Raw genomic sequence first — 55,598 nt, forward strand, 5'->3', positions numbered from 1 at the left:
ATTATGAGGACCAGACTGCGCGGATCTCCATCTTGGCCGGGGCTCGACCCCGAGACCGGATACGTTGACGCAGACTGAACAGAGCAATCTTCAAATTACCCCTTGCAGACGGGGCGGGCCATACGTTCAATCAGTGATTTCAATATGTAGGTAGAAATCCGGATATTTCGCAGACCTATTTGGCGCCGTGTTCGGTTCGCCAAAAGGTTGCAATTATAAGTATAGTTATTGTTATAAATGACATGGATAAATATCTTTTTAAGTATAGGAGTCCGAGTATTCCCCTACGAAAGGCTTTTTTTTAAGGGGCAGAAATTATGAAGCCTGAAGGGGAAAATACAACCGACAATAAACGACTTACGTTTATCGGGTTGAGCAAAGAGCATCTGAATGCTTTAACCAGTAACCGTGAGCGAGTGCTCTCTGTTATTCCTGAAATACTCGATCGTTTCTATGATCATATCGGCCAGTTTCCGGAAACAAAAAGCTTTTTCAAGGACCAGGCGCATATAGAGCATGCGAAGGCCGCACAGATACGCCATTGGGGCATTATTCTGGATGGCCGGTTCGATGAGGATTATGTGCGATCGGTGACTGCGATCGGCGAAGTGCACAACAAGCTGGGCCTGGAGCCGCGCTGGTACATCGGTGCGTATAGTTTTCTGATTTGCGGATTGTGCGACACCATTGCGCGCAGCAAGGCATGGCAGGCGTTCAACAAAAAGTCCGGTGAAGACAACAAGCGCCTCCGGTCCGCCATCGTCAAGGCGGCAATGCTCGACATGGATCTCGCGCTTTCCGTCTATATCGAAGCAGGCAAACGCGACCGCCGGGAAACGATCCAGCGCCTGAGCGCGGATTTCGAAAGCTCCATCGTGTCCTCGACCGGCCAACTGACAGCCGCGACCGACAAGCTTGCGGATGCCTCGGTTCAGCTCACAAGCGCGACCGAACGCACCCGGACGGAGGCCGACACCGTCAGCCTGAGTTCGCAGGATGCGGCGAACAACGTCCAAACGGTGGCCGCTGCGGCTGAGGAACTCGCGGCATCTGTTACGGAAATCGGGCGCCAGGTGACCGAGTCCTATGAGATTTCCGATACGGCTGTAGCGCAGAGCTCGGTGGCGATTGAATCGGTTACCTCTCTCACCCAGGCAGTCAATCGCGTTGGCGAGATCGTCGGTCTCATCAACGACATTGCCGAAAAGACCAATCTGCTTGCCTTGAACGCCACAATAGAGGCCGCAAGGGCCGGGGAGGCGGGGAAGGGCTTTGCGGTCGTTGCAGCAGAAGTGAAAGAGCTTGCCGGCCAGACGGCAAAGGCGACGTCGGAGATCGGAGACCAGATCGAGGACATTCAGGGCGCAACCGATCAGTCCGCCAGTGCAATTGACAGCGTGAACCAGACAATTGCGCGCATGAACGAAATTTCCGCTTCCATCGCTGCTGCGGTCGAACAGCAGAAAGAGGCGACTGGCGAAATCAGCAAGAGCGTTCAGGCGGCATCTAGTGGGACGCAATCGGTCACGGGGTCTATCGCCGGAATTACGGAGGCGTCGACCCAGGTAACCGGCGTGACGGATATTGTGCGCACATCTGCCGAAGACCTCGGCCGGCATACGGATACGCTTCGAACCGATGCGCAGCAGTTTATGAAAATTCTGGCCCAGGCGGCGAACTGAGCCGATCCGACACCGGCGGACAGGGGGCGGGCTGCGGTCCGCCCTGGATATATCATACAGCCGGCCCGTTGCCCGCCGAATAAGCTTCAAAGCACCTGAACTATCCGTTTGACTTCGACATAATTCGAAATATCCCCAGAATTCATAGTTGGCTCAAATTATTTAGGCTTCTTAAAGTCACTCATGCCTCAAGTTGGGCATTATCGCCAGAGCAGGCGATTGCCAGATCCAGCAAGATGAATTTTCTGATACCGGACATGAGATCGAGCGTATCCTTCTGATTCTTATGGTGAAATCGGAGAATTCGTTCGAACTCATTCAAGAATAGCCCATAAGAAATGATGTAATAAGGTAGCGAGATATCGAGCCGCCGATGGGCTGATCCTATTCTCTTGACGCGGCTTACGTACTCTTCGTCAAGACCGCCTGAAAAAAGCCGGTCCCAATGGGCGATCTGCTTATCGATCAGGGTGGGAATATCGAACCGTGGAAATTGCTTTTCAGTTTGTTTCATTATTTGCGAACTATAAAAGTACGTAAGTACATCATCTATATTGGGGCGGATGACAACCCAGGCGCTCCGGGCGGCAATAATATCTTGGCGGTTTAGATCAATGAAATCGATATATTCGCGAAGTTCATGCCTGTCAGGGGAAAACATGGGTATTTCCTACGTAGTATATATAATTAATATTAGTATACAGCGTGGGCGTGTAGTATAAAAATATATAACTCATATCATAAATAGCTATACGTCACGCTTCGTTGTTAATCATACAAAAAAAATATATGGTTTTACTGATTATACCGATACGATAATTTATGTATCTGGTAGTTATATGTGTAGATTAAAAATTGAGTGGTGGCTCAGTGACAATCTTAACGAGCTAGGATGTTAACAATGCGTTTTACTGAACGCACCGATATAGCCGTCAAAATCCTGATCCACCTGTCCCTCCTGAAAGGGGCGAAAATCTCTATCGATGACTTGGTAGAGCGCTATATCGGGCATCGATCTCAAGTGGTAGCTGCCGTCCAGGAACTCAGAAAAGCGGGGATGATCGCATCGACCCCCGGCCGGCGCGGCGGTATCTGGATCAACAAGCCGCCGGAGAAGATTTTTCTCGCGGAAGTGATCCGGATGTTCGAGACGGATTTCTGTCTTGTGAAATGCTTCGGCGATCCGGGTTCTTGCAGCATTTTCCATTGCTGCAAGTTCAAGGAGGTGCTGAACGTCGCGCTGGATCAGTTCTTTACGCCTCTGGAAACGACGTCGATTGCGGATCTGGTCAAGGATATGGATGACGGTATGTTGCAACAGGCTGCGCAGGTCTGCTGACAACGTTCCCGAAGGCAGGTCCTTGTTCAGGGCCGGTGTCCCGCTCCACAGTGTGGCGTTCGCTCTGTCCGTCCGCGGGATTGGCGTAAGGACATCTGGATCAGTGGATATGAAGCAGGGCAATCAGTCCGAGGCTTCTGGCGACAAGCATACAGATTGAGAGACTTGCAGTCAGAATGACGCGTCCCCCCGCGTGCAGGACTGACCGGATGTCGACCGTGAGGCCAAGGGCCGCCATGGCTATGACCGTCAGCACGTTGGAGATATACCCGAGCGGTGCGACGAGATCTTCTGAAATGAGGCCCGCCGAGCGGCATCCCATCAACAGAGCAAAGCCGATGATGAACCAGGGCAGGATCTGGCTCAGGCGAACGGTGGTTTCATTTTCCCTGCCTTTGCCGATGGCCAGCGTCAGCAACACAGGTCCGAGCATCAGAACCCGGACGAGTTTCACTAGCGTGCCGGTCTGCATCGCGATGAGGCCGCCGGGCTGGGCCGCGGCCAGCACCTGCGGGACGGCATAGACCGTCAGGCCCGATAGAACGCCGTATTGTGAAGCCGTCATGGAGAAGGTGTGGAGCGCCAGGGGCAGGGCAAGAACCACGGCGACCCCCAGGACGGCTGTAAAAGCGATCGCCGCGGCAACATCGTCGCCTTCGGCATCGATGACCGGTGCCACCGCGGCCACGGCGGAATTGCCGCAAATGGAATTGCCGCAGGCAACCAGCATGGCCAGCTTGCGATTGAGGCCGAAGGTCCTGCCAAGGATGTAGCTTGCCAGAATTGCAAACGCGACGAGGGCGACGATTCCGCCGACAAGCGCAAATCCGGCTGCCTCCAAAGCCTGCAGGCTGATGGATGCCCCCAGCAGCACGATCGCCGCTTCCATGACCCGCTTTGCCGAAAACGCTATGCCGCTTTCCACGCCTTTCCAGAGAGGGACGAAAGTCCGCACGACCGTCCCGATTACGATGGCCAGCACCAGGTTCTCGACAAATTTTCCGCCTGTCAGCTGCACCTCCAGCCTCTCTGCCGCAAAAGCCGCCGCGGAGACCAGGATCGAAAGCGCCAGCCCGGGCAGGAGCTGGAAGGTGCGCGTGGTGAGGAGACGTTGCATTTGCGGGGAGAGGGGCATCGTTTGTGCTTCCGAGAGGTTGAATGCGGCGCACAATGCTTCTTTTCAATGTCAGAAAAAATCAGATAATATGATATAGATCGTTTGGCAAAATAGAATAAAAAGCCAAATGCAATGACGTTCGAGCAATTGACAATTTTCGTGGCCGTTGCGGAACGCGAACATCTGACCCGCGCGGCCGAGGCCCTTCACCTGACGCCATCGGCGGTCAGTTCGGCCGTTCGCAAACTTGAAGACTTTTACGGCGTCCAACTGTTCGACCGGGTCGGGCGCGGCCTTGTCATCACGGCCGAAGGACGGCTCTTCCTGGAAGAGGCGAAGGCGACGTTGGCGCGGATGCGGTCCGCCGAACGCTTCCTGGGCGAACTGGGCGGGCTCCAGCGCGGCATACTTTCCATAGCTGCCAGCCAGACCATCGCAAGTTACTGGCTTCCGGGCGTCCTGATGCGCTTCCACGCGCGTTATCCCGGCATCGAGCTTTCGCTCTCCATCGGCAATACCGAGACGGTCGCAAAGGCGGTTGAAACCGGTGCTGCGGAAATCGGTTATGTCGAGGGCGAGCTTGACAATCCTCTTCTGCGCAAACGCCATATTGCGGACGATGCGCTCATGATCGTGACACGGCCCGGACATCCGCTCGCAAATGGCAGGCCGGTCGCGCCTGCGGAACTCATTGAAAAGACATCCTGGGTCTTGCGCGAGCCCGGATCCGGCACCCGGTCTGCCTTTGAAGCGGCAATGGACGGGATGGGCGTTCGTCCGGCTTCGCTGGATGTCGTCATGGAATTGCCTTCCAACGAGGCTGTTCTGTCCGCGGTTCGCTCAAGTCAGGTGGCAAGCGCCGTCTCGGCCGCCGCCGCGGCCCCCTGGATAGCGGCCGGCGGGCTTGCCTGTGTCAACTTCGAACTTCCGGCCCGTTCTTTCATGCTTCTGAACCACAAGGAGCGCCATCTGAGCCGGGCTGCGGACCAGCTGATGGCGGACAGTCTGTCCTGAGCCCAGCCGTATCCCGCAGCCAGAACCGGGGGATGCGGTTAAGGAAACATCCTGTTCCGCGCAGATGAAACGGGACTTGCAGTCCGGGAGGGCGGGCATAGACTGGCAAAAAAACAAAGGGGAGTAGACGATGGCGGCTCGGCGCTGGACACATCGGCCGGAAGGATCCAACTGGGGCGACTTCGGCCCTGACGACCAGTTGGGGCGCCTGAACCTGATCACGCGGGAAAAGCTGCGCCAGGGTCTGGCGGAGGCCGTAGAAGGCATCGCCTTCTGCCTGTCGCTCCCGCTGGATTATCCGGGCGGCAGCGATCTGAACCCGCGCCGCAGGCCGCCGATCCTCCGGCCGACCCTGCGCGAGGGCCAGGTCAATTTCAACGCGACCCTGGGTCCGGACAGCGGATCGACCGATGTTCTTTGCGACGATCTGGCAATCCTGCACCTGCAATATTCGACCCAGTGGGATTCGCTCGCCCATGTCGGCGGGCAGTTCGACGTGGACGGCGACGGCGAACTGGAACACGTCTTCTACAACGGCTTCCGTGCGGGTGTGGAGATCACCGGGCCCGCATCGCCGGACGACGCGGGGATAGACGTCGGGCTGAAGCCTGAGAGCACCTCCAATGCCGGGGCCCTCGGGATCGAGAACATGGCCGCGCATGGCGTCCAGGGCAGGGCCGTCATGGTCGATCTTCACGCCCATCTCGGCGATGCGCATACCCATGTCGGCTACGATATCCTGATGCCGATCCTCGAACAGGACCGCGTCGCCATCGAACAGGGCGACATGGTCTGTCTTCACACCGGCTTTGCCCAGATGGTGCTTGAGATGGGACGGACGCCCGATCCGCACAGGCTGCACAATTCCTGCGCCGTGCTCGATGGCCGTGACGGCCGGCTGCTGAACTGGATCACCGACAGCGGACTGGCAGCCCTGATCGCCGACAATTACGCGGTCGAGGCCCATCCGGCACGCCCGTGCGAAACGGCCTGTTGTTCGACATTGCCCCTGCATGAGCACTGCCTGTTCAAGAATGGCATTCCGCTCGGCGAACTCTGGCATCTGACGCCGCTGGCGGCCTGGCTGCGGGAACATCGGCGCAACCGCTTTCTTCTGACGGCCCCGCCGCTCCGGCTCCCCGGAGCCGTGGGATCACCGGTGACGCCGGTGGCAACCGTATGACGGAGCGGGTTCTCATCACCGGCGGGACCGCCGGGATCGGAGCGGCTTGCGCCGAGCGGTGCCGAAGCGACGGCTATGAGCCGGTCATCATCGATCGCATCGGCGATGGCATTCGGGCGGATCTCTCGGATCCGGCGGAGACGGCTGATGCGCTTGAACGCGCCCTTGAAGGCGGGCCGATCACCCGTCTGGTCAACAATGTCGGCATGGTCGCCCCGGCTTCCGTCACCGAGCAGACGCTGGACGACTTCGACAAGGTCGTTGCCCTCAACCTGCGCTCCGCGATGCAATGCGCGCAGGCGCTGATCCCGGGCATGCGGGCGACCGGTTTCGGCCGGATCGTCAACATGGCCTCAAGGGCCGCCCTCGGCAAGGAACTGCGCACCGCCTATTCCGCCACCAAGGCGGGGTTGATCGGCATGGCCAAGACCTGGGCGCTGGAACTGGGTGAATACGGGATTACGGCAAATGCCGTCGGCCCCGGACCGATCCGCACCGAGCTGTTCGACCGGGCCAATCCGCCCGGTGCGCCCAGAACGCAAACGATCATCGAAGCCATACCGGTCCGCCGGGTCGGTGAACCGCAGGACGTCGCTCATGCGGTCAGCTATTTGCTCGACGCCCGCTCGGGCTTCGTCACCGGACAGGTTCTTTATGTCTGCTGCGGCATGACAGTCGGCTCCGCAGGCGCCTGAAACAGGCGAAGTACGGCCTGTTTCCTGCACTCAAGCAGCCGAAGGCGGTAGTGCAATGGAGAAAGCACTCAAGCAGCCGAAGGCGGTAGTGCAAAAAAGAAAGCACTCAAGCAGCCGAAAGCAAGGGCATAGGAACGATATACCGCTAAATAGACGCCTTCGTTCCTTTTCCGGCAATTCCGGAGAGCGTGGACGTCAGGCGCGGGGCCGCGAAATCGATAAAGGTGCGAAGTTTCTGGGGGACGAGCCCGTTTCCGTAGAGAATGTTGACCGGCCAGGCCTCTGGCTCCTCTGTTTCGAGGACGATCTCCAGGCACTTGTCGGCCAGCGCTTTGGCAACCTGATAGGACAGGACCCGCGTGATTCCGAGCCCGGCCTTGGCCGCATCTATGGCGGCTTCCGCCGTGTTGACGATCAACCGTGACCGGATCCTTACATACCGTTCGTCCCGCCCGTCTCCGAACCGCCACCGGTCGGCGGACATCAGGTTCTCGAAGGTGATGCAATCGTGATCGACGAGGTCTTCGGCGCGCTCCGGCCGGCCCCGCGCCGCCAGGTACGCCGGACTGGCGCAGGCGACCCAGCGGACGTCCCCGACCCGGCGCGCCCTGAGGCTGCTGTCCGGCAAATGGCCGATGCGAATCGCGGCGTCGATCTGTTCCTCCTGCAGGCTCACCAGGCGGTCGCACTGTTCCAGCCGGACGTCCACGTCCGGGTAGGCCTTCAGGAACTCCGTGATCACCGGTACCATGTGCAACCGCCCGAACACGATCGGCGATGTCAGGGTCAGTCGTCCCTTGGGGGCGCTGTATTCGCCGGAAGCGGTGCGCTCGGCTTCCGCCACCTGCTCCAGTATGCGCCGGCAGGCCGCGACATAGGCCGTGCCGGAATCGGTCAGCACCAGACCGCGTGCGGACCGCAGCAACAACTGTGTGCCGAGCTTTTCCTCCAGTTCCGCCACGCGCCGGCTGACCGTGGCAAGCGGCGTCCCCAGTTCGCGGGCCCCGGCCGAGAGGCTGCCGGCGTCCACGGCGGTAATGAGGATGGACATGGAATCGAGACGGTCGGTCATGTTCTCAAAATTCGAGAGGGAAGTTTCCGAAAATACCATCTGCATACAAAAAATGAAATTCATATCTTGGGGGCCTCAAAGCCAACCCCAAGGAGACAGTTATGTCCCGCATTGATATCCCCGCTACGATCGACGCTGCCCCCGAGGCCTCCCGGCCGCTTCTGGAACAGGTGACCCAGCAGCTCGGCAGCGCTCCGAACCTGTTCCGCCTTGCGGCGAAAAGCCCGGCTGCGCTGGAAGGCTATCTCGGCCTTTTCGGCGCCCTCGGAAAAGGCCGCCTGCCGGCCGCCACACGCGAACGGATCGCGCTGGCCATAGCGCAATACAACGGCTGCGGCTATTGCCTCTCGGCCCACACCTATCTCGGCGCGAATCTCGCCAAGCTGTCGCCGGAAGAAATCGCGGCCAACCGCAAGGGCCGGTCGAACGACGCCAAGGCCAACGCCGCGGTGGTTTTCGCCATGAAGGTCGCGGAAAACCGGGGCCGCGTCTCTGATGCCGATCTCGGTGACGTTCGTACCGCAGGTTATGACGATGCGCAGATCATCGAAATCGTCCAGCACGTCGCCCTGAACATCTGGACCAACTACCTCAACGAGGTGGCCCGGACGGAAATCGACTTCCCCGTAGCCGAAGGCGTCGCCGCCTGATCCTCGCCCTCCGGCGGCGGGCATCACGTCCGCCGCCGCTTAACGCCGATGGAGCCGCAGATGAGCCGTCCCCCGCTTCCCCCATTTACCGCCGAGACTGCCGCCTGGAAGGTGCGCCTTGCCGAAGACGCCTGGAACAGCCGCGATCCCGAGACCGTCTCGCTCGCCTACACGCCGGAAAGCCGCTGGCGCAACCGCAGCACGTTCCTGACCGGCCGCACGGCAATCGTCGATTTCCTTGCCGAAAAATGGCGGAAAGAACAGGAATATCGCCTGATCAAGGAACTCTGGGCCTTCGAGGGGAACCGGATCGCCGTGCGTTTCGTCTACGAATGGCGGGATGCCGCCGGCCGGTGGTTTCGTTCCCATGGCAACGAGAACTGGGAATTCGACGAAGTCGGCCTCATGGCCGCGCGCCACGCCAGCATCAACGATGTTCCCATCGATGAGGCGGACCGCCTGTTCCACTGGCCCCAGGGCCGTCGACCGGACGCCCACGCCTCATTGAGCGAGCTGGGGTTGTGATCTGGGATACATCGACCTGGAGCAGAGAGCGCTGCAGACAACCGACAACCCGTCCGGCACGAGGTTGTAACCCATGTCTCCGGTACAAACTGTTACCTATGTCTTCGGGGCGGACATCGGACAATCAAAAAAATGGCGGAAGAGGTGGGATTCGAACCCACGGTACGGTCGCCCGCACGCCGGTTTTCAAGACCGGTGCCTTCAACCACTCGGCCACTCTTCCGTCGGTCCCGTTTCCAGTGTTCCGCTCATAAAGTCAAGAGGCATGAGCCGACAACGGCGGCACGCCCTGGGGAAAGGCGTGCCGGCTGGGGTGTGGAGGTCTGGAAAGGGGAGGCCGCCGGTCGTGGTGTCGTGGGCAGGGTAGAGACCGGCGGCCAAGGCTGGGCGGTGAGCCCAGCATGCTTCGCGACAGGGCGGTCGCTAGCAACAAGGTCACACTAGGCCGGTATCGGATTTCGCTCTGTGACCTGCATCACAAACCGGTCGATGGCGTCAGAATCCGGCCGAATGGGTCCGGGTTCCCGGCGAAAATCCAGGATATCGGGTCGAAAATACCTGCGTTGACCATGGGATAATCGCCATCGCGCCCTTACCGCATCTCGACGGGGCATTCACTTTGCAGTAAGAACATTCGTGCTAGTAGCTGAAACAAATGCCTGAGCGGGGGCCAGGCATGAAGGTTGTCCGGCAGCTTTCGGTTCATCCGGGAAGGGGAAACGAGGCGTGTCGGATGCAAGAATTTTGTGTGCTAGACGGAATCGCGTGTGCACGGGGCCGCCAACGCGTAGTGAGTAGGACGGCGGGATGCTAGGGATGGGCGTTGAAGGTGGCATGGATGCTGCCTGCTCGAAAACCGCAACAAGTGAAAATGCGGCCGGTAATAACGGCTCGCTGATCGAAACCGGTTGCCGAAACCGGTGGTCGTCGCTTGGCGCGCAGCTCAAAACCGGGTTTGTGGTTGTCATGGCAGCGGGTTTGCTCGCAGCCTGCGGCACGACCGGGCCGGTTCAGAAAGCCAAATTCAGCCCGAAAAAATACGGTGTCAAAGGCAGCCCCAGGATGGTTGCCGAAGGCAAACCCGTGCCCAAGGGCGGCGGACGGTACATCGTCGGCAAGAAATACAAGATTGCCGGCAAATGGTATTATCCGAAGCTCGATCCGAATTATAAGAAGGTCGGCCTTGCGTCCTGGTACGGTCCGACCTTCCACGGTCGCAAGACCGCCAACGGCGAAATTTTCGACCGCAATGCCCTGACCGCAGCCCACCCGACCATGCCGTTACCGTCCTATGCGAAGGTGACGAACATGAGCAACGGCCGTTCCATGATCGTGCGCGTCAATGACCGTGGGCCGTTCCATGGAAACCGGGTTATCGACCTGTCGGAACGGGTTGCTACGATGCTCGACACCAAGAGCCACGGCGTGGCCAAGGTGAAGGTCGAATATGTGGGCCGCGCACGCATGGACGGCCACGACGAGGCGTTCCTGATGGCCTCCTACAGCGGTCCGGGTGCAGTTACCCCGGGCGGTACGGTGCCTGGCACCCTCATGGCGCAGGCAACGCCTCCCGCTCCGGTCTTCGGTCCGGCGCCGACACCGGCTCCGCGGCCCTATGGGGGATCCGTCCTGCTTGCGTCGGCGTCTGACCCGGCTCCGACCTATCAGGTCGCCTACGACCCGGCGCTGGCGTTCGAGGCCAGCCGGTCGACCATCACTGTCGCGTCTGCCAATACGTTTTCGCAGCCCAATGTTTCGCAGGCCGCACCGGTCCCCGCATCGGCCTACCGCTCGCAACCGGCAGCCTACGCGGAACCGGCCCCGGCCGGGGCAGCTCCCGGTACGCTTGGCGTGCTGCGTGTTCCTGCTCCCGGCACACCGCGCAATCTGCTGAGCGGAAGCGCGGTTTCGTCCTATAGCGCCAACACCCGGATCAATGCAGCGTACGAAGCGGTTTCAGGCATGGCCGCGGGATCGGTGCCGTTGTCCAGACTTGCCCGGAACACGAATTGAAAACCGGCTGAATCGAGATCGAAAACGCTTGCACCCGGCGACCGGGCAGGCGACTCTTGATCCGGATTCGGGAGGTCGACGCATGCCCTCAGCTGGCAAGCCGTTGGTGCTTTATTTCAAGGTCTTGATCGCAGCGGCCTGTTTCATGGCGGGCGGTTTCATTCTGCCTGTGCCTGTGGCGCATGCGGAGACGCTCAAGACCAGTGCGCCGATGGCGTATCTCTTCGAGCCTGAAAGCAAGACGATCCTGTTTGCCAAGGAAGCGGACAAGCCTTTCGAACCCGGTTCCCTGGCAAAGGTGATGACCGCGGCAACCGTCTTTGCCGCCCTTTCGGAAGGGGAGATCTTTCCCCATACCAAATGCCGGATCAGCGAACACGCGTGGCGCACGGGCGGAGCCCCGGCCGGCGGAACGACGATGTTCGCAGCCATCAAGTCGGAAATCGAGGTCCTGGACCTGCTTCAGGGACTGATCGTGCAAAACGGCAACGATTCAGCGATTGCGCTTGCCGAATGTCTCGACGGCAGCGAGGCGAAATTCGCCGAGCGCATGACGGCCCTTGCCCGGCAAATCGGCATGACCGGATCCCGTTTCGCCAATCCGACCGGTTATGAGAGCGAGGTGTCGCAGACCACCGTGCGCGATATGGTTCGTCTGGCCGACTACATCCTGGAGCATCATCGCGCCTACTACCCGATGTTTTCCCAGCCCGATTTCACCTGGAACAAGATCTTTCAGCGCAACAAGGACCCGCTGTTGGGGGAAATCCGGGGGCAGGACGGCCTTGGGGCGGGGCAGAGCGAAAAGGACGGCTATGCGGCCCTTGCCTCGGTCGAACGCGACGGCAGGCGGGTGATCGCCGCTGTCGCCGGTCTTCCCAGCGACAAGGCCCGTCTGGCGGCAGCCAAGGAAGTGATCGAAGGCTCGTGGGAATATTTCGGCATCAGCAAGCTCTATTCCCGCGGAGAAACGATCACCAATGCCCGTGTGTTCGGTGGAACCCGGTCGGACGTACCGCTCGTTGCAAGCGAGGATGTATCGGTCCTGTTGCCGCGCGGGACGACGCTGGACTATCGGTTGCGCGTTGTTTATTCGGGACCGCTGAAGGCCCCCGTATCGGCCGGAACGGCTGCGGGAGAACTGCGGGTGATCGGCGAGAACGGCATCGTCTACCGCGCGCCGCTGGAAACCGGCGCTGCGGTTCCGGAAGGCAACATGCAGGAAAAGGCGTTGGACGGCCTGATGGAATTGCTGTTCGGCTGGCTCTGAAGGCTTTATGAAAGACAGACGGGCAAAAGCCGGGATTGGCGGATAAGTGCAGGGACGGTTCATCACCTTTGAAGGCGGCGAGGGCGCCGGCAAATCCACCCAGATCGACCGGTTGCGAAAACGGCTGGAAGGCCTGGGCCGCACCGTGGTGGTGACCCGGGAGCCGGGCGGGTCCCCGGGCGCGGAAAAAATACGCAGGATATTGCTGAGCGGCGAGGCGCGCGATCTGGGGCCGCGCGGCGAAGCCATGCTGTTTGCAGCCGCCCGCGCCGATCACGTGGATACGACCATCATTCCGGCGCTCGGCCGCGGCGACTGGGTGCTGTGCGACCGCTACGCGGATTCAACCCGTGTCTATCAGGGCGAAGCCGGCGTCGATCCGAATTATCTGGACCTTCTGGAAACCGCGGCCGTCGCCGGCGTACGCCCGGACCTGACGATCCTCATCGACGTGCCGGCCGATATCGGCATGTCGCGGGTCTCCAGCCGTTCCGAAACCGCGGCCGGAGCCGCCCCCGACCGGTTCGAGAACGAAGAGATGAAGGTGCACGAACGCCGGCGGATCCTGTTTCTCGACCTTGCCCGCAAGGAACCGCAGCGTTTTGCCGTCATCGATGGCCGTGAAAGCCCCGATGCGGTTGAGGAAAAGATCTGGGAAGCGGTCCTTTCCCATTTTATCGAGGAATTGCCGCAGGCCGACCAGACGCCCGAACCGGTGGAGGCGGGAGATGGCGCGGGCAGCTGACGTCATGGATGCCCCGGAAGCGGACCGGCTGGAAGGAATGCCTTTGCCGCGCGAACGGGCGCGGCTGATCGGTCATCAGGAAACCGAAAGGGCGCTTCTCAACGCCTACCGGTCCGAACGCCTGCATCACGCCTGGATCCTCGGCGGGCCGAAAGGCATCGGCAAGGCGACGCTGGCCTACCGTTTCGCCCGCTTCGTCATCGCTCATCCGGACCGGTTCGGCGCGGAAGTGGCCGCCGCAACCGATCTTGGCCTGCCGCCGTCGCATCCGGTTTTTCTGCAAGTGGCGTCCGGCGGCAATCCCAACCTGCTGCACCTCCGGCGCCCGTGGGACGAAAAGAACAAGCGGTTTAAGACGGAACTGCCGGTCGATGAGGTGCGCCGGACGGTGTCCTTTTTCGGAACCACAGCCTCTTCGTCTGCGTGGCGGATCTGCATTGTCGATGCCGCCGATGACATGAACGCCAGCTCGGCAAATGCCTTGCTGAAAGTTCTCGAGGAGCCGCCGGCGCGGTGCCTGTTCCTGGTCCTGTCCCACGCACCCGGACGGCTGTTGCCGACCATCCGTTCGCGCTGCCGGCGGCTCGATCTCACGCCCTTGAGCGAAACGGAAATTGCCGAAGGCCTGGCAGAGCTGGCGCCCGAAGCGACCGCCGATCCGCAAGCCTTGCGGGAACTGACGCGTTTTGCCGACGGAAGCCTGCGCTCGGCCCTGACACTTCTGGCAGGCGACGGTCTTGCCATTGCCAAGGGGTTTACCGCACTGGCCGGACAGGTGCCGAATGTCGATGTCGCGGCCCTGCACGGGCTCGCAGACCTGGTCGCTGCCCGCAACCAGGACGACAACTGGGAAGCCTTCCTGCATATCTGGCGCATGTGGCTGCACGAACGGATGCGTCAGGTTTCGGGCGGGAACGCGGCGGACATGTTGCCGTTCGCAGAATTGTGGGAAGCGGCCAACCGGATGGCGGGCGATACGGAAGCCCTCAATCTCGACCGGAAACAGGTGGTCCTGTCGTTCTTTCAGCGCCTGTCGAAACTGATTTAATCCGGTCTGCCGGTCTTCACTGAGACCGATAGCTATTCCGCGAGCGAAGCGCGCACCGAGGCAAGCTTGTTGGCAAGGTGGGCTTTCAGAAGGGAGCCCAGCAGGGGACCGTTCCGTTCCTTCGTCGCCTTGAGGATCTCCTCATGCTCGGCCACGGCCTGTGCCCAGCGCTCGTCCGACATGTTTGCCATGTAGCGGGCCCGGCGGACCCGCCCGGAAAGGCTGCGCTGCATTTCAACTAGGGTCGGGTTCTGGGCGGCGTCCAGGATGAGCTTGTGGATCTGCTCGTTGCGCTGGAAGTAGCCGCTCATGTCGCGGGCCTTGAAGCAGTCGACCATATCCTTGTGCAGCCGTTCCATGCGGCTGATTTCCTGGTCGGTTATGTTGGCGCAGGCCAGCTCGCCGGAGACCGCCTCAAGCGCGCCCATGATCGGGAAGGCTTCCTCGAGATCTGACATGGTCAGCTTGGAGACCGTGGCGCCCCGGTTCGGGATCAACTGGATCAGGCCTTCCTTGGCAAGCACCTTCATGGCCTCGCGCAAGGGCGTTCTGGAAACGTCGAACAGGGCACAGATGTCCTTTTCCGACAGCTTTTCGCCCGGGGCCAGTTCGCCTTCGATGATCATGTGGCGCAACCGGTCCACCAGCTCGTCATGGAGCGTGCGGCGGGGGATCGGGATGACGGTGTTCAACGACATGATCTTATCCTGCTACATGGCCGCCTGGGTCCGACGCCTGGCACAACAGGCGCGCCGCATGGACCGCTTTCCTGTTTGCGCCATCCTCGATCTGGTGACGGCACGACGTGCCGCCGGCAACGATCAGGGTATCCTGGCCGGCCTCGCGAACGCGCGGCAGCAGGCTCAACTCGCCCATGGCCCGTGAGATGTCAAGAGTTTCGGCCTGATAGCCGAAGCTGCCGGCCATGCCGCAACAGGACGACGGGATGACCTCGATCTTCAGGTCCGGGATCAGTCCGAGGGTCTTTTGCAGTGCGCCGAGCGTGTTGAACGCCTTCTGGTGGCAGTGGCCGTGGACAAGGGCTTTTTGCTGGGGCAGGGCTGCGAGCGGCAGGTCGAACCGGCCGTCGCTTGCTGCCTTGGCGATGAATTCCTCAAACAGCAGGAACCGGTCCGCATAGTCCGCCTTCCATGCGTCGCCGAGAAGGGCCGGGGCCTCGTCCCGGAATGTCAGGACACAGGACGGCTCCAGCCCGATCACCGTGGCTCCGCGTTCCAGGGCAGGGGCAAGAGCCGTGACGGTGCGCAGCATTTCCGCGCGGGCTTCTTCTGCAAGTCCGGCGGAGAGGAACGTCCTGCCGCAGCAAAGCGGGCGCTCCTCGTTTTGCGCGACGGCCTGTCCGACTTTGAAACCGGCGCGCTGCAGGACTGTTTCGGCGGCGCGGATATTATCCGGCTCGAAATAGCGGCTGAACGTATCGACGAAGATGAGAACGTCCGGCGTTCCTTCGGTTCCTTCAGGCTGCCGGATCCAGTCGCTACGCCAACTTGGGAGTTTGCGGTTCGCCGCCAGGCCAAGCATTTTTTCCGACAACAGGGCGAGGCCAGGGATCCGGTCGCGCAGGTTCATGAGCCAGGGCAGGCGGGACGCGAGCGGGGCATAACGCGGCAGATAGGCCACCAGTTTCTCGCGCAAGCCGACACCGTGCTTCTTCGCCCGTGCGGCCAGCACTTCGATCTTCATTTTCGCCATGTCGACACCCGTCGGGCATTCGCGCCGGCAGCCCTTGCAGGACACGCACAGCTTCAGCGTTTCGGCCATGTCGTCGGAGGTCAAGGCATCCGGACCGAGCTGGCCGGAAATTGCAAGACGAAGGGTGTTGGCCCGCCCGCGGGTCAGGTCTTTTTCGTTGCGGGTCACCCGGTAGGAGGGGCACATGACGCCGTCGGCGATCTTCCTACAGGCGCCGTTGTTGTTGCACATCTCGACTGCGCCCTGAAACCCGCCGGCCGCACCCGGATAATCGGACCAGTCGAACACCGTTTCGATATCGGGGACGGAATAGTTCGGCGCGTAGCGCATCAGGGAGCGGTCATCCATCTTCGGGGCGCGGACGATTTTGCCCGGATTGAGAACCCCGTCCGGATCGAAGCGGTCCTTGACCCATTCGAAGTTGCGCATCATCCGATCGCCGAACATGGGGCGGTTGAATTCGGAGCGCACGATGCCGTCGCCGTGTTCCCCGGAGTGGGAGCCCTTGTACTCCCGCACCATCTCGAAGGCCTCTTCGGCTATGGCGCGCATCTTTTTCACATCCTGATCGAGCTTCAGGTTCAGGACCGGGCGGACGTGAAGCGTGCCGACGGAGGCATGGGCGTACCAGGTTCCTTCCGTGCCGTATTTCCCGAAAATGCCGGTCAGACGGTCCGTGTATTCGGCCAGGTCCTCCAGCCGGACCGCGCAATCCTCGATGAAGGAGACAGGTTTTCCTTCCGATTTCATCGACATCATGATGTTGAGGCCCTGCTTGCGGACCTCCATGATGCGGGACTGGAAGGCCGGATCGACGGCGTCCACTACACCGCCTTCCTTCTTGCCCGGATCGCCCCATCTGTAGCCGAGGTCCGCCATGCGATCGTGCAGGGCTGCCAGCCGGCGCAGGTTTTCCCCCTGATCGTCCTCGGCGAATTCTAACATCAGCACCGCCGCCGGTTCGCCCCGGACGAATTCGTCGACCACCGGCTTGAACAGCGGGATCGCGCGGCCAAGCTCGATCATGTTGCGGTCGATGAGTTCAACCGCCGTCGGGCCGAGGTCTACCAGATGCCGGGTACAGTCCATGGCCTCGTAGAAGGTCGGGAAATGGCATAGCCCGAGCGCCTTCCTGCCGAGCACCGGCGAGAGTTTCAGGGTCAGTTGCCGCGTGACCGCAAGGGTGCCTTCCGAGCCGACCAGCAGTTCATGAAGCTTGTTGGTCGCGCCGTTCGGCATCAGCGCATCGATGTTGTAGCCGCCGACCCGGCGGAGGAGATCGGGGAACTTTTCCCTGATCTCCTGTTGTTCCCGCTCACCGAGGTCCAGAAGGTCGCGGAGCAGTTGCTGGTTGTGCTTGAGCGCATTGAGGCCGGCAACATCACGGGACGTCTCTTCGAAACGGGCATGGCTGCCATCGGCGAGCAGGGCATCGATTGCGCTCACATTGTCCCGCATGATGCCGTAACGGATGGAGCGCGCGCCGCAGGAGTTGTTCGCCGCCATGCCGCCGAGGGTCGCGCGCGATGCGGTCGATACATCTACAGGAAACCACAGGCCGTCGGATTTCAGCGCGGAATTCAGGTGATCGAGCACCAGACCCGGTTCCACGACCGCTGTCCGGTTCTCCCGGTCGATCTCGACGATCCGGTTCAGATGCCTGGAAAAGTCGATGACGATCGCATCGTTGACGGTCTGGCCGCATTGGGACGTGCCGCCGCCGCGCGGCAGGACCGGAATACCGGCTTCGCGGGCAATCGCCAGGGTCGCTTCCACATCGGCAAAGTTTTTCGGCACGACCACCGCGCGCGGAAACATCTGGTAGACCGAGGCATCGGTGGCGTAGCGGCCGCGGCTGAACCGGTCGCAGAAAACCTCGCCTTCGATGTCCTTCTTCAATCGGTGTTCCAGATCGGTTTCCAACGGCATGTGTTAATCAGACCTTGACTTGTATTTTGAATACAATATTCAATATGAAGAAATCGGGCGCCGATCAAGTGCGCCGAACAAGCGAAATTCTCGGGAGGGCAGATATGGCAGCGTCTGGGCGGCATTTTCTTCAGATACCGGGTCCGACGAATGTTCCGGACCGCATTCTGCGTGCCATGGACATGCCGACGATAGATCACCGCGGACCGGCCTTCGCCGAAGTCGGGAAACAGGCGCTCGATGGAATGCGCTCCATCTTCAAGACCGAAGGCACGGTGGTGATCTACCCGGGTTCCGGCACGGGCGCCTGGGAAGCAGCTCTTGTAAACACGCTGTCGCCCGGCGATCTCGTCCTCATGTACGAGACCGGGCATTTTTCCACGCTGTGGAACAAACTGGCCGGGCGGCTCGGGATCCGCACCGAATTCATCGAAAGCGACTGGCGCGCAGGTGCCGATCCGGAGGCAATCGGGGAACGCCTGCGGGCCGATACCGCCCATGAGATCAAGGCCGTCTGTGTCGTCCACAACGAAACTTCGACCGGCTGCGTCAGCCCGATTGCGAAGATCCGCAAGGCGATCGATGCCGCCGGTCATCCGGCCCTATTGATGGTCGATACCATATCGTCGCTGGCCTCCATCGACTACCGCCATGACGAATGGGGTGTGGACGTCACGGTCGGCGGCTCCCAGAAGGGGCTGATGCTGCCGCCGGGCCTGTCGTTCAATGCGGTTTCTGCGAAAGCGTTGAAGGCTTCGGAAACGGCTAAGCTGCCCCGATCCTACTGGTCGTGGGAGGACATGGCCGGGCCGAATGCCAATGGCTATTTCCCCTATACGCCGGCCACCAACCTGCTCTACGGGCTGGTCGAGGCGGTGAAGATGCTGCACGAGGAAGGCCTGGACAATGTCTTTGCCCGCCATCAGCGCCACGGACGGGCCGCGCGCAAGGCGGTCGCCGCCTGGGGGCTGGAGACGGTGTGCGCCAATCCGGAACATTATTCCGGGTCGCTGACCGCGGTCTTCGTGCCCGAAGGCCACAGCGCCGACAATTTCCGGAAAGTGACCCTGGAGAATTTCAACATGTCGCTCGGCAATGGCCTGGCGAAGCTCGCCGACCGGGTATTCCGGATCGGTCACCTGGGAGATTTCAACGACCTGATGCTGATGGGCACCTTGTCCGGCGTCGAAATGGGCATGGAACTGGCCGGGATACCGTACCGGCGCGGCGGCGCGCAGGCGGCACTCGACAGTCTGACAGGCCGTGAACAGGTTCGGGCAGCGGGAGAGGCTGCCGAATGAGCGGAAGAAACCGCTAACCGAAGGAAAAACGACAAGAAAAAGAAGACTACGCAGAGGAAAATCGAGGGAGGAAACGATGAAACTCAGCAAGTTTTTGGCAGGTGTGGCGCTTACGGTCGGACTGGCAAGCCCGGCAATGGCCGATCCCCTGGTACTGAAATTCGGTCACGTGGGAGCTCCCGGTTCCCTGTTTGAGGCCAGCGCAAACGAATTCGCCCGCTGCGCCAACGAAAAGCTCGCCGGCAAGGTGGATGTGCAGACCTTCGGCTCCTCGCAGCTCGGCAAGGACAAGGAACTGCTGCAGAAACTGAAGCTCGGTCAGGTCGATTTCTCCCTGCCGTCTTCGGTCATGTCGTCCGTTTCGGACGTCTTCGGCGTCTTTGAAATGCCCTACATCATCTCCGACCGCGATCACATGAAGCGGGTCGAGGCAGCCATTCTGGACAGCACGCTGCAGCCGGCGGTGAAGGCCAAGGGTTACAGGATCCTGGCCATCTGGGAAAACGGCTTCCGCCACATCACCAACAACGTTCGCCCGATCAACGTTCCGTCCGACCTGGAAGGCATCAAGCTGCGCACGCCGAAGGGCGCATGGCGCGTGAAGATGTTCAAGCTCTATGGCGCGAACCCGACACCCATGTCGTTCTCGGAGGTCTTCACCGCCCTGCAGACCGGCGTGATCGACGGCCAGGAAAATCCCTACGCCCAGATCTGGTCGGCGAAGTTCCAGGAAGTGCAGAAGTACCTGTCGATTACCGGTCACGTTTACACGCCCGGCTATCTTCTGGTTTCCGACAAGCATTTCTCCAAGTTGCCGCAGGATATCCAGGCAGGTCTCGAGCAGTGCGGCAAGGAAACCCAGGCCTTCGTCTACGATACGGCAGCCAACTTGGAGGTTGAGCTTCTGAACAACCTCAAGGAAGGCGGTATCCAGGTGAATACGGCCGACAAGGCGGCCTTCATCGAGGCCTCCAAGCCGATCTACGACGACTTCGCAGCCGAGGTCGAAGGCGGACAGGACCTGATCGACACGGTCCGTTCGCTGGCAAAAGGCTCTTAAGGGAAAAGAGCCGCAAGAGCCCGGGAGTTCTCCCGGGCTCCCATTCACAACGCCATTCAATGCCTGCATCGGGCAACCGTGACGACCACCCGGAACCGGCAGGGCGACCGGAGGCCTGATGCCAAGACGACCGGATCAATGCATGCTCAGGGGATTGCAGTCTCTACTCGGGTGGCTCCTGGAATGGATCACCATTTTGCTGATGGTCGCACTGACCATTGTCGTCATCGTCGCGGTGGCCTACCGCCTCGCGCATAACTCGCTCTCCTGGTACGACGAGATCGCGGCCATCCTGCTGTCGTGGATCACCTACTATGGGGCGGCCCTTGCTGCCTTGAAACGGCGCCATATCGGTTTCGACAGCGTTCTTCTCGCCATCCCCATGCCGGCCCGGATGGGGGCGGTGATCCTGGCCGAGGTTTTCGTTCTCGGCTTCTTCGTGCTGCTCGCCAAAACCGGCCTTGAGGTTCTCGACGTCCTTGAGGGCGATACGCTCGTCGCCCTGACCTGGGTGCCGGTGCAGTTCACGCAATCCGTCATTCCGGTCGGCGCGATCCTGTTCATCATCGCCGAACTGCTCAGCTTGCCGGACTACTGGAAGGCAACCGCTGCCGGACATTCCCTTGAACATCCCGAAATTCACGAGGAGGCCTGAGCCATGCTGATTTTCTGGATGTTTGTCGCACTGGTGGTGCTGATCTGCCTGAATGTGCCGATTGCCGTTGCGCTTGGCGTGTCGGCGCTGCTGGGGCTCGTGGTCACCGAAGGGCCCGACAGTATCGTCACCATGGCGCTCGACATGTATGACGGCTCGACGAAATTCTCCCTGATCGCGATCCCGATGTTCGTGCTGGCCGGCGCCATCATGAATGCGTCCGGCATTTCGCGCCGGTTGATTGCCTTCGTCGCAGCCCTCATCGGCTTCGTTCGCGGCGGGCTTTCCATGGTCACCATCGGCGTGTCGCTGTTCTTCGCCGAAATCTCGGGCAGTGCCGTCGCAGATGTGGCGGCCATCGGCTCCATCCTGATCCCGGCGATGAAGAAGCGCGGCTATGGAGGTCCCTTTGCCGCTGCCGTGACCTCGTCTTCTGCCTCACTGGCGATCATCATTCCGCCGTCGATCCCGATGATCCTCTATGCGGTCTCGGCCAACACCTCGGTGGAACAGCTGTTCGTGGCCGGTTTCGTACCGGGTCTTCTCGGGGCGGCCGGCCTGATGGGGGTCGCCTATTTCTTTGCCCGCAAATACGATTTCCCCGTCGAGGATACGTTCAACGTTGCCACGCTGAAGGCAACCTTCCTCGATGCGCTGCCGACCTTCGCGCTGCCGGTGATCATTCTGGGCGGTATTTTCGGCGGCTTCGTCACGGCGACGGAGGCAGCCGGACTTGCGGTGCTCGCCTCGATCGTGATCGGGATCTACTACAACGAGGTCAACCTGCGCCGCCTGAAAGCGGCCATGCTCGACGGCGGCATGCAGACCGCAGTCGTCATGCTGCTGGTTGCGGCTTCAGTCCTGATGGGCGGGTTCCTGACCCGCGCCCAGATCCCGCAGCAGATCGCCGCCGAGATCCTGGCCTTCACCAGCAATAAATACGCGATCCTGTTGATCCTGAACGTGTTCTTCCTGGTCATCGGCTTCTTCCTGCACTCGGCTGCCGCCATCATCCTGGTGGTGCCGATCGTCATTCCGCTGATACAGCAGGTTGGCATCGATCCGGTCCACTTCGGTCTCGTGGTGACCCTCAATCTGGCCATCGGCCAGCAGACGCCGCCGGTGGCGAGCGTGCTGATCACCTCGTGCTCGATCGCCCGGGCGAACATCTGGGAAGTGTCGAAGGTCAACATCTACTTCGTGGCGGTTCTGCTCACCGTCTTGTTGATGTGCACCTATATTCCGGCGATACCGATGTTCCTGGTCGACTATTTCTATCGCTGAGGCAGGCCGCAGTCCCATGACGACATCATCGGAAGAACTCATCTACGAGCTGCAGAACGGTATCGGGCGGATCACCCTGAACCGTCCCCAGGCGCGCAATGCGCTGACCTTCGACATGTACGAACGCCTCGCGGAGGTCTGCAGTACTGTCCCTGCCGACGGCTCGGTCAAGGCGATCATCGTCACCGGGGCCGGGGACAAGGCCTTCGCGGCGGGAACCGATATTTCCCAGTTCCGGGCCTTCAAGACCCCGTCGGATGCGCTGGCCTACGAAGAACGGATCGACGCGGTCATGACCGCCGTGGAACGGTGTCCGGTGCCGACCATTGCCGCAATTCACGGGGCGTGCACCGGAGGCGGCGCGGGCATTGCCGCTGCCTGCGATCTGCGTCTGACATCGAAGGATCTGAAATTCGGATTTCCGATCGCTCGCACCCTCGGCAACTGCCTGTCCACTTCCAACCTGATGCGGCTGGTGACGCTGGTCGGCGCGGGGCGGACACGCGAACTAATCTTCACCGCGCGGCTGATCGGTGCGGACGAGGCTTCCGCCCTCGGGCTCGTCTCGGAAGTGCTGGAGACCCAGGATGCCCTGATGACACGGGCGGAAGAACTGGCGGACCAGATGGCGACCTTCGCGCCTTTGACCCTTCGCGCAACCAAGGAAGCCCTGCGCCGGCTGAAGGAGGCGCAGCAGTCGGTCCTGGAAGACAGGGATCTCATCGAGATGTGCTACATGAGCGAGGACTTTCGCGAAGGCCTGGAAGCCTTTCTCGGCAAGCGCCGTCCGGACTGGAAGGGGCGCTGAGATGGCGGACGATATCAAGGGGCCTCTCGACGGCTGCAAGGTGATCGAGCTTGCCCATATCATGGCAGGTCCCGTTTGCGGGCTGATGCTGGCGGATATGGGTGCGGAGGTGATCAAGGTGGAAAAGGAGGCGGGCGACGATACCCGCCGCAGCGTTCCACCGTCCATCGAGGGCGAATCCGCCGCCTTCATGATGATGAACCGCAACAAGCGCGATATCGTTCTGAACCTCAAGAGCGAGAAGGGCCGAGAAGCGCTGCTCCGGCTCATCAAGGATGCCGACATCCTGGTGGAGAATTACCGCAGGGACACAATGGAAAAGCTCGGTCTCGGCTACGAGACGCTGAAGGAGCTCAATCCGGGACTGATCTACTGCGGGATTTCCGGTTTCGGCCGAACCGGGCCCTATGCGGACCGCGGCGGCTTCGACCTGATCGCGCAAGGCATGTCCGGGCTGATGGCTATCACCGGCGAGGGCCATGGTCGGCCACCGGTCAAGGTCGGGGCGCCGGTCACCGATATTACAGCCGGCATTCTCGGCGCGATGGGGTGCCTTGCGGCCTATGTCCGCCGTCTGAAGACCGGGAAAGGCCAGCAGGTCGACACGTCCCTGTTCGAAGCCGGCATTACCCATACCTACTGGCAGTCCGCGATTGCCTTCGCGACCAGTGTCTCGCCGGGACCCATGGGCTCGGCGCATCCGTTGAACGCACCCTATCAGGCGTTCCAGACCTCTGACGGCTGGATCAATATCGGTGCCGCCAACCAGACCAACTGGCTGCGGCTGTTGAAACTGATCGAGGCGGAGCATCTGGCGGAGGATCCGCGGTTCAGGGCCAACGCCGACCGGATGGCGCATCTGGAAGAGCTGGAAGCGGAACTGAACGCGATCTTCCGGACGAAACCGAGCGCCGACTGGCTCGACCTCCTGCAGCAGGGTGGCTTTCCGGCCGGCCCTGTCCTGTCTATTTCCGACATGCACCAGGATCCGCAGGCGCTGGCGCGGGAGATGATCGTCGAGACAGACCATCCGGTTGCCGGAGCGGTCAAGACGATCGGGGTGCCGGTGAAATTCTCCGAAACGCCGGGCGGTGTGCGCCGGCCCGCACCCTTGCTCGGCCAGCACACGCGCGAAGTCCTCGCTGAGGCGGGCTACAGCACGAGCGAAATCGAGCAGATGCTGATAGACGGCGCCGCTGTTGCTGCAGACTGACAAGGCATAACAGATCAACGGGACGGAAGACCAATGACCAGCGAAATTAGCCAGGGCATGGCCCATGACATCATGACCGCCGCATTCGCCAAAGCTGCGGAAATGGGGCTCAAGCCTCTGACCGTTGCCGTCCTGGATGCTGGCGGTCATCTGAAGGCGCTATCCCGCCAGGACGGAACCAGCACGCTGCGGCCGGAAATCGCCCAGGGCAAGGCGCGGGGCGCGATCTCCATGGGTCTCGGCTCGCGCGCCCTGTTCAAGCGGGCGCAAGAGCAGCCCTATTTCATCCAGTCCATGAATGCGCTCTCCGACGGATCGCTCGTGCCGGTGCCCGGCGGCGTGCTTGCCCGCAATCAGGCAGGAAAGATCATCGGCGCGGTCGGCATCACTGGCGACAGCTCGGACAATGACGAGACCTGCGCCATTGCAGGCATCGAGGCCGTGGGGCTGGTCGCCGACGCGGGCTGACCGGAATTCCATCGGTTGGTCAGCGGCGGACCTGCGCAATCAGGAGCGCACCGATCTGATTGGCCGCGAGGGGTGCCGCGCTCATGCCGAGAATGATCAGCCACATGTCGCGATCCGGGGGAACGATCTGCAGAATGTCCGCTATTGCCGGAACATAGGCCGGAACGATCAGCAGCAGGCTGCAAAGTGCGATCGCGCCCCAGATCCAGCCGTTCCGCGTCACTTCATTGAAGAACAGCCCCGATTTCCTGTGGCGCATGTTGAAGACATGCCAGAGCTGGGAAAAGGCGAGCGTCAGGAACGTGATCGTCACAAGTGCGTCCGGGTCGGGGGCGAGCCAGTATTGGGCGGTAAACAGCGCCCCGAATGTGCCGGCCGTCAGCACAAGGCTCTGGGCGACGATCGCAGACCACTGGTCCCGTCCGAGGATCGGTTCCTTCGGCGGGCGCGGCGGCTGGTTCATGATGTCTTTTTCACCTTCACCCAGGGCCAGTGCAAAGGCGGGAAAAACGTCCGTGACAAGGTTCAGATAGAGGATCTGCAAAGCCAGAATCGGGAGCGGTAGGTTGGAAAGGACGGCAATGCCGACAACGAGGACTTCGCTGAGGTTGCAGGACAACAGATAGGCGGCAAAGCGGCGGATATTGCCGAATATGATGCGTCCTTCGCGGACCGCTTTCACGATCGTCGGAAAGGCATCGTCGAGCAGGATCATGGCGGCCGCCTGCCGGGCGACGTCGGTTCCGCGAAGGCCCATGGCAATGCCGATGTCCGCCTGGCGCAGGGCAGGGGCGTCATTGACCCCGTCTCCCGTCATCGCCACGATTTCTCCCGCATCCTGATAGGCCCTGACAAGGGCGAGCTTTTCCGATGGATTGACCCGGGAGAAAATATCCGTTTCCAGCAGTTTGCCTGTGTCGGACTTGTTCAAGCCAGAGAGTTCCGGCCCGTCGATCATCCTGGATGTCTCGCTGCCCAATCCGACATGCCGGGCAATGCTGCGTGCTGTTACCGCATGGTCGCCGGTCACCATGACGACCCGCATTCCGGCTTCCCGGCAGCCGCGAATGGCATCGGGGACATCGACCCGCGCCGGGTCTTCAAGGCCGATCAGCCCGAGGAAGGTGAGGCCGTCATACGGGTTTTCCTCGGCGGTTGGTCCGGTCTTGGTGGCACAGGCCAGGACCCGCAGGCCCTGATGCCCGAGGGTTTCGATGCGCTTCAACCAGACAGCGCGTGCCGCGTCGTCCATGGGCGAAACGCCGTCGGCGGTAGAAATGAATGCGGCCCGGCGCAACACCATTTCCGGCGCGCCCTTGGCGGCATAGAGATAACCGTCACCGTCCTCATGAACGGTGGCCATCATCTTCGTCGAGGCATCGAATGCGTGTTCGCAAACGCGCGGATGCTGGTCCAACAAGGCGTTCTGCGTCAGCCCGGTGCGATCTCCGAGACGCAGCAGGGCCTGCTCCATCGGGTCGCCGCTGTGGTCGGTCTCGTTCTCGCCGAGAGCGGCGTTGTTGCAGAGAACGGCGACCTGCGCCAACTGGCGGAACTGCGGCCGGTCTTCCAGGGTCGGGCTTTTCGTATCCGCCGCGCCGGACATCGGGTCGAGTTCGAGTTCACCGGCTGGAACCCAAAGACGCCGGACGGCCATCCGGTTTTCCGTCAGCGTCCCGGTCTTGTCGGTCAGGATCACGGTCGTCGCCCCGAGGATCTCGACCGCCGGCAGGCGTTCGATCAGGGCATTCTGCCGGGCCATGCGCCACATGCCGCGCGCAAGCGTCAGCGTGGCGACCACCGGAAGGCCTTCAGGAATTGCAGCGACCGACAGCGCAATGGCGCTGTTGACCATCAGCAGGATGTCTCCGCCTTTCAGAATGCCCGTGCCGGCAATCAGCGCGGTCAGAACGAGGGTCGCCCAGACAAGTTGACCGGACAGCTTCGCCAGGCCTTTTTCAAGCGGGGATTCTTCCGGCTGCGCTTCCTCGGCAAGCCGGGATATGCGGCCGAGTTCGGTTTCCGCCCCGACAGCAACCACGACACCGGTTCCGCTGCCCCGGGTGACCAGCGTGCCCTTGAAAAGCATGGAGGTCCGGTCGGCGACAAGCGCGTCGGCCGCCACCGGCTCCTGCGACTTGTCGACGGCAACGGATTCACCGGTCAGGGCCGACTCATCGGCGCCGATATTCGAGGCTTCGATCAGGCGGATATCGGCCGAGACACCGTCTCCGCCTTCAAACAGGACAATATCTCCGACCACAAGGTCTTCAGCAGGAACGGTGCGGACCTGACCGTTTCGCCGAACACGCGCAGACCGGGTGCCGAGTGTTCGCAAGGCCTCGATTGACCGGGCGGCCTTGATTTCCGTCCCGAAACCGATTGCGGAATTCAGGGCGAGGACGACGAGGATCGCGGCCCCCTGGCTCCATTCGCCGAAATAGAGCGCAAGCAGTGCCGCCGCGCCGAGAAGATAGACAACCGGGCTTTTGACCTGGTGAAGCAGGACAATGAGCGGACGCACCTTTTTGCGCATTTCAATGGTGTTCCGGCCGTAGCGCGCCCGGCTTTCCGCCACCTCCGGATCGGACAGGCCTTCGGGCGCAGAAACGTCCAGAATTTCAAGGACATCTGCGCCGGACAGGCTATGGGCGTTTTCAGGCAGGGCGGGACGGTCGGTCACGGGGATTTGTCTTTGGCTGAGTCGGTCAACACACAACGATACATTCGGCTTTATAACCGTGGTGCGGCAACACTGCGTTGACAAGACGCAACGTCTAACCGTGCCGGATCTTCCGCCTCCGCCATTGACAGACGCCGAAGCAGAGAGGCAGCATGATTTAATCAAACGAGCAGGGCCAACCTGCCGCCGGCGCTCGAAAGGGAGGCGACGCCTTGGTGGATCAGCCGCTCAGGGACTGGATCGAGGGCAATCTCGACCGTCTCTATGGATTTGCGTTTGCACTGTCGCAAGACAGCGACCAGGCGCGTGAACTCGTTCAGGAGAGTGTCATGCATGCCCTGTCTGCGGCGCGCTGGCCGGACGGACCGGATACCTACCGGGCATGGATGTTCCGGATCCTGCGCAATGCCTTCGTCGATCGCTACCGGAAAGCCGGAAGGGAACTGTCTCTGGACGGAACCGAAGACGTTGCCGACGAATGGAGCGGCGGTTCGGGCAGCGAAAGAAAGATGATCGACATCATCACCGTCCGCATCGCGGTCGGGAGGCTGTCGATCGACCACAGGGAAATCATTGCATTGATCGATTTTGCCGGATTCAGCTACGGACAGGCGGCCGATGTGCTCGGCGTCGCGGAAGGGACGGTAATGAGTCGCATCGCGCGAGCGCGTAAAGCCCTGTTAAAAACAATGGCGGAAGATAATGTTACGCCGCTGGCACGGAGCCGCAGGACACGTCGATGAACCAAGATTTTCCCGATTGGCAGACACTGAATGCCTATGTCGACGGCGAACTGGACGCAACGACCGCCGCCGCGGTGGCCGAGGCCGCAGGTGACGATGCGGAAGTGGCAGAGCAGATTGCCATGCTCTACCAGCTCAAGGGCGTCAGTCATAATGCGACCCCCGAGGCGCCAGCCGACCTGAAGGATCTCATGCCGGCGCCGATGCGTTCGCGGCGGACACCGGTGTCGATTGCCGCCGTCGTCGCCATGCTTGCCGTTGCGGTTGCCGCGATCTGGGGCGCCTTGGAACTTGAAAGCGATCAGGCTCTGCCGCCGGAGTTGCTGGCAAGCGCACGCACGCTACATGGTCAATGGCTGCAGACGGATGCTTCAGCTGCCGGCGAGGCCCAGCCAACGGTTCTCCTTGCGGCCTTGTCGACCTTCGGACGGGTGCCATTCGTCCCGGATCTGTCGAGCACATCCCTTTCCATCGGTCTCGTCACCGTTGCCGACGGGCCGGAGGGCCATATGCTCCATGTCGGATACCGGGGAACGCACGGCTGCCACCTGAGCCTCTTCGTCGTCGAGGGCGACGCAATCCCCAAGGCTCCGCAGGATATTGTCCAGGGATCTGACGAGACCCATAGCTGGCGCGTCAGGGATCTCGGCTATCTGCTTTTTGCCAAAGGCATGGATCAGTCGCGCTTCAGGCTGATCTCCGAAAAGGTCGAGGCGGCAACGCGCCGGAATTCCCCGCTCGACAATGCTGCGCAGGAACAACTGGCGGCCAACAAGCGCCAGGCCGAAAGCTGCCATGCGTAAAAATTCGTAAGGCCAGGGAATAAAACCGGCTCCCCGAACGTTTTCCTTCTGTCAGGTCCTGCGGCCACTGACGCCGCAGCACGCGTTTATCCGTCCAACCGGGCCTGATCGGGAGGAGAAATATGACCAATCCATGGAGACAGTCACGCTTTTCGCGCCGCGAGTTCGGCAAACTGGCCGGCGCTGCCGGTTTGGCCCTGGGAGCTGGCCCGGGCCTGCTGCGTCCGGCATTCGCCGCCGGGGCCGGTGTCGATTCCGCTGAGATCATCACCGGCAAGGCATCCGGCATGGTAATTCACAATGCCAAGCTGGGCGTTATGGAAACGCCGCTGGCAATGCTGCGCAAATACGACCACACGCCCAAGGAACTGCTGTTCAGCCGCTTGCACTATCCCCATGAAGGCAATGCAGCCTGGTATGCGACGACGGCCGCGCCGGACAGGCCGGACTGGTCGATCCGGATCGATGGCCTCGTTGCCCGTCCGCGCGATGTGTCGCTCGCCGATCTGGCGAAGATGGAGCAGGTCAAGCGCGTTTCCGTCCTGCAATGCGCCGGCAACGGCCGCAGTTTCTACGCAGCCAAGGAAAAGGTCGCCGGCGGCCAGTGGCTGAACGGCGGACTCGGCAATGTCGAGTGGGAAGGCGTGCCGCTGCGGTCCTTCCTCGAGGAACAGAAGGTGCTGCCCTCCGATGCGGCGATCTGGCTGACGGCCGAGGGCTGGGACCAGCCGGCAACGCCGGAAGGGTCCGACTTCGCCAAGAGCTATCATCTGGCGGATCCGGCGCTCGACAATGCCATCATCGCGCTGAAGATGAACGGGGAACCGATCCCGGCGGTCCATGGCGGCCCGGTCCGGCTGATCATTCCCGGTTACTACGGCAACATGAACGTGAAGTTCCTGAGCGCGCTGATGTTTGCCGCGGCACAGTCGCCGAGCAAGTTCCAGTCGGTCGGTTACCGCATGCCGCTCGGACCGGTCGAACCCGGCCAGTTCGAAGCCAATGATTACACGATCTACAACAGCCGTCCGACCTACGGCCATCAGATCAAAAGCGTGATTTTTTCACCTCTGCCGGAAGACAAGCCGGGCAAGGGAGACGTGGAAATAACCGGCGTTGCCTTCAATGACGGCACCGCGAAGATCACCAGCGTCGAGGTCTCCGCGGACGGCGGCAAGACCTGGATGAGCGCCGATATCAAGCCGGCCGAAAGCCCATGGGCCTGGTATCACTGGTCGGCCAAGGCGAAGCTCGCATCCGGCTCTAACATGCTCATGTCCCGGGCGACCGATGCGCTCGGGCGCACGCAGCCGATGGATGGGCTGACCCGCTGGAACCCGCGCGGCTACGAATGGAACGGTGTCGACCGCGTGGAAGTCATGGTCTGACGGTTGCCACCTGCGGGGCGCCCCTTCGGGCGCCCCTTTTTACCCATTCCCTCAATGACTGGAGTTTCGCATGCTGCGTGAGGGCCAAATCCTGTGTCTGTGTTTTGTGAGTGTTTTGCTGTCTCCCCAGGCCAGTCGGGCCGGGTCGCGCTTCGACCTGCCGGAGGGACCGGGCCGCGAGCTGGTCTATGGCCATTGCCAGACCTGCCACGACCTGCAATCGGTCGTCGATTCAGCGGGTATCCGCAAGGGCGCCTGGGCGGCCGTGCTCGACAACATGAATGATTTCGGTTTGCGGATCTCGGAGGAGCAGCATTCCCGGATCCTCAATTATCTCGGAACCTATCTCGGCCCGCAACCCCCGGCCGAAACCACCGGCACCGCATCGGTCGCGGATGGCGGCGAAGCGGTGGATGGTGCGGCCGTCTATGCCGATACCTGCATTTCCTGCCACCAGGAGGACGGCAAAGGCAAGCCGGGAGAATTCCCGCCCTTTGCCGGTAACGGAGATCTGTTTCTCAATCCGACGTTCCCGGCCGCCGTGGCGCTTTACGGCATCGAGGGAAAGATCGAGGTTGACGGCAAGGCCTTCGACAATGTCATGCCGCCGTTCGATTTCCTGAGCGATGCGGAAATCGCGGCCGTCGTCGGCTACATCCGGTCTAATTGGGGCAATGAGAAATTGCGTCCGGCGGATCTGGAAGATCCCGCCGCTGACGATGTAGCGGCACTAAGGACGAAGGAAATGTCGTCCGAGGACATTTACGCGTTGCGCTCGTCTCTTCGCCAATAAGGGGCGCCCGACGGACGCCCCTCATGTTCGTCGATCCGTCAGTTCAGCGCTTGGCCGCAACCTTCCAGACGATGGCGGCGACGATCAGCGTGCCTGCGGCTATGCCGGCCAGGTGAAAGGGCGAATGCAGGATGTGTGCTGCGGCTTCGCCCAGGTGAATGTCGGCATGTTCGCCCGGGTGGGCGAAGGCCGGGGCAGCGGCGGTCATTCCGGCGGTAGCTGCGAAGAGTGCAGTGATGGTGCGTTTCATTGGTTCGTTTCTCCGTTTTCGATGCGTTCCGACAGCAGGTCGACGAGGTCGATGTCCGCCCGTTCGGTGAGTGAGACGTATGTGAAGGTCATGGTTTCCCGGTGGGAGACCATGTTGCCGGGGAAGGGCATGTAGACCAGTTCCCGTGAGGCGAAGGCCGGCGAGGCGGTGCCGATCTGCCAGTTGGAGGCAATAGCGGCATCGACCAGGCTCATGGTAAGCCCGTCCTTGCCCGGCCGCTGGAACGGAATGCCGGCAAGCCTCAGGTAACTGGTCTTGTCGTCAGCCGCCCGGAAACCGTCGACGAAACTCGTCGCCAGAACCTTGACTTCCTCTATCTTCTCCCGGCTCGAGGTGCCGTGCACGTGCGAATGCAGGTGATCGGCATCCGCATGGGCATGATTGTGGCCCATGCCATGACTATGGCCATGGCTGTGATCATGATGATGACGGTGGTCATGCCCGTGATGATGGTCGTGGGAATGCCCGTGATGGTGGTGGTGATGACCGTGTCCCATGGGCCTTACTCCACGTCCGGACCGGCCGGGATAGACACCGGCTTGTCGATGATGGATTTGTGCGAGCCCATCTTGCCGTGGGAAACCAGCGTGCCGAGCACGTCGACGATCACGCGGGTGGCGAGCAGGGCGGTGATGTCGGACGTGTCGTAAGGCGGAGAGACTTCCACCACCTCGAGGCCGCAGATGCCTTCGGCGGCCACGAGCGACACCAGCTCCAGCGCTTCGCGCGGCAGGAAGCCACCCGGCTCCGGCCAGCCGGTGCCCGGCACGAAGCCGCAGTCGACGCTGTCGATGTCGAAGGAGATGTAGACCGCGTCCGCATCCTTCCAGGCCAGTTCCAGCGCGCGGGTGGCGGTTTCGGCGAGGCCGAGTTCTTCCACGTCGCGCATGGTGAAGATGTTGGTGTTGCGCTTGCGCGCCACTTCCACACCTTCGCGCGGCACCTGCCAGCCGCCGATGCCGACCTGAACCAGGTTGACGGCGGGCACGTTCGCCAGATCGGTCGCATGGAACCACGGCGTGGTGTGCATGCGCTCGTCCAGATCCTTTTCCTGGATGTCGATATGGCGGTCGAAGTGGACGATGCCGATGCGTTTGGAGGTGCACTGGGCAATGCCGCGCACGCACGGGAAGCCGATGGAATGGTCGCCGCCGATCATGATCGGCAGGGCGCCGGAGGAGACCACGTGGCTGACGGCCCGGGTGATCTGGTCGAAGGTCTTTTCGATGTTGGCGGGAATCGTGAAGACGTCACCGACATCGCAAAGGGTCATCTGTTCGCGCAGGTCGACGCCCATTTCGTAGTTGTAGGGCGTGTACAGCGCGGAGATCTTGCGCACGCCCTGCGGACCGAAGCGGGTGCCCGGGCGATAGGTGGTGCCGCCGTCGAACGGAATGCCGATAACGGCCGCGTCATAGGCGCCGACCTGGGTGACGTCCTCGATGTAGGGCGCCTTCAGGAAGGTGTTGATGCCGGCATAGTGGGGCAGTTCCCCTCGGGCGAAGGTCGGGATCGACTTGTCGCTGAGGCAGTCGGACCCGGTCAGGCCCATGCGCAGGGCCCAGGCCTTTTCCTTTTCCCAGGCGGCGGAGGGCAGGGTGCCTTCCTTCTCCGCTGCCTTCCAGCCGCGCAAGGACAGCTTGTCGAAGTCGGGATGGTGCCGGCGGCTCGGCTTGGTGCGATCCAGCCGACCGGCTGCGCGGTTCCGGGTCGAGGGTCCGTGATTGTCGAAGATCGTCATGAAGGTTTTCCTTTTCTCATGCGGAATCGGGCCGGTCGTGCAACAGCGTTTCGGCCAGTTCTTTTTTCTGCCGGGCGGTCTTGTCGACCGGCAGGTCGTAAGTGATGGTCGCCCCGTAGGCCTCTGGGGCCTGGGGGTCGTGGCGAACCTTGTCGAAGACCAGCAATCGGGTGCCGAGCTTGAAGGCCTCGTTGATGTCATGGGTGACCATGAAGATGGTCATGGAGAGCTCGCGCCAGAGCCCCAGAAGAAGCTCGTGCATGTCCAAACGGATGCCCGGATCGAGCGCGCCGAAGGGCTCGTCGAGCAGCAGGATCTTCGGCCGTTTCACCAGGGCCTGGGCAATGGCGAGGCGCTGCTGCATGCCGCCGGACAGTTGCGCCGGATAGCGGTCGGTGGCCGGGGTCAGTCCGATGCGCTCCAGCAGATCTCCGATCTCGTCGCGCGCCTTCTTGCGCGCGGAGCCGAACAGGCGGCCGGTCAGCGGTGCCTGTTCGAATTCCTTGGCGAGGATCAGGTTCTGCCACACGGTCAGATGCGGAAACACCGAATAACGCTGGAAGACGATGCCGCGGTCCGGTGTCGGCTCTTCCGGCAAGGGCGCACCGTCGAGCAGGATTTCGCCCCGGCTCGGCTGTTCCTGGGACAGGAGCATGCGCAGAAAGGTGGACTTGCCGCAGCCGGACGCGCCGACAATGGTGCAGAACGCGCCCTCAGTTACGTCGATGTTCACCCGTTCCAGAACCGGGGCGCCATCGTATTCCTTGAACAGATCGTGGACAGAGAGCTTGGGCTGTCGGCTCACAGGCTGTCTCCTTCCAGGTGGTTCCAGGAGAAGGCCCGCTTGGACAGGATCAGAAGCAGCCGGTCGAGGACAAAGGCAAGCAGCGTGATCCAGGCCACGTAAGGCAGGATCAGGTCCATCGCCATGTATCTGCGGACGAGGAAGATCCGATAACCCAGTCCCTCGGTCGAAGCGATCGCTTCCGCCGAGATCAGGAAGATCCAGGCCGGCACGAGGCCGAGCCGCAGGGCGACGACGAGATTAGGCAGGATGTGGGGCAGGTAGAGCCGCGTCGTGATCTGCCAGCTCGACGCGCCAAGTGTCTCCGCCTTGATCACCAGTTCCCGCGGAATATCGAGGGCCGATTGGGCAAGCGTTCGGATCATCGCCGGGGTCGTGCCCACGATGATCAACCCGATCTTGGCGGCCTCTCCAAGGCCGAGGGTAATGAAAAGGATCGGCAGAACGGTGATCGGCGGGATCAGGGAAAACGCCGCGGTGAACTGGGCGAAAAAGGCGCGGGCCACGGGCAGCACGCCCATGGCGAGCCCGATGACCAGGGCCAGGACCGCCGAAATGGCAAGCCCGGCAAACAGCCGGTAGAGGCTTGCCGCCGTGTCGGTCCACAACAGGTAGTCGCCGTTGCGCTTGTCCGGTTCGAAGGCCATCCGGCTCATGGTGTCGGCCATGGTCTGGAACGACGGCAGCAGCTTGTCCGACGGGTTGACGGCAAGCCGCATGTCACTGGCGATCAGGTAGGTCGCAAGCAACGCGGCAAACGGCAATAGACCCAGGAAGATGGTCAGGCGTCGGGACGGTTTGCGGTTGATGAGCTTCATGCCGTCATGCGTCCTGCTTGTCCGGGTGGCGGGCGAACTGGCCGAAGGACGACAGCCCCTTGGCGTTGTCGGGCAGGGCAATCTCGTTCCGCGCCAGCTTTTCGATCATGTAGGTGAAGCTTTGCGCTGTCTGGGCGTAGAGGTGATCGCCCGCGATCAGCGGTGCGTATTTCGAGGTCCCGCCGGGAGCAACCAGCTCGGGGAGGGGCGCGATCCGGGTGTGGTAGTCGCAGGAGAAGAACAGCGGGAAGGAATAGCGTTCCTCCTTCACCTTGCGGACCCAGTGAGAGGTTGCAACGAAGGCGCCGTTGCTCAGGATTTCCAGCATGTCGCCGATATTGACCACATAGGCATCGGGCAGGAGCGGCACGTCGATCCATTCGCCCGCGCCGTTCATGACTTCGAGGCCAGGTGCGGTCGGCAGCAGCAGTGTGAAGAACTCGTAGTCGGTATGGGCGCCGATGCCCTGCACGTCGGTGGCCCCGGCATCGTAAGGGTAATGGATCAGGCGCAGCTGACTGGGCGGGGCGGTGATGAGACCATCAAAGAAGGTTTCCTCCAGGCCGAGCGCAAGCGCAAAGCCGCGGATCAGGTGTTTGCCGAGGTCGAAGATGGCCTCGTAATAGGCGTAGACGTCCTCGCGAAAGCCGGGTAGGTCCGGCCACTGGTTCGGCCCGACCATGGGCGTGCCGGCCGTGACGAGCGGATGGTCGTCGGCAAGCTCAAAGCCGAGATCAAGGGCTTCCTTGCGGTCCCGTTTGCCGCCGACCATGACTTCCTCGCCCTCGGGCACATATCCGCGGTGGCTGGACGACTTGCCGATGTAGATCTTCATTTTCTCTTCGAGCGGCAGGTCGAAGAAGCGTTTGGTCTGGGTGATCAGCCGTTCGCGCAGGTTCCGGTTCACCGGATGTCCGGTCACATAGAGGAAACCGACCTCAGATGCGGCCTGGTAGAGCTCCCGGGCCACGGCCTGTCGTGCGTCCGGATCGCTGTCATAGAGACCGGAGACGTCAACGGCGGGCAGTTCGGTAAAGGCGGTCAGTTTATTCGACATGGCTGGCCTGCTTTCGAACGGAAATTCCGAAGGAGGAGGGCGGGCCCCGCACCCCGAAAGCTGCGAGGCTCTTCCTGGTGGGTCAGAGTGCGCCTTTGGCGGCCATTTCCACGAAACTGTTGTCGAAACGCAGCTTCACGTTGTTCTTGTCGCCGTAGACGGAACCGTCCGGAAATTCGACGCCGACGAATTCGGGGCTCGGAGCGCCTTCGCCCAGGATGCCGTGGTCGTAGAGAAACTCGGCAACGAATTTCATCGTCTGCTTCAGCTTGGGATCCGTGGTGAATTCAAGCAGCTTTTCCGGGGTGTGGAACAGCGCGGTGGCAGCGAGCTGTGCCTTGTAACCGGCAAGGTCGGTGCCGGATGCCGCAGCCATGGATTCAAGCGCAGCCATGGCTTCGGGCGTGTCTGAAGCCATCAGGGACAGGGTTTCGAACCACGCGCCGACCAGGGCCTTGCCGAGAGCAGGATTGTCCTTGAGCGTCTCGGTATTGATCATCATGGCGTCGATGATTTCGCCCGGGATCTTGGAGCTGTCGAAGACGAGCTCGCCCTTCTGGTTGGCGAGGATTTCCGAAAGCATCGGGTTCCAGGTCGCAACGGCCGTGATTTCCGGGGTGCCGTAGACGGAGACCATGTCGGCGTCCGATGTGTTCACGACGGTGATGTCCTTTTCCGACAGGCCGACGGTCTCAAGCGCACGGGCCAGGAAGTAGTGGGAGACGGAGAGCTCGACCAGGTTGACGTTCTGGCCCTTGACCGAGGCAAGGTCGCCGCCCTCCTTGAGGATCAGGCCGTCGTTGCCGTTGGAATAGTCGCCTGCGATCAGAACACTGGTGTCGACACCGCCAGCGGCAGGAATGGAGAGCGCGTCCATGTTGGTCATGGCGCAGCCGTCGAATTCACCGGCCGTGTACTGGTTGATGGACTCGATATAGTCGTTGAGCTGAACCACCTCGACATTGATGCCGTACTTGTCGGCCCATTTCTTCATGATGCCGGAGTCCTGCAGGTAGCCCCAGGGCATCCAGCCGGCATAGATTGACCAGCAGACCTTGAAGTCGGTCTTCACTTCGGCGAAGGCGGAGGAAGCAGAAAGAGGCAAAGCGACCGCTGCTGCCAGGCAAAGGGATTTGGCGAAAGTTCGGATCATAACAGTACGCGTCTCCTGTCTGGGCCGCTGTTGGCGCAGCCGTTAAACGAGGTTCTCGCGCACATCCGGGAGAAGGTCTGCGCGCGCAAACCTGTGCAGTGGTCTCCCGGGTTTTTGTCCCGCCGTGTCACCGGACCTATCGGGCAGTCTGTCCTGCGTATGTCCGGCTTGCACCTCTCGGTCCTGTCTCCCTGTCGAGAGCGGATCCCTAGGCGCGCTGCACAAGGACGATCTCGCAAGCCCTGTGCCAAACGGGTCCGGATTCATTTCCGCGAAGGAAAAAATATCGAGAAATTATTATGTTAGTCGACGAATTGGCAAAGCCGGACCTGATGCCTGGCGCACGGTCCAATTCGCCTATGCATAAAAATAAGGCAGAGCCCGCCAGGGCGCTGCCTCATAAATAGTCGCTGATTGGCAATGCCGCTGGTTTAGCCGGGATACGCCGATAGCAGGGCTTCGATGTCTTCCCGCAAATACCGGTCGACAGCTTCGTTGGTCATGTCATTCGAGGAGACGAACTGCAGGAAGCGGGCGTTCTGTAACTGGAAGAGACAGTCGCCAAGCACATCGAGATCGGTATTGGCGCTGACGCCGCCTCGTTCCCTGAGTTTTTCGAGGATTTTGGTCAGTTGCCGGGCGAGTTCGCGGTCGAGCTGAGCATAACTCCTGCCGAACTGGGAATCGCCTTCGATGATGCTGGCCGCAATCACCTGGCGCCAGACCGCTTTGGTGAGGAACGAAAGCGCGTGCCGACGGATGACTTCGGCAAAGGCCGAAAATGTTTCCTCGATTGTATCGGGCGGCGCCTTGAGAAGCTCTTGCATCCGTTCCAGCAGGATGCTGTCGCTTTCAGAAACCAGGGCGAGCAGCAGCCCCGTCTTGGTGCCATAATAATTATAGACCGTCACCGCCGAGACTTCCGCTTCCTCGGCAATGGTCTCGATGGTGGTGGCTTCAAAGCCGTTGGCGACCAGCTGTTCGCGCGCGGCCTGCAGGATCTTACGGCGCCGGCTTTCCTTCTGGCGTTCGCGCAAATTGGTCATGGGCTGAATTCCAACGGCTTTTGAATGACATATGCGATTTCTATCATTTAAAAGCTTGATTGTCTAAAAAAATGTATTGCACAAAAAACTTTTATGTGACTAAAAATTCATAAAACAACAACAAGAACCAACCTTTCGGAGTCGTGACCATGAAGAACGGAATCAAATCATTCCTTGGGGCGCTGGCGATCGCAGGCGCTGCCGCAATTCCTTCGGCCCAGGCGAAGGAAACCATCAATGTCGGTATCTGCGTGTCCTGGCCGGGCTATGCGATGCTGAAGGTCGCTCAGGAAAAGAACCTCGTTCCTGACTATGACATGAACATCACCATTTTCGAGGATCCGCTTGGCGGGCACTCGGCATTGGCGGCAGGTCAGATCGACGTCTACGGCTGCACCGCGGATTACATTCCGCTGACCGTCGACAGCGGCACGGACGTTGTCAACGTGGCCTTCATGAACCCGTCCTACGGCGTTGACCACATCATCCTGGCGCCGGACGTCAAGCCGGAAGAACTGCCGGGCAAGAAGGTCAGCGCACCGCAGGCCTATATCGGTCACCTGCTGATGGGTCTCTGGCTCGACAGCCAGGGGATTACGCCGGATCAGGTCGAATGGGTCAACCTGAACGCTGACGAAGCGGTCGGGCCGATGCTCTCCGGCGACCTGTCCGCGGCCTATATGTACGAACCCTGGATCAGCAAGGTCCTGGAAGCGATGAAGGGCGCTCACAGCGTCGTCAACACCGCCGATCCGGCCATGCTGAAAACCGGAATTTTCATGGACTCCCTGTTCATGAACAAGGACTTCATCGCAAAGAACCGCAAAGCGGCAGTCGCGATGTTGAAGGCGCGTTGGGACGGTCTTGGTTACTGGCATGACCATACCGAAGAGACCAATGCGCTCATTGCAGACTATTTGCAGTGGCCCCTCGAAGACGTCGGTTACGTCATCGGCACGAACGGCAAAAGCTTTGAAGGCGGCATCTACATGTTCGACTTTGACGAGTCGGCACGTATGTGCGGCGTCCTTGACGGCGAGCCGCCGTTCGGCCTTGCCAACGGTTCCATGGCGGACGTGGTGGCGTTGACCAACGACTGGTGGATCAAGCTTGGTCTGATGAATAACAAGATCGATGCTGCTAAAGGTATCGACTGCAGCCTGATGGGTGATCTGGTAGCCAGCGGTTACCGGCAGTCCTTCACGGCTAACTGAGAAAAAGTGCGGCTCGCAGAACTGTGCATGCGGGCCGCACTTTTCCTTTCTCCCGCTGATCGAAGTCAGAGGGCATCATGCCAGATCCTGTTTCAGACAAATCATCCCGGCGGAAAATCTTCGCCATTCGCCAGCCCGTATCGCGGTTCCAGATCATTGTTTCGGCAATCGGTATCTGGGTCGTCTTCTTCGGCATCTGGTTGCTTGCAACCGAGACCGGCGCTGTAAACCAGCTTCTTGTCCCGGCGCCGCAGAAGGTGCTGGTGACCATCTACGAACTTTTTGTCGAACGCGGCTTTGCCTCCGATGTCGGCATCAGTATCGGCCGCGTGATTGTCGCCTTTCTCGCCGCATCCCTGGTCGCCATTCCGCTCGGCGTGGTGATGGGCGCCTTTCCGGCGGCTGAGGCAATCTTCAATCCCTTCGTTTCCGCCTGGCGCTACCTGCCGGCACCGTCGTTCATTCCGGTGCTGTTGATGTGGTTCGGCACCGGCGAGGCGCCGAAGCTGGCGCTCTTATTCATCGGCGTGGTGTTCTTCCTGATTACGCTGGTGATGGACCATACCAAGAATGTCCGTAACGAGCTGATCGAGACGGCTCTGACCCTCGGCGCGGGCCGCGGCACGATCGTGCGCTCGGTGATCCTGCCTGCCGTTCTGCCCAATATCGTCGTCGCCATGCGCCAGATGCTGGCGGTCACCTGGACCTATCTGGTGATTGCGGAAATCGTCGCGTCCACCACCGGTATCGGTGCCATGATGATGCGCGCGCGCCGCTTCCTGCACACCGATGAAATCATGGCCGGCATCATCGTGATCGGCGTGCTCGGCCTGACGTTCGACCTCCTGTTCGATCGGCTGCATCGCTGGCTGTTCCCCTATCTGCAGGAGAAACGCTGATGGCCCGGACAAACGAGACAATCGCGCCCGGCGAAACCATCCTGTCGCTGCAGAATATTTCCAAGAGCTTCGATCTCGGCCGTGGCCGTTCGGTGGAAGCCATCTCCGGTGTGTCCTTCGACGTCAAGAAGAACGACATCTGCGTCATTCTCGGTCCGTCCGGATGCGGCAAGTCCACGGTCCTGCGCATGATCGCCGGGCTGGAAACGCCGACCTCGGGGTTACTCGACCTGGAAGGCCGCCAGATCGCCGGCCCGGGCAGGGATCGGGGCATGGTGTTCCAGGCCTATACGTCCTTCGACTGGTTGAGCGTGCGCAAGAACGTCGAGTTCGGCATGAAGGTCAATCAGGTCCCGGCGTCTGAGCGCCGCGAACGCGCCGATCATTTCATCGAACTGGTCGGACTGACGAAATTTGCAGATGCCTATCCGACCCAGCTCTCCGGCGGCATGCGCCAGCGCGTGGCCATTGCCCGCACGCTCGCCAACGATCCGGAACTCCTGCTGATGGACGAGCCCTTTGGGGCACTCGATGCGGAGACCCGCTGGCACATGCAGGAACTGCTGGTGGAAATCGCCGAAACGGCCAACACGACCATCGTCATGGTCACCCACGACATCGAGGAAGCGATTTTCCTCGCGGACCAGATCGTCTTCATGTCGCGCCACCCTGGCCGCGTGAAGGAAGAAATCCGGCCGGAATTCAAACTGGGCGAGCGGATTGCCGACAAGGAAAAGGTCATTTCGCTTGAGGGCTACAGCGCCCTTGAACGCCACATCATGCGCCTGATGCGCGAAGAAGGTTCCAAGGAATGAATAAAGCAGTCACCGCGAAAACGCCCGTCATGATGTCGGAAATGACCTGGCCGGAATATGCAGAAGCGCTGAAGCGCAACCCGGTCGTCTTTATCCCGACCGGTGCGCTCGAACAGCACGGCCCCCATCTTCCCATGGCAGTCGACTACCTGCTGCCGTCGGCCATTGCCCGCGAAATTGCGACCGAAGTCGGCGGCGTCGTCGCAGCCCCGGTCACCTACGGCTACAAGTCCCAGACCCGCTCTGCGGGCGGTCCGTTCTTTCCGGGCAGCACCGGTCTTGACGGTGCGACCCTGACGGCCGTCCTGCGCGACATCATCCGCGAACTGGTGCGCCACGGCGCCCGGCGTATCTGTGTGCTCGACGGCAATTACGAGAACCTCTGGTTCCTGACCGAAGGCATCGACCTTGCCATGCGCGAGGTCGGCGACAAGGGCGTGCGCATCATGTGCCTGCAGCACTGGGAGTTCCTGACCGAAGAGACCCTGAACCAGGTGTTCCCCGACGGTTATCCGGGGATCGAACTGGAGCATGCCGCGGTTCTCGAAACCTCGCTGATGATGAACTTCCATCCCGAACTGGTGCGCTTCGAACTTGTGCCGGACAATGCGCCCGGCGATGCGCCGTGCTATGACGTCTGGCCGCCGCGCCGGGAATGGGTGGCCCCCGAGGGCTCGCTGATTTCCGCCAAGGGCGCGTCGCCCGAAAAGGGCGCACTGATCGCGGCACAGTACCGGCGCGATATTACCAAGGCGGTCAAACGGGAATTCTACGAACTGGGGTAGGCTCTGGTCATGCATGCGGCTTTCGATTTTTCCGACAAGACCGTCCTCGTCACTGGTGCAAGCCGCGGGATCGGTTACGGCATAGCAGAAGGATTTGCCCGATCAGGCGCATCCCTTGCCATTCTGGCGGAAGGCGAAGAGGTCCATGCGGCGGCGGAACGGCTGTCCGGGCTTGCCGTGTCGCCCGTTCGGGGCCTTCACTGCGATATCACCGATCGGAGCGATGTTGCCCGGGCGATTGCCGGATTTGACCGGGTCGACGTTCTGATCAACAACGCCGGTCTCGAACGGCCGACACCGCTGGGCGAACCGGATCCGGCTGTCGACGACACATTTGCCCGGGTAATGGCGGTCAACGTGACCGGCACTTACAACGTGACCCGCGAAGCCCTGTCGAAACTGCCCGACGGGGGCAGGGTGGTGATAACCTCCTCCATCTGGGGCAAGACCGCTGTTCCGGACTTTTCCGCCTATATCGCCTCCAAGCATGCCCTTATCGGACTGACCCGGACCTGGGCGAAGGAACTGGGCAGCCGCGGCATTACCGTCAATGCGGTCTGCCCGGGCTGGGTGAAGACCGAAGCCGCCATCCGTTCCCTTCACTCCATGGCAGCCAAGACCGGTACTGCGCCGGATGTCCTCCTGGACGAAATCGTTTCTGCACAGGCAATCGGCGGTTTGATGGAACCTTCTGATATCGCCGGCCTCTATCTGTTTCTGGCCTCCGATGCGGCCGCCAATATCACCGGCCAGGCGATCAATGCCGACCGCGGCGAGGTCATGGTATGAGCGGCGCCCTTCAAGGCAAACGGGCGTTGGTCACCGGTGGTTCGCGCGGCATCGGCCGCGCCATCGCATTGGCTTTTGCCTGCGAAGGCGCTCGTGTTGCGTTCTGTCATCCGGGTGACCCGCAGGCCGGGCAGACCCTGGCCGACCTGAAAAAATTCGATCCGGATGCGATGGCGTTTCAAGCCGATGTCTCGGTCGAACAGGATGTCTGCAACATGGTCGCGGAAGTCGGCAAAGGCTTTGGCGGCCTCGATATCCTGGTCAACAACGCCGGTATCCTGCGCGAAAAGCCGCTGCTCGACACCAGTGCCGCTGAATTCGACGAAGTGATCGCGGTCAATCTCAAGGGTGCGTTCCTGGTGTCTCGGGAAGCCGCCCGCCTCATGGGCCACCAGGCGACTGCCGAGGCACCTGCAAGGATCATCAGCATGGCGTCCGATCTCGCCTTTCTGGGCCGCGAGGCCATGCCGGCCTATTGCGCCTCCAAGGGCGGCATCGTTTCCCTGACCCGGTCCATGGCACGTGAACTGGCGCCAAGTATCCTGGTGAATGCCATTGCGCCGGGGCCTGTCGATACGGACATGACCAGTGTCGACACCATGAGCCCGGACGCCTTGGCGAAAGACCTTGCTACACCCCTGGCGCGCTTTGCCCGGCCCGACGAAATCGCTGCTCTTGCCGTCTATCTGGCGGGCGACGGCGCCCGTTTCGTTACCGGCCAGTGCTACGGCGCCAATGGCGGCAGTGCCATGTATTGACCCCCTGGAGTGAACCCCGTGGAGTGCACCTATGAGTGATCCTTTTTACCAGCCTGTATCCGGTTTTGATCTGCCGCGTTTTGCCGGCGTCCCGACCTTCATGCGCCTGCCGCATGTGGGGCTGGACGATCCGAAGATTGCCGATGTGCAGATTGGCCTGATCGGCGCTCCCTGGGACACCGGCACCACCAACCGCCCGGGACCGCGTCACGGCCCGCGCCAGCTGCGCGACCTGTCCACCATGATCCGCGCCGAAAACGGCGCCACCGGCGTCCGTCCGTTCGAGATGGTCAATTGCGCCGATATCGGCGACGTTGCGCCCAATCCTGCCGATGTGCAGGATAGCCTCAGGCGCTTTACCGAGTTCTACAAAAAGGTGAAGGCAAAGGGCGTCGTGCCGCTGACCGGCGGTGGAGATCACCTGTGCTCGCTGCCGATCCTGCGCGGCCTTGCTTCGGATGCGCCTGTCGGAATGATCCATTTCGACAGCCACACCGACCTGTTTCACAGCTACTTCGACGGCTGCATGTACACTCATGGAACTCCGTTCCGCCGCGCCGTCGAGGAAGGCCTGCTCGATCCCAAGCGGGTGGTGCAGATCGGTATTCGCGGCACGACCTACGACCGGGAAGACCGGGACTTTGCGGACAGCGTCGGCATTCACGTCATTCCGATCGAGGAATTCTTCAAGCGCGGTCTTGAGGATGTGATGGCCGAAGCGCGCGAGATCGTCGGCGACAAGCCCACCTATATCTCCTACGACATCGACTTCGTCGATCCGGCATTTGCGCCCGGCACCGGCACGCCGGAAGTCGGTGGGCCGAATTCCTTCCAGGCGCTTCAGGTCGTTCGCGAACTGGAGGGCGTCAACATCATCGGCGCCGACCTGGTCGAGGTCTCGCCGCCCTTCGATGCCTCCGGCGGCACTGCCTGGCTCGGCGTTTCGATCATGTTCGAACTGCTGTGCGTGATGGCCGGGTCGCTGACCCGCTAACGCCTGCTTACAACTGCTCCACATAGGTATCGAACGCATTGCGCACGGTGTCTATGTGACTGCGCATGACCTCTGCTGCGGCCTCCCTGTCGCCGCGCAGGATGGCTTCGACGATATCCGTGTGTTCCGCCTGGGACTGGGCAAGCCGCCCCAGGGTTCGGAACTGGGCCCGGCGAAACGGGGCGAGCCGGCGGCGGGTCGCAAGCGTCAGCTCCGCCAGGTAGCTGTTGTGGCTGCCGGCGTAGATGGCGTTGTGGAACTCCTCGTTGAGCTCGTGATAACGCTGCGGGTCGCCCTTGCGCATCGGCTCGGCCAGCGCCTCGAGTAGCGCTTCGAGCTCCCGGCGTTCCTTCCGGCTCATGTTGATCGCGGCAAGCCCGGCGCAGAGTGCCTCCATCTCCGCCATGGCCACGAACATTTCCTGAAGCTTTTCCGCGGACAGATAGGTAACGAAACAGCCCCGATGGGGCTTCAGTTCCACTAGTCCGCTGGTTTCCAGCTGCCGCAGCGCCTCGCGGATTGGTGTACGTGAGACGTTGAACCGGGCGGCGAGTCCCATCTCGTCAAGCTGGGTTCCCGGCGCCAGATCGCCCTTGACGATTTCATCGGCGAGTTGAAGCCGGATGTCTTCCGTGCGCGTGCGGCTTGCAGCCTTTATTTCGGGTTTTGCTGACACGATCGGACCCTGGGTGGGTGGAGACATTGCCGGAACTCTCCAATTCACCTAATCCAATCGGCAGGACGCGACAACCTGACGTTAGCATGGGTCATGACGCGTCAATCATGCTGACATGGGCAGCGACCACCCGCCAGCCGCCGGGCATGCGGACCCAGGTCTGCATTTGCCGTCCGACCTTGTTCGGCGCGCTGTCGCGATAAAACAGCGTCGAGGCGGTCGCGAAGTCGGTGCCATAGGTGGTGATGACCGTCTTGTCGAGCGTCCGCTCAAGGCCTGCAGGCGACCGCGCGGAGCGGAAGGCGGCGATCTCGTCGTAGCCGTAGAGGTTTTCCCCGCCGCCATACCGGATCGTCGTCGGGGCATCCAGAAACAGCCGGTCGAGCACCTCGACGTCATTGGTTACGAGCGCTTTTTCGTATTCTTCGAAGACTGCCTCGACTTCCGCCTTCACATCCGGATTGTCGATTTCCATCTCACAGCACTCCCGCCCGGGTGACGATGCGCTCCCGCAGGGTCTTAAGGAATGGAATGTCCCGGTACTGATCGTCCTGCACGAAGTCCCAGGCAACGCCGGTGGGCTGCGGGTAGGGCGTTCCGGTCTCGATCAGTTCCTGCTCGGTCGCAATGTAATGCAGGGCGCTGTCATGGGCCTGCATGATCACCTGATCATTGGGGACGACCTGACAGGAATGGACCGTCGTGGTCAAAAGCGTATCCGGCTTGAGCTTGCCCAGTTCGCGGAAGATGCCGAGCTCAAGATCGGCAAAGCCGCCGCCCTTGCCGGTGCGTCCGCCCTCGCGGGTAACGGCGACACAGCCGACGACGACGAAGTCGAGCATTTCCATGTCCTCGAATTCGACCGGTTCGCCGTATTCGACGAAGCCTTGCGAGACGGCAGCCAGTTCGAACTGGATGCCCTGTTTCTCCAGCTTTTCCGGGTCGAGCCGGACGAACGGGAAGGGTTTCACCAGTTCCGGCACGGGCGCATAGACGATCTTGCCGTCATTAAGGGCGCGCAGCCGGACCGGGATCTGGGGCGGGTCCGGATTGCATTTAACAGTGCGTGCAGCCTTCCAGGCGTCCAGTTTCGACAGATTGAGGGCGGCAAGGTCGGCGCCCGCATAGTTCGGAATCCGGCTATCGACCGGGCCGACGTTTACGCCGGTGTCGACCAGCGTTTTCCAGATGCGGTCACGGACCAGATCCTTGTCCGAATTGCGTCCTGCCCAGCGTGCGTCGCTCATGAGGTCCTCGTTATTTACTGAATTTGCGCCACGGGCGCAGAAGAAACACCCGTCGTCTGCAGATGATGGGCGACCCGAAGCGCCAGGTCCTCCCGCCAGGCCGGTGCGATCACCTGAACCCCGATCGGCAGGCTTGCGCCATCGAGCCACACCGGAACGGTTGCGACCGGCAGGCCGATGAAGGAAATCGGCTGGGTGAAGATCCCGATATTGGGCCGCGCCGGCATTTCCTCGCCGTCGAGCGTGATCGTCTTGGTTCCCGACGGCAGGGCGTGAAACGGCGTTGCCGGTGCCAGCAGGATGTCCACATGGGTGAAGAGTTCGCGCATCATCGCGCGGAACCAGCTCCTGAAACGCTGCGCCTGCTGCACCCAGACCGCCGGAACCATTGCGCCGGAGATGAACCGGTCGCGTGTGTCCGGGTCGAAATCCTCAGGCCGGTTCCGGATCCGCTCCAAATGCAGGGAAGATCCCTCGACAGTGGTGATCACATAAGCCGCCGCCCGGGCCCGTGCGGCTTCCGGCACCTCGATATCACCGATGGCGCCAAGTGCGCTTGCGATCAGGTCGACAGCCTGGAAGGCTTCCGGCATGGCCTTCTGCCGGAAATAACCGCCGGCGACGGCAATTTTCAGCCCATCGATTCCCTTGAAAAGTTCCGGCACCGTCGGCAGGACCGGCTTGTCCGCCTGGGCCGGGTCTTTCCGATCGGGGCCCTGCAGGACGTCGAAAACAAGCGCCAGATCCTCGGCCGAACGGGCAAGGGGTCCGAGATGGTCGAGGCTGCCGACGAAAGGGAAAGAGCCTGCGCGACTGAGCCGCCCATAGGTCGGCTTCAGGCCGAACAGGCCGCAAAAGGAGGACGGGACCCGGATGGAACCGTTGGTATCCGAGCCCAGGGTCACCGGCACCATGCCGGCCGCCGCCGCGGCCCCTGACCCGGATGAAGAGCCGCCGATCATGCGGGTCATATCATGCGGGTTCAGACAGTTTCCGTCGTGGACATTTTCCCCGGTAAAATCATAGGCATATTCGCCCATGTTCAACCCACCTATCAAGATGGCGCCGGCACCCTTCAACTTGGCAATAAGGGTGCTGTCGGCGGACGCTGGAGCATTCTCCCGGTTGATCTGCGATCCGGCGCGGGTCGTCACGCCTTCCATGTCGAACAGGTTCTTCACCGCATAGGGAACGCCGGCAAGAGGCAATTCCTCATCCCTTGCGATGGCTTCGTCGACCGCCCGGGCTTCCGAAAGCGCTCGATCCGCCGTGACGTCGGTGAAGGCGTTGATCTGCGGGTCGAGCTTGTCGACGGTCTGCAGCGCATGGGTCGCAACCGCCTCGGCGCTGATCTCGCCGCCGGCGACTGCCGACACCGTCTGGGAGGCCGTCCAGCTTTTCTGATCGCTCGGCAACCCGCTCATGGAAAGAACACCGGCGCAGCTTCGAGTTCGTCGTCGAGTGGAAACGACAGGACAAGGTCTGCTGCTTTTGCGGTTGCCGCAACATGGGCCTCGACCACCGGGCGCCAGTCGTCCTTGACGGTCAGCCCAATGACCGTCTCCATATGCGCCACATGCGCCTTTTCGTCGAATGGCTCGCTCACGATGCCGCCTCCTTTGCAATCGCCCGTTCCAGTGCCGCAAGCGGTGCCGTCCAGCCGACGATGCCGCCCTGCGCCCGGATCATCTCCAGCGTAGCGGTTTTGAATTTCGGGAAATAGCTTTCGGTCGCTTCCTCGATCAGCAGGCACTCGAAGCCGCGATCGTTCGCCTCGCGCATGGTGGTCTGCACGCAGACTTCCGTTGTCACCCCGGCAAAGATCAGGCTTTTGGTGCCGAGCTTTTTCAGGATCGGCCCGAGGTCGGTTGCGTAGAACGCTCCCTTGCCGGGCTTGTCGATGACGATCTCGCCCTCAATAGCGCCGCAGGCCGGGATGATCTCAGCGCCCGGTTCGCCGCGGACCAGGATCCGGCCCATCGGTCCGGGATCGCCGATGCGCAATGTCGGCGAGCCGCGGTCGCGTTTCGCAGGCGGGCAGTCGGACAGATCCGGCAGATGGTCTTCCCGCGTATGGATCACCGGCCAGGCTTCCTTGCGGAACAGGGCAAGCAGGTCGGCGGTCGGCTGCACGGCGCGTTGCAGGTGGGAAATATCGTTGCCGAGCGTTTCGCCGAAGCCGCCGGGCTCGATGAAATCGCGCTGCATGTCGATGACGATCAGCGCGACCGAGGCCGGATCAAACGTGAAGCCGAAGGGCTGAGCGTCAACGGTAATCATCAGTGATGCCCCGCCATGGCATGGCCGATTGTTGCCCGGTCCGTCTTGTCCATCGGCGAGGTGTAGGTGATCTTGCCTTCCGACATGACCGCGACCGTGTCCGCGAGTTCCAGGATTTCATCGAGATCTTCGGAAACAAGAAGCACGGCGGCTCCCCGATTGCGCTGGTCCATGATCTGGGCACGTATTTCCGCAACCGATGCGAAATCCAGTCCGAAACAGGGGTTGGCGACGATCAGGATATCGACCTCGCCGGACAGCTCCCGGGCGAGGATCGCGCGCTGGACATTCCCGCCGGACAGGTTCTCGATCGGTTCTTCCGTGGAGGGTGTCTTGACCCTGTAGGAAGCGATCAGGTCCCGGGCCTTCTGGCGCATGGGCGCCGGCGACAGCCAGCCCTTGAACGGCGAGATCGGTGCCTTGTCGAAGGTGCGAAACGCCATGTTTTCCGCAACGCTCATGCGCGGCACGGCGACATTCTTCAAAGGCTCCTCGGAAAAACCGAACACCTTGAAGGTGTCCATGAGCTTGCGCTCCGGCTCATAGGGCTTGCCGTCGATGAAGATACGGCCGTCGGACGGAGTGCGTTGGCCGGAGAGGACCTCGATCAGCTCCGACTGGCCGTTGCCCGAAACGCCAGCAATCCCAAGGATTTCGCCGCAGTGGACCTTCAGGTTGATCGCTTCCAGCGCGGGCAGCTGTTCGTCGTCCTCGGCAAAGAGGCCCGCGACCTCGAGCTTCAGCTTGGCATCCGCATGGACCTGACGCGCCGCGCTTTCCCGGATCGTGGTATCGCCGATCATCATGTGGCTCATGTCGTTCACCGACAGATCCGAGACCTTGCCCGCGCCGACCATGCGTCCGCGTCGCAGGACGGTGACCTCGTCGGCATAGGCGGTGACTTCCCGGAACTTGTGGGTGATCATCAGGATGGTGAGATCGCCCGCTTCGGTCATGCCCCGCAGCAGACCGAGCACTTCATCGGCCTCGTCCGGCGTCAGCACGGACGTGGGCTCGTCCAGGATCAGGAAACGCTGATCGAGATAGAGCTGCTTCAGGATTTCCAGCTTCTGCTTTTCGCCCGCCGAAAGGCCTGAGACGGGTACATTCAGCGGTACCTTGAACGGTGTGGTTTCCAGAAAGGCCTCCAGGCCCTTTCGTTCCTTTGCCCAGTCGATGATCGCGGGCGTGTCGGCTCTGGAAATCACCAGGTTTTCAGCCGCCGTCAGCGAGGGAACCAGCGTGAAGTGCTGATAGACCATGCCGATCCCGAGCGCATGCGCCGCGCGCGGGTTTGGGATTTCCACCTCAGCATCGTTGACCAGCACAGAGCCCTTCGTCGGCTGGTAGAACCCCATCATGCATTTGACCAGCGTCGACTTGCCGGCACCGTTTTCGCCTAATAGCGCATGAAAGGAGCCCGGCGTGACACGGATGGACACATCGTCCAGCGCAACGAGGCTGCCGAAGATCTTGGTCATGCCGATGGTTTCGACGCCGATCGCGCGGCGGACGTCAGCTTGGGTTTCGACAGCCAGGCTCATGGTTCAGGTCCCCGTTTCCGCGTTCTTCATCCCCGCCAGGAAGGCGGCGCTGTCCGCTACCGCCCCGAAGACGCCGCCCTGCATGGTCACCATCTTCAGCGCCGCCTCGTGGTTGCCCTTGTCGGTGGCGCCGCAGCAGTCGGACAGGATCAGGCATTCGAAGCCCCGGTCATTGGCCTCGCGCATGGTGGTATGGACGCAGACATCGGTCGTGATCCCGGTCAGGACGATGTTGCGGATGCCCCTGGTGTGCAGCAGCAATTCCAGGTCCGTTGCGCAGAAAGACCCCTTGCCCGGCTTGTCGATGATCGGCTCGCCGGGAAGCGGCGCGAGCTCGGGAATGATTTCCCACCCTGGCTCGCCCCGTACGAGGATCTTGCCGCAGGGTCCCGGATCGCCGATGCCGGCGCCGATCCGCTGCGACCGCCAGCGCTTGTTGGCGGGAAGGTCGGCCAGATCCGGCCGGTGGCCTTCGCGCGTATGGATAATGTGGTAGCCTTGCGCCCGCATGGCGGCGAGCACTTTTTTGATCGGCTCGATCGGCGCACGGGTCAGCGACAGGTCGTAGCCCATGGCATCCACATAGCCGCCCTTGCCGCAGAAGTCGGTCTGCATGTCGATGATGATCAGCGCTGTATTCTCCGGCCGCAGATCGCCGTCGTAGGGCCAGGGATAGGGATCGGCGGCAACCGGGCCGTCGCGTTCGCCCACCACTTCGCCGGTCTTGATATCGACAACGCTCATGCCCGCTCACTCCGCCGCATCGCTCATGGCCTTTTCGCCGAAAACCCGTGTCGGCGCGTCGAAGCTGCAGGAGGTGCCGTTCGTGTGCACCACCTCGTCTTCCCACGGCAGGCGGTATTTGCCGGCGGCGAGGTCGGTCATGTAGGTGTAGGGGCAGTCCTGCGCGCCACCCTTGACGGCAACATAGCCGCGATGGCCGAACTGGTAGATGTTGTTCTCGACGCCCCAGTTGATCCGGGCTTCGCGGACCAGATCCGGGCGGACTTCGGCAGTGATGATCTCGTTAGCCCGTCCGTTGGTGCCGTGCGCGATGATGGAGCCGTCGAAATTGACGATCATGCCTTCGCCCATGCTGTCGAAGGTGCCGTCGGTGCCGCACATGCAGACATTGGCGGTGACCATCAGGTTGCAGAAGGCATTGGACTGGTTCGTGAACTTCCACGAGTCGCGGATCGGCGCGGTGTAGCCGGCCGTGCGGATCATGATTTCCGCACCCTTGTAGGCGCACTCGCGCGCCATTTCCGGGAACATGCCGTCGTGGCAGATGATCAGCGCGATCTTCGAGCCCTTGGGGCCTTCAATCACCGGAATGCCCTGATCGCCCGGCTCCCACGGTTCGACCGGAACCCAGGGGTGCATCTTGCGATAGTAGAGCTTCAGCTCGCCCGTGTTGTCGATGATCAGCCCGGAGTTGTAGGGCATGCCGCCGGGGTTCAGTTCCATGATGGAAAAGCAGCCCCAGATATCGTTGTCGATACAGGCTTGCTTGAAAGCGGCGACTTCCGGTCCGTCGAGCGTGCACATGATCGCCGGGTTGGTGTCCATCGACAGGCCGTGCAGGGCGTATTCCGGAAAGACGACCATGTCCATCGAAGCCATGTTGCGCCGGGCCTTGCCGACCATGTCGACGATGACCTGGGTCTGGGCAGCCAGTTCGATCTCGTTGGTCACGACCGGCAGCTGCAGCTGGACCATGCCGAGAACGACACCGTTCGGCGATTTGTTGAGGCCTCCAAGTCCGTTCATGGATTCGCTCCTTATTTGGTGATGGAGAGTTCGCCGGGCGCGCCCTTCAGAGAGCGCTTGGGCGAGGTGCTGGCGATCATGATCAAAAGGGTCATGATGTAGGGCGCCGCGTTGAAGAAGTGGTAGCCGCGGGAAATACCGATCGACTGCAGGGCCGGGCCGAGCGCGCCGGCCGCACCGAACAGAAGCGCGGCGAGGAAGCAGTAAAGCGGGTTCCAGCGGGCAAAGATCACCAGGGCGACGGCCATCAGCCCCTGGCCGGACGACAGGCCTTCCGTCCAGCTACCCGGATAATAGAGCGACAGGAACGAACCGCCGACACCGGCAAAGAACCCGCCGACCATGGTGGAGAGCAGGCGCACCTGATTGACATTGATGCCGAGCGCCAGGGCAGCGGGCGCGCTGTCCCCGGTCGTGCGCACCGTCAGGCCCCAGCGGGTGTTCTTCAGCCCCCACCACAGGACGAAGGCGAGCACGATGCCGAGCAGGAACAGCGGGTTGATTTCCAGTGCCTGGCGCAAGGCCGGCATGTCTGTCCAGAAGCCGAAGGAAATGGACGGCAGGCGCGGTGCCTGCGGCTGGATATAGGCCTTGCCGAAGAAGAAGGCGAGGCCGGTGCCGAACAGCATCAGGGCGATGCCGATGGCGATGTCATTGACCTTGGGAAGCTTGCACAGATAGCCGTGCAGCGCGCCGAAGCAGGAGCCGCACAGGCCGGCGACCAGCACGCCCAGCCAGGGCGAGCCGGTGTGATAGGAAATTGCGTAGCCGGACATGGCGCCGAAGACGAGCGTGCCTTCAAGCCCGAGATTGATCCGGCCGGACTTTTCCGTCAGCGTCTCGCCGAGGCTGACGAAGAGAAACGGTGTCGAGACGCGGATCGCGCCCGCGAACATGGCGAGAAGGACCGTGGCAAGGGCAGAATCTTCGAACATGATCAGAGATCTCCCTTGGACCGGAAGAACGGCAGACGGCCGTAGAAGGTTTCAGACACCAGCAGCACCACGAAGATCAGTCCCTGAAGCACGAGCACGGTGGCATCGGGAAGATCCATGCGCCGCTGAATCAATCCGCCGGAAGCCGCGATGCCGCCGAGGAAGATGGCGACGGGCACGATTACCAGCGGATTGTGGCGGGCAAGGAAGGACACCAGAATGCCGGTAAAGCCGTAACCGGCGATCAGCGAGGCATTGGCCTTGCCGTGAATGGCGGCAACCTCGAAGAAACCTGCGAGCCCGGCGCAGGCGCCGGCAATGGCGCAGGAAATCACCATCAGCTTGCCGACCGGCAACCCTTGGGCCTGGGCCGCACGCAGGTTGCCGCCGGTGATCCGGGCCGCGAAGCCGAATGTGGTGCGGTTCATCAGCAGGTAGAGGAGGGTGGCCAGAACGATGCCGAAGACAAGGCCCCAATGGACGTCGGTACCGGGAATGGCGCCGATCATGTTGTCGCGCCCGATCGGCATGGTGGACGGCTTGTTCGGGTCCGAAGGATCGCGCAGCGCGCCTTCGACGAAAAAGTTCAGGATCGAGACGGCGATATAGAACAAAAGCAGCGAGGCGATGGTTTCATTGACGCCGCGGTAGTGCCGCAGGGCCCCGACCAGACCGATCCAGATGCCGCCCGCGATAATGGCCGCCAGGGCCATCACCGGCAGCAGAAGGAAAGAAGGCGCCCAGGGGATCATCGGGATGGCGATCGCCGCAGCGGCGAAGCCCCCGAGGACAAGAGCGCCTTCGCCGCCGATGATCACGAGGCCCAACCGCGCGGGAATGGCGACGCAGAGGGCGGTGAAAATCAGCGGCGAAGACCGCACCAGAGTGTTCTGCCAGGAAAAGCTGGTGCCGAAGCCGCCGCGCCAGACCAGTGAGAAGAAGTCGGCCGGCGATTTGCCGAGTGCCAGCAGGAATATGGAAAACAGCAGTCCGGAAACGATCAGCGCCAGGATCGGCATGATCACGAATTCGGAAGATCGCCGGAACCTGTCGAGTGTATCGGCCAGGGCGCTGCCCTGTCCGACCGCCATTCTGTCCGCTTTGGTCACATCGACCATGTGAATGTCCCCGTTGCCGTTAGCCTGTCCTGACCTGCATATGCACCATCACCCCGGCCGCTCGCCGGGGTGATGGATGTGAATTGCCTCAGGTGATCGAACCGACCACGCCCTCGATCAGGTAATCGGTCTGGTCGAGGGACGGATCGTAGTTGTCGAGGCTCGCACCGGCGGCTAGCAGAGGCGTGCCGTCCTGCTTGTTGATCGGACCGGTGAAGATCGGCTTGCCGGCCTTCACATCCGCACGGGCAGCGTCCGCGGCAGCGATTGCCGCTTCGCTTGCGCCGGCGCCGTAAGGCGTGCTCTGGACGAAATCGACGTCGAAGCCGCCGCCGGTGAAGTTCGGCAAGGTCTTGCCTTCCGCCAGATCGTTGGCGAACATCTTGTAGATGGTGGCCCACTTGTATTCTGCGCCGGTGATGAAGCCCTTCGGGGCGAGCGGGGCCTGGGAGGCATTATGGCCGCAGCACTTGATGCCGCGGGATTCAGCCGTTTCGATCACCACCTTCGGGCCGTCCACGTGGCAGGTCAGCACGTCGCAGCCGGCGTCCACCAGGGCATTGGCAGCTTCGGCCTCGCGCACCGGCATGGACCATTCGCCGGTGAAGATGACCTGGACGGTGGCGTCCGGGTTGACCTTCTTAGCGCCCAGCAGGAACGAGTTGATGTTTCTTAGAACGGTGCCGATCGGCTTGGCGGCGACGAAGCCGAGCTTGTTGGTCGTGGTCGAAAGGCCCGCGGCGACGCCGTCGATGTAGTGAGCCTGGTCGAGATAGCCGAAATAGCTGCCTGCGTTCTTGGGGTCTGCATCGGTCCAAAGGGGCGCTGCATGACGGAACTGCACGTCCGGATACTTGGCGGCAAGATCGAGGACGAACGGCTTGTAGTAGCCGAAGGAGGTGGCGAAGATCAGCTCGGCGCCGTCAAGATTGATCATGGATTCCATCGACTTCTGAACGGCGATGGTTTCCGGCACGTTTTCTTCTTCGACCACGGTCACGCCCGGCACTTCCTTCAGCGCGGCGGCAGCCACGGCGTGCGCCTGGTTCCAGCCGAAATCGTCGCGCGGGCCGACATAGACGATGCCCGCGGTCAGGCCGGCAGCCGATGCCAGGCGCGGCAGGCCTGCAGCTGACAAACCGAGCAGACCGGCTGCGGATGATTTCAAGAGAGAACGGCGGTTGAGTTCGAATTTCGACATGTTGCACCTCCTAAGGGACTGGAGCAGGGGAGCAGGGAGGAGCTCCGCCCGCGGTCTCGTTAAGGAGTTAGCAACCCGTGTGCCAACCGGTGCGGATCGATCGAACAGGTAGGCTATCTATTTGTAATCAAATTATAAAACCAAGAAAGGGAGACGCCTTGGTACGTGATCCGCACCAGGGCCGATCACGCACAAAAGCTAGATTGTATGCAATCAAAGGAAAAATGAATAATAAATAGGCATAATAAATTTGATAGGCAGGTCATAACGCGGACCTGCCTTGATCAGGAAAAAGACCCGATAGCTTTGCCTTTAAACGTGAAATTCGACGTTGATCTGGCCGCTGCCGCTGCTCGGGAAATAGTCGCAGAGCTGCTCGGCCTCGCCCGTGTAGGCGTCCCAGCCAAGGGCGGCGAACAGCATGATCGTGTCGGCCATCCCGCCTTCGCCGTCACACTTGACCGCGTAGTCGGGCAGCATTTCCAGGA

At 61.5% G+C, this 55,598-nt stretch carries 56 protein-coding genes and 1 tRNA gene (1 of these 57 running past the window's edge); 29 read left to right on the forward strand and 28 right to left on the reverse strand.

Going from position 1 to position 55,598, the window contains the following annotated elements:
- The first annotated feature begins 317 nt into the window (after positions 1–317).
- Positions 318–1,682 (forward strand): globin-coupled sensor protein, encoded by a 1,365-nt coding sequence (locus tag HK439_RS04790; RefSeq protein ID WP_190290252.1) that lies wholly within the window; start codon positions 318–320, stop codon positions 1,680–1,682.
- A gap of 181 nt (positions 1,683–1,863) precedes the next feature.
- Here the strand turns inward: HK439_RS04790 and HK439_RS04795 are convergent, their stop codons facing one another.
- Positions 1,864–2,343 (reverse strand): protoglobin domain-containing protein, encoded by a 480-nt coding sequence (locus HK439_RS04795; RefSeq protein ID WP_190290253.1) that lies wholly within the window; start codon positions 2,341–2,343, stop codon positions 1,864–1,866.
- A 240-nt stretch (positions 2,344–2,583) separates the two neighbouring features.
- Between HK439_RS04795 and HK439_RS04800 the strand changes: the two genes are divergently transcribed.
- Complete coding sequence (locus HK439_RS04800) at positions 2,584–3,021, forward strand: RrF2 family transcriptional regulator (protein WP_190290254.1); 438 nt, start codon at positions 2,584–2,586, stop codon at positions 3,019–3,021.
- Positions 3,022–3,121: 100 nt separating this feature from the next.
- Here the strand turns inward: HK439_RS04800 and HK439_RS04805 are convergent, their stop codons facing one another.
- The gene (locus tag HK439_RS04805; RefSeq protein WP_190290255.1) at positions 3,122–4,156 is read right to left on the reverse strand and encodes a YeiH family protein; all 1,035 of its coding nucleotides are present in this window, start codon (positions 4,154–4,156) and stop codon (positions 3,122–3,124) included.
- A 114-nt stretch (positions 4,157–4,270) separates the two neighbouring features.
- Between HK439_RS04805 and HK439_RS04810 the strand changes: the two genes are divergently transcribed.
- The 3 genes from HK439_RS04810 (at position 4,271) to HK439_RS04820 (ending at position 7,030) form a co-directional block, all read left to right on the forward strand.
- Positions 4,271–5,152, forward strand: coding sequence for a LysR family transcriptional regulator (locus HK439_RS04810; RefSeq protein WP_190290256.1), 882 nt, complete (start codon positions 4,271–4,273; stop codon positions 5,150–5,152).
- A gap of 130 nt (positions 5,153–5,282) precedes the next feature.
- On the forward strand, positions 5,283–6,335 hold the full coding sequence (locus HK439_RS04815; RefSeq protein ID WP_190290257.1) for a cyclase family protein: 1,053 nt from the start codon (positions 5,283–5,285) through the stop codon (positions 6,333–6,335).
- Positions 6,332–7,030 carry an SDR family oxidoreductase gene (locus HK439_RS04820; RefSeq protein ID WP_190290258.1) on the forward strand — a complete coding sequence of 233 codons (699 nt, stop codon included), beginning with the start codon at positions 6,332–6,334 and terminating at the stop codon, positions 7,028–7,030. The genes HK439_RS04815 and HK439_RS04820 overlap by 4 nt, the downstream gene beginning before the upstream one ends.
- A gap of 145 nt (positions 7,031–7,175) precedes the next feature.
- Here HK439_RS04820 and HK439_RS04825 read toward each other — a convergent pair whose 3' ends face one another.
- A complete protein-coding gene (locus HK439_RS04825) occupies positions 7,176–8,102 on the reverse strand; it encodes a LysR family transcriptional regulator (protein WP_190290259.1) in 927 nt (308 codons plus the stop codon).
- A gap of 101 nt (positions 8,103–8,203) precedes the next feature.
- On the opposite strand from HK439_RS04825, the gene HK439_RS04830 reads away from it, so the two are divergent.
- Positions 8,204–8,752 (forward strand): carboxymuconolactone decarboxylase family protein, encoded by a 549-nt coding sequence (locus HK439_RS04830; protein ID WP_190290260.1) that lies wholly within the window; start codon positions 8,204–8,206, stop codon positions 8,750–8,752.
- Between the two features lie 60 nt (positions 8,753–8,812).
- Positions 8,813–9,277, forward strand: coding sequence for a DUF1348 family protein (locus HK439_RS04835; protein ID WP_190290261.1), 465 nt, complete (start codon positions 8,813–8,815; stop codon positions 9,275–9,277).
- A gap of 133 nt (positions 9,278–9,410) precedes the next feature.
- Here HK439_RS04835 and HK439_RS04840 read toward each other — a convergent pair.
- A tRNA-Ser gene (locus HK439_RS04840) sits at positions 9,411–9,500 on the reverse strand.
- 593 nt (positions 9,501–10,093) lie between these two features.
- Between HK439_RS04840 and HK439_RS04845 the strand changes: the two genes are divergently transcribed.
- The 4 genes from HK439_RS04845 (at position 10,094) to HK439_RS04860 (ending at position 14,353) form a co-directional block, all read left to right on the forward strand.
- A complete protein-coding gene (locus tag HK439_RS04845; protein WP_419247574.1) occupies positions 10,094–11,290 on the forward strand; it encodes a septal ring lytic transglycosylase RlpA family protein in 1,197 nt (398 codons plus the stop codon).
- Positions 11,291–11,372: 82 nt separating this feature from the next.
- Positions 11,373–12,560, forward strand: coding sequence for a D-alanyl-D-alanine carboxypeptidase family protein (locus HK439_RS04850; RefSeq protein ID WP_209011570.1), 1,188 nt, complete (start codon positions 11,373–11,375; stop codon positions 12,558–12,560).
- A gap of 46 nt (positions 12,561–12,606) precedes the next feature.
- Positions 12,607–13,305: a dTMP kinase gene (gene tmk / locus HK439_RS04855; protein ID WP_190290262.1), complete on the forward strand. Its 699-nt coding sequence runs from the start codon at positions 12,607–12,609 to the stop codon at positions 13,303–13,305.
- Entirely contained in the window at positions 13,289–14,353 is a 1,065-nt protein-coding gene (locus HK439_RS04860) for a DNA polymerase III subunit delta' (protein WP_190290263.1), read from the forward strand. Before tmk ends, HK439_RS04860 begins: the two co-directional genes overlap by 17 nt.
- 32 nt (positions 14,354–14,385) lie before the next feature.
- Here HK439_RS04860 and HK439_RS04865 read toward each other — a convergent pair whose 3' ends face one another.
- Both HK439_RS04865 and HK439_RS04870 read right to left on the reverse strand, forming a co-directional pair.
- Positions 14,386–15,051 carry a GntR family transcriptional regulator gene (locus HK439_RS04865; protein ID WP_190290264.1) on the reverse strand — a complete coding sequence of 222 codons (666 nt, stop codon included), beginning with the start codon at positions 15,049–15,051 and terminating at the stop codon, positions 14,386–14,388.
- Between the two features lie 4 nt (positions 15,052–15,055).
- Entirely contained in the window at positions 15,056–17,995 is a 2,940-nt protein-coding gene (locus HK439_RS04870; protein WP_190290265.1) for an FAD-binding and (Fe-S)-binding domain-containing protein, read from the reverse strand.
- A gap of 104 nt (positions 17,996–18,099) precedes the next feature.
- Here HK439_RS04870 and HK439_RS04875 point away from each other — a divergent pair, with 104 nt between their 5' ends.
- The 7 genes from HK439_RS04875 (at position 18,100) to HK439_RS04905 (ending at position 24,784) form a co-directional block, all read left to right on the forward strand.
- Positions 18,100–19,296 carry a pyridoxal-phosphate-dependent aminotransferase family protein gene (locus HK439_RS04875; RefSeq protein WP_190290266.1) on the forward strand — a complete coding sequence of 399 codons (1,197 nt, stop codon included), beginning with the start codon at positions 18,100–18,102 and terminating at the stop codon, positions 19,294–19,296.
- Positions 19,297–19,372: 76 nt separating this feature from the next.
- Complete coding sequence (locus HK439_RS04880; RefSeq protein ID WP_209011571.1) at positions 19,373–20,356, forward strand: TRAP transporter substrate-binding protein; 984 nt, start codon at positions 19,373–19,375, stop codon at positions 20,354–20,356.
- A 142-nt stretch (positions 20,357–20,498) separates the two neighbouring features.
- On the forward strand, positions 20,499–21,011 hold the full coding sequence (locus HK439_RS04885; protein WP_190290267.1) for a TRAP transporter small permease: 513 nt from the start codon (positions 20,499–20,501) through the stop codon (positions 21,009–21,011).
- A 3-nt stretch (positions 21,012–21,014) separates the two neighbouring features.
- Positions 21,015–22,295 (forward strand): TRAP transporter large permease, encoded by a 1,281-nt coding sequence (locus tag HK439_RS04890; protein ID WP_190290268.1) that lies wholly within the window; start codon positions 21,015–21,017, stop codon positions 22,293–22,295.
- 16 nt (positions 22,296–22,311) lie between these two features.
- Complete coding sequence (locus HK439_RS04895) at positions 22,312–23,103, forward strand: enoyl-CoA hydratase/isomerase family protein (protein WP_190290269.1); 792 nt, start codon at positions 22,312–22,314, stop codon at positions 23,101–23,103.
- A gap of 1 nt (position 23,104) precedes the next feature.
- A complete protein-coding gene (locus HK439_RS04900) occupies positions 23,105–24,316 on the forward strand; it encodes a CaiB/BaiF CoA transferase family protein (RefSeq protein ID WP_190290270.1) in 1,212 nt (403 codons plus the stop codon).
- Positions 24,317–24,349: 33 nt separating this feature from the next.
- The gene (locus HK439_RS04905) at positions 24,350–24,784 is read left to right on the forward strand and encodes a GlcG/HbpS family heme-binding protein (RefSeq protein ID WP_190290271.1); all 435 of its coding nucleotides are present in this window, start codon (positions 24,350–24,352) and stop codon (positions 24,782–24,784) included.
- Between the two features lie 19 nt (positions 24,785–24,803).
- Here the strand turns inward: HK439_RS04905 and HK439_RS04910 are convergent, their stop codons facing one another.
- Positions 24,804–27,467, reverse strand: coding sequence for a cation-transporting P-type ATPase (locus HK439_RS04910; protein WP_328804105.1), 2,664 nt, complete (start codon positions 27,465–27,467; stop codon positions 24,804–24,806).
- Positions 27,468–27,682: 215 nt separating this feature from the next.
- Here HK439_RS04910 and HK439_RS04915 point away from each other — a divergent pair, with 215 nt between their 5' ends.
- The 4 genes from HK439_RS04915 to HK439_RS04930 all read left to right on the forward strand — a co-directional run bounded on the left by HK439_RS04915 (position 27,683) and on the right by HK439_RS04930 (position 31,194).
- Positions 27,683–28,210 carry an RNA polymerase sigma factor gene (locus tag HK439_RS04915; protein ID WP_328804111.1) on the forward strand — a complete coding sequence of 176 codons (528 nt, stop codon included), beginning with the start codon at positions 27,683–27,685 and terminating at the stop codon, positions 28,208–28,210.
- Positions 28,207–29,013: a hypothetical protein gene (locus HK439_RS04920; RefSeq protein WP_190290274.1), complete on the forward strand. Its 807-nt coding sequence runs from the start codon at positions 28,207–28,209 to the stop codon at positions 29,011–29,013. The genes HK439_RS04915 and HK439_RS04920 overlap by 4 nt, the downstream gene beginning before the upstream one ends.
- A 122-nt stretch (positions 29,014–29,135) precedes the next feature.
- A complete protein-coding gene (locus HK439_RS04925; RefSeq protein WP_190290275.1) occupies positions 29,136–30,401 on the forward strand; it encodes a sulfite oxidase in 1,266 nt (421 codons plus the stop codon).
- A 70-nt stretch (positions 30,402–30,471) separates the two neighbouring features.
- Positions 30,472–31,194 (forward strand): c-type cytochrome, encoded by a 723-nt coding sequence (locus HK439_RS04930; RefSeq protein WP_190290276.1) that lies wholly within the window; start codon positions 30,472–30,474, stop codon positions 31,192–31,194.
- A 43-nt stretch (positions 31,195–31,237) separates the two neighbouring features.
- Here the strand turns inward: HK439_RS04930 and HK439_RS04935 are convergent, their stop codons facing one another.
- From HK439_RS04935 to HK439_RS04970, 8 genes are all read right to left on the reverse strand, one after another.
- Positions 31,238–31,444: a hypothetical protein gene (locus tag HK439_RS04935; RefSeq protein ID WP_190290277.1), complete on the reverse strand. Its 207-nt coding sequence runs from the start codon at positions 31,442–31,444 to the stop codon at positions 31,238–31,240.
- Complete coding sequence (locus HK439_RS04940; protein ID WP_190290278.1) at positions 31,441–31,962, reverse strand: hypothetical protein; 522 nt, start codon at positions 31,960–31,962, stop codon at positions 31,441–31,443. The genes HK439_RS04935 and HK439_RS04940 overlap by 4 nt, the downstream gene beginning before the upstream one ends.
- 5 nt (positions 31,963–31,967) lie before the next feature.
- Positions 31,968–33,206 carry an agmatinase family protein gene (locus HK439_RS04945; RefSeq protein ID WP_190290279.1) on the reverse strand — a complete coding sequence of 413 codons (1,239 nt, stop codon included), beginning with the start codon at positions 33,204–33,206 and terminating at the stop codon, positions 31,968–31,970.
- A 16-nt stretch (positions 33,207–33,222) separates the two neighbouring features.
- Entirely contained in the window at positions 33,223–34,011 is a 789-nt protein-coding gene (locus HK439_RS04950; protein WP_190290280.1) for an ABC transporter ATP-binding protein, read from the reverse strand.
- Complete coding sequence (locus HK439_RS04955) at positions 34,008–34,829, reverse strand: ABC transporter permease (protein WP_190290281.1); 822 nt, start codon at positions 34,827–34,829, stop codon at positions 34,008–34,010. Before HK439_RS04955 ends, HK439_RS04950 begins: the two co-directional genes overlap by 4 nt.
- A 4-nt stretch (positions 34,830–34,833) precedes the next feature.
- Positions 34,834–35,886 (reverse strand): isopenicillin N synthase family dioxygenase, encoded by a 1,053-nt coding sequence (locus tag HK439_RS04960; protein WP_190290282.1) that lies wholly within the window; start codon positions 35,884–35,886, stop codon positions 34,834–34,836.
- 82 nt (positions 35,887–35,968) lie between these two features.
- The gene (locus HK439_RS04965) at positions 35,969–37,039 is read right to left on the reverse strand and encodes a putative urea ABC transporter substrate-binding protein (protein ID WP_190290283.1); all 1,071 of its coding nucleotides are present in this window, start codon (positions 37,037–37,039) and stop codon (positions 35,969–35,971) included.
- 431 nt (positions 37,040–37,470) lie between these two features.
- A complete protein-coding gene (locus HK439_RS04970) occupies positions 37,471–38,085 on the reverse strand; it encodes a TetR/AcrR family transcriptional regulator (RefSeq protein WP_190290284.1) in 615 nt (204 codons plus the stop codon).
- A 149-nt stretch (positions 38,086–38,234) separates the two neighbouring features.
- Between HK439_RS04970 and HK439_RS04975 the strand changes: the two genes are divergently transcribed.
- The 7 genes from HK439_RS04975 to speB all read left to right on the forward strand — a co-directional run bounded on the left by HK439_RS04975 (position 38,235) and on the right by speB (position 44,339).
- Positions 38,235–39,299, forward strand: coding sequence for an ABC transporter substrate-binding protein (locus HK439_RS04975; protein ID WP_190290285.1), 1,065 nt, complete (start codon positions 38,235–38,237; stop codon positions 39,297–39,299).
- A gap of 77 nt (positions 39,300–39,376) precedes the next feature.
- Positions 39,377–40,198: an ABC transporter permease gene (locus HK439_RS04980; RefSeq protein ID WP_190290286.1), complete on the forward strand. Its 822-nt coding sequence runs from the start codon at positions 39,377–39,379 to the stop codon at positions 40,196–40,198.
- Positions 40,198–41,013: an ABC transporter ATP-binding protein gene (locus tag HK439_RS04985; RefSeq protein ID WP_190290287.1), complete on the forward strand. Its 816-nt coding sequence runs from the start codon at positions 40,198–40,200 to the stop codon at positions 41,011–41,013. The genes HK439_RS04980 and HK439_RS04985 overlap by 1 nt, the downstream gene beginning before the upstream one ends.
- Positions 41,010–41,798: a creatininase gene (locus tag HK439_RS04990; RefSeq protein WP_190290288.1), complete on the forward strand. Its 789-nt coding sequence runs from the start codon at positions 41,010–41,012 to the stop codon at positions 41,796–41,798. Before HK439_RS04985 ends, HK439_RS04990 begins: the two co-directional genes overlap by 4 nt.
- A gap of 9 nt (positions 41,799–41,807) precedes the next feature.
- Positions 41,808–42,587 (forward strand): SDR family NAD(P)-dependent oxidoreductase, encoded by a 780-nt coding sequence (locus tag HK439_RS04995; protein ID WP_190290289.1) that lies wholly within the window; start codon positions 41,808–41,810, stop codon positions 42,585–42,587.
- Positions 42,584–43,345, forward strand: a complete 762-nt coding sequence (locus tag HK439_RS05000) for an SDR family NAD(P)-dependent oxidoreductase (protein ID WP_190290290.1) — start codon at positions 42,584–42,586, stop codon at positions 43,343–43,345. The genes HK439_RS04995 and HK439_RS05000 overlap by 4 nt, the downstream gene beginning before the upstream one ends.
- A 31-nt stretch (positions 43,346–43,376) precedes the next feature.
- Positions 43,377–44,339 (forward strand): agmatinase, encoded by a 963-nt coding sequence (speB, locus tag HK439_RS05005; protein ID WP_190290291.1) that lies wholly within the window; start codon positions 43,377–43,379, stop codon positions 44,337–44,339.
- A gap of 7 nt (positions 44,340–44,346) precedes the next feature.
- Here speB and HK439_RS05010 read toward each other — a convergent pair whose 3' ends face one another.
- The 13 genes from HK439_RS05010 to hpaD form a co-directional block, all read right to left on the reverse strand.
- On the reverse strand, positions 44,347–45,042 hold the full coding sequence (locus HK439_RS05010; RefSeq protein ID WP_190290292.1) for a GntR family transcriptional regulator: 696 nt from the start codon (positions 45,040–45,042) through the stop codon (positions 44,347–44,349).
- Positions 45,043–45,106: 64 nt separating this feature from the next.
- Positions 45,107–45,490: an oxalurate catabolism protein HpxZ gene (gene hpxZ, locus HK439_RS05015; RefSeq protein WP_190290293.1), complete on the reverse strand. Its 384-nt coding sequence runs from the start codon at positions 45,488–45,490 to the stop codon at positions 45,107–45,109.
- Position 45,491: 1 nt separating this feature from the next.
- Entirely contained in the window at positions 45,492–46,262 is a 771-nt protein-coding gene (locus HK439_RS05020) for a 5-formyltetrahydrofolate cyclo-ligase (protein WP_190290294.1), read from the reverse strand.
- Between the two features lie 14 nt (positions 46,263–46,276).
- Positions 46,277–47,686 carry an AtzE family amidohydrolase gene (locus tag HK439_RS05025; RefSeq protein WP_190290295.1) on the reverse strand — a complete coding sequence of 470 codons (1,410 nt, stop codon included), beginning with the start codon at positions 47,684–47,686 and terminating at the stop codon, positions 46,277–46,279.
- Positions 47,683–47,868, reverse strand: coding sequence for a DUF4089 domain-containing protein (locus HK439_RS05030; RefSeq protein ID WP_328804106.1), 186 nt, complete (start codon positions 47,866–47,868; stop codon positions 47,683–47,685). Before HK439_RS05030 ends, HK439_RS05025 begins: the two co-directional genes overlap by 4 nt.
- Positions 47,865–48,542: a cysteine hydrolase family protein gene (locus HK439_RS05035; protein WP_190290296.1), complete on the reverse strand. Its 678-nt coding sequence runs from the start codon at positions 48,540–48,542 to the stop codon at positions 47,865–47,867. Before HK439_RS05035 ends, HK439_RS05030 begins: the two co-directional genes overlap by 4 nt.
- A complete protein-coding gene (locus HK439_RS05040) occupies positions 48,542–50,086 on the reverse strand; it encodes an ABC transporter ATP-binding protein (protein ID WP_209011572.1) in 1,545 nt (514 codons plus the stop codon). Before HK439_RS05040 ends, HK439_RS05035 begins: the two co-directional genes overlap by 1 nt.
- Before the next feature lie 3 nt (positions 50,087–50,089).
- Positions 50,090–50,830, reverse strand: coding sequence for a cysteine hydrolase family protein (locus tag HK439_RS05045; protein WP_190290297.1), 741 nt, complete (start codon positions 50,828–50,830; stop codon positions 50,090–50,092).
- Between the two features lie 6 nt (positions 50,831–50,836).
- The gene (locus tag HK439_RS05050) at positions 50,837–51,856 is read right to left on the reverse strand and encodes a formamidase (protein ID WP_190290298.1); all 1,020 of its coding nucleotides are present in this window, start codon (positions 51,854–51,856) and stop codon (positions 50,837–50,839) included.
- Between the two features lie 11 nt (positions 51,857–51,867).
- Positions 51,868–52,791, reverse strand: a complete 924-nt coding sequence (locus HK439_RS05055) for an ABC transporter permease (RefSeq protein ID WP_190290299.1) — start codon at positions 52,789–52,791, stop codon at positions 51,868–51,870.
- 2 nt (positions 52,792–52,793) lie between these two features.
- Positions 52,794–53,909, reverse strand: coding sequence for an ABC transporter permease (locus tag HK439_RS05060; RefSeq protein ID WP_190290300.1), 1,116 nt, complete (start codon positions 53,907–53,909; stop codon positions 52,794–52,796).
- Between the two features lie 88 nt (positions 53,910–53,997).
- A complete protein-coding gene (locus tag HK439_RS05065) occupies positions 53,998–55,110 on the reverse strand; it encodes a BMP family ABC transporter substrate-binding protein (RefSeq protein ID WP_190290301.1) in 1,113 nt (370 codons plus the stop codon).
- A gap of 312 nt (positions 55,111–55,422) precedes the next feature.
- Positions 55,423–55,598, reverse strand: the 3' end of a protein-coding gene (gene hpaD, locus HK439_RS05070) for a 3,4-dihydroxyphenylacetate 2,3-dioxygenase (RefSeq protein ID WP_190290302.1). 670 nt of this gene lie beyond the right edge of the window; the window shows 176 of its 846 coding nt (coding positions 671–846); its start codon lies off the right edge, out of view; it ends in the stop codon at positions 55,423–55,425.

The sequence above is a fragment of the Roseibium aggregatum genome, from assembly GCF_014692675.1.
GTDB classification, from domain to species: domain Bacteria; phylum Pseudomonadota; class Alphaproteobacteria; order Rhizobiales; family Stappiaceae; genus Roseibium; species Roseibium aggregatum_C.

Excerpts from the sequence above, each read along its gene's own strand:
- HK439_RS05050 (WP_190290298.1), bottom strand. The coding sequence starts at position 51,856 with ATGAACGGACTTGGAGGCCTCAACAAATCGCCGAACGGTGTCGTTCTC.
- HK439_RS05045 (WP_190290297.1), bottom strand. The coding sequence starts at position 50,830 with ATGAGCGTTGTCGATATCAAGACCGGCGAAGTGGTGGGCGAACGCGAC.
- HK439_RS04790 (WP_190290252.1), top strand. The coding sequence starts at position 318 with ATGAAGCCTGAAGGGGAAAATACAACCGACAATAAACGACTTACGTTT.
- HK439_RS04885 (WP_190290267.1), top strand. The coding sequence starts at position 20,499 with ATGCTCAGGGGATTGCAGTCTCTACTCGGGTGGCTCCTGGAATGGATC.
- HK439_RS04945 (WP_190290279.1), bottom strand. The coding sequence starts at position 33,206 with ATGACGATCTTCGACAATCACGGACCCTCGACCCGGAACCGCGCAGCC.
- HK439_RS05025 (WP_190290295.1), bottom strand. The coding sequence starts at position 47,686 with ATGAGCGGGTTGCCGAGCGATCAGAAAAGCTGGACGGCCTCCCAGACG.
- HK439_RS05055 (WP_190290299.1), bottom strand. The coding sequence starts at position 52,791 with ATGTTCGAAGATTCTGCCCTTGCCACGGTCCTTCTCGCCATGTTCGCG.
- HK439_RS04995 (WP_190290289.1), top strand. The coding sequence starts at position 41,808 with ATGCATGCGGCTTTCGATTTTTCCGACAAGACCGTCCTCGTCACTGGT.
- HK439_RS04825 (WP_190290259.1), bottom strand. The coding sequence starts at position 8,102 with ATGACCGACCGTCTCGATTCCATGTCCATCCTCATTACCGCCGTGGAC.
- HK439_RS04795 (WP_190290253.1), bottom strand. The coding sequence starts at position 2,343 with ATGTTTTCCCCTGACAGGCATGAACTTCGCGAATATATCGATTTCATT.
- HK439_RS05065 (WP_190290301.1), bottom strand. The coding sequence starts at position 55,110 with ATGTCGAAATTCGAACTCAACCGCCGTTCTCTCTTGAAATCATCCGCA.
- HK439_RS05035 (WP_190290296.1), bottom strand. The coding sequence starts at position 48,542 with ATGATTACCGTTGACGCTCAGCCCTTCGGCTTCACGTTTGATCCGGCC.
- HK439_RS04820 (WP_190290258.1), top strand. The coding sequence starts at position 6,332 with ATGACGGAGCGGGTTCTCATCACCGGCGGGACCGCCGGGATCGGAGCG.
- HK439_RS04970 (WP_190290284.1), bottom strand. The coding sequence starts at position 38,085 with ATGACCAATTTGCGCGAACGCCAGAAGGAAAGCCGGCGCCGTAAGATC.
- HK439_RS05000 (WP_190290290.1), top strand. The coding sequence starts at position 42,584 with ATGAGCGGCGCCCTTCAAGGCAAACGGGCGTTGGTCACCGGTGGTTCG.
- speB (WP_190290291.1), top strand. The coding sequence starts at position 43,377 with ATGAGTGATCCTTTTTACCAGCCTGTATCCGGTTTTGATCTGCCGCGT.
- HK439_RS04985 (WP_190290287.1), top strand. The coding sequence starts at position 40,198 with ATGGCCCGGACAAACGAGACAATCGCGCCCGGCGAAACCATCCTGTCG.
- HK439_RS04835 (WP_190290261.1), top strand. The coding sequence starts at position 8,813 with ATGAGCCGTCCCCCGCTTCCCCCATTTACCGCCGAGACTGCCGCCTGG.
- HK439_RS05040 (WP_209011572.1), bottom strand. The coding sequence starts at position 50,086 with ATGAGCCTGGCTGTCGAAACCCAAGCTGACGTCCGCCGCGCGATCGGC.
- HK439_RS04895 (WP_190290269.1), top strand. The coding sequence starts at position 22,312 with ATGACGACATCATCGGAAGAACTCATCTACGAGCTGCAGAACGGTATC.
- HK439_RS04865 (WP_190290264.1), bottom strand. The coding sequence starts at position 15,051 with ATGTCGTTGAACACCGTCATCCCGATCCCCCGCCGCACGCTCCATGAC.
- HK439_RS04925 (WP_190290275.1), top strand. The coding sequence starts at position 29,136 with ATGACCAATCCATGGAGACAGTCACGCTTTTCGCGCCGCGAGTTCGGC.
- HK439_RS04875 (WP_190290266.1), top strand. The coding sequence starts at position 18,100 with ATGGCAGCGTCTGGGCGGCATTTTCTTCAGATACCGGGTCCGACGAAT.
- HK439_RS04810 (WP_190290256.1), top strand. The coding sequence starts at position 4,271 with ATGACGTTCGAGCAATTGACAATTTTCGTGGCCGTTGCGGAACGCGAA.
- HK439_RS04940 (WP_190290278.1), bottom strand. The coding sequence starts at position 31,962 with ATGGGACACGGTCATCACCACCACCATCACGGGCATTCCCACGACCAT.
- HK439_RS04900 (WP_190290270.1), top strand. The coding sequence starts at position 23,105 with ATGGCGGACGATATCAAGGGGCCTCTCGACGGCTGCAAGGTGATCGAG.
- HK439_RS04920 (WP_190290274.1), top strand. The coding sequence starts at position 28,207 with ATGAACCAAGATTTTCCCGATTGGCAGACACTGAATGCCTATGTCGAC.
- HK439_RS04880 (WP_209011571.1), top strand. The coding sequence starts at position 19,373 with ATGAAACTCAGCAAGTTTTTGGCAGGTGTGGCGCTTACGGTCGGACTG.
- HK439_RS05010 (WP_190290292.1), bottom strand. The coding sequence starts at position 45,042 with ATGTCTCCACCCACCCAGGGTCCGATCGTGTCAGCAAAACCCGAAATA.
- HK439_RS05060 (WP_190290300.1), bottom strand. The coding sequence starts at position 53,909 with ATGGTCGATGTGACCAAAGCGGACAGAATGGCGGTCGGACAGGGCAGC.
- HK439_RS04965 (WP_190290283.1), bottom strand. The coding sequence starts at position 37,039 with ATGATCCGAACTTTCGCCAAATCCCTTTGCCTGGCAGCAGCGGTCGCT.
- HK439_RS04845 (WP_419247574.1), top strand. The coding sequence starts at position 10,094 with ATGGGCGTTGAAGGTGGCATGGATGCTGCCTGCTCGAAAACCGCAACA.
- HK439_RS04805 (WP_190290255.1), bottom strand. The coding sequence starts at position 4,156 with ATGCCCCTCTCCCCGCAAATGCAACGTCTCCTCACCACGCGCACCTTC.
- HK439_RS04905 (WP_190290271.1), top strand. The coding sequence starts at position 24,350 with ATGACCAGCGAAATTAGCCAGGGCATGGCCCATGACATCATGACCGCC.
- HK439_RS04850 (WP_209011570.1), top strand. The coding sequence starts at position 11,373 with ATGCCCTCAGCTGGCAAGCCGTTGGTGCTTTATTTCAAGGTCTTGATC.
- HK439_RS04800 (WP_190290254.1), top strand. The coding sequence starts at position 2,584 with ATGCGTTTTACTGAACGCACCGATATAGCCGTCAAAATCCTGATCCAC.
- HK439_RS04830 (WP_190290260.1), top strand. The coding sequence starts at position 8,204 with ATGTCCCGCATTGATATCCCCGCTACGATCGACGCTGCCCCCGAGGCC.
- HK439_RS04990 (WP_190290288.1), top strand. The coding sequence starts at position 41,010 with ATGAATAAAGCAGTCACCGCGAAAACGCCCGTCATGATGTCGGAAATG.
- HK439_RS04890 (WP_190290268.1), top strand. The coding sequence starts at position 21,015 with ATGCTGATTTTCTGGATGTTTGTCGCACTGGTGGTGCTGATCTGCCTG.
- HK439_RS04980 (WP_190290286.1), top strand. The coding sequence starts at position 39,377 with ATGCCAGATCCTGTTTCAGACAAATCATCCCGGCGGAAAATCTTCGCC.
- HK439_RS04960 (WP_190290282.1), bottom strand. The coding sequence starts at position 35,886 with ATGTCGAATAAACTGACCGCCTTTACCGAACTGCCCGCCGTTGACGTC.
- HK439_RS04870 (WP_190290265.1), bottom strand. The coding sequence starts at position 17,995 with ATGCCGTTGGAAACCGATCTGGAACACCGATTGAAGAAGGACATCGAA.
- HK439_RS04975 (WP_190290285.1), top strand. The coding sequence starts at position 38,235 with ATGAAGAACGGAATCAAATCATTCCTTGGGGCGCTGGCGATCGCAGGC.
- HK439_RS04860 (WP_190290263.1), top strand. The coding sequence starts at position 13,289 with ATGGCGCGGGCAGCTGACGTCATGGATGCCCCGGAAGCGGACCGGCTG.
- HK439_RS05020 (WP_190290294.1), bottom strand. The coding sequence starts at position 46,262 with ATGAGCGACGCACGCTGGGCAGGACGCAATTCGGACAAGGATCTGGTC.
- HK439_RS04955 (WP_190290281.1), bottom strand. The coding sequence starts at position 34,829 with ATGAAGCTCATCAACCGCAAACCGTCCCGACGCCTGACCATCTTCCTG.
- HK439_RS04935 (WP_190290277.1), bottom strand. The coding sequence starts at position 31,444 with ATGAAACGCACCATCACTGCACTCTTCGCAGCTACCGCCGGAATGACC.
- HK439_RS04930 (WP_190290276.1), top strand. The coding sequence starts at position 30,472 with ATGCTGCGTGAGGGCCAAATCCTGTGTCTGTGTTTTGTGAGTGTTTTG.
- hpxZ (WP_190290293.1), bottom strand. The coding sequence starts at position 45,490 with ATGGAAATCGACAATCCGGATGTGAAGGCGGAAGTCGAGGCAGTCTTC.
- HK439_RS04815 (WP_190290257.1), top strand. The coding sequence starts at position 5,283 with ATGGCGGCTCGGCGCTGGACACATCGGCCGGAAGGATCCAACTGGGGC.